Source organism: Sodalis sp. RH21, assembly GCF_047324175.1.
GTDB lineage: Bacteria > Pseudomonadota > Gammaproteobacteria > Enterobacterales > Enterobacteriaceae > Acerihabitans.
Map to the genome: position 1 here is coordinate 3,854,110 of NZ_CP178732.1, position 55,728 is coordinate 3,909,837.

The window sequence follows — 55,728 nt, forward strand, 5'->3', positions numbered from 1 at the left end:
CTTATAGGATGTTATGACGTCGGTACCGGAACCCATCAATTGGAAACGTAATCTTTATATCGCCTGGCTCGGCTGCTTTCTTACCGGCGCGGCGTTTAGCCTGATCATGCCGTTTCTGCCGCTGTACGTGGAGTTGCTCGGCGTCACGGATGCCAGGGAGCTGAATATTTGGTCCGGGGCGGTATTTAGCATTACCTTTCTGTTTTCGGCTATCGCCTCGCCGTTTTGGGGCGGGCTGGCCGATCGCCGCGGGCGTAAACTGATGCTGTTGCGATCGGCGCTGGGCATGTCCATCGTGATGGTATTAATGGGCATGGCGCAGAATATCTGGCAGTTCTTGGTACTGCGCGCCCTGTTGGGGCTATTGGGCGGGTTCGTGCCCAATGCCAACGCCTTGATTGCCACCCAGGTGCCGCGCAACAAAAGCGGCTGGGCGCTGGGCACCCTGTCCACCGGCGCGGTCAGCGGCGCGCTGATCGGCCCGCTGATTGGGGGGTTCCTGGCGGATCATTACGGGCTGCGCCTGGTATTTTATATCACCGCGCTGGTGCTGTTTATCTGCTTTATCACCACCCTGATTTACGTCGATGAACGATTTACCCCGGTATTGAAAAAAGACATGCTCTCCGGCCGGCAGGTTTTCGCTTCCCTGAAAAAGCCGCGCCTGGTGCTGAGCCTGTTTGTCACTACCATGATTATCCAGGTGGCCACCGGCTCCATCGCCCCGATTCTGACGCTGTATGTGCGCGAGCTGGCCGGTAATATTCAAAACCTGGCGTTTGTCAGCGGATTGATTGCCGCCGTGCCCGGGGTGGCGGCGCTGATCAGCGCACCGCGCCTGGGCCGCCTGGGCGATAAAATCGGCCCGGAACGGATTTTAATCGCCATGCTGGGGTTATCCATCCTGTTGCTGATCCCCATGTCGTTTGTCCAATCCCCCTGGCAGTTGGGCGTGCTGCGGTTCCTGCTGGGCGCCACCGACGGGGCGCTGCTGCCGGCGGTACAAACGTTGCTGATTTATAATTGCACCAATCAAGTGGCCGGCAGGATATTTAGCTATAACCAGTCGTTTCGCGACGTGGGCAATGTCAGCGGTCCGTTGATTGGCGCGGTGGTCTCCGCCAGCTATGGTTATCGCGCGGTATTTTGCATCACCGCGCTGGTGGTATTGTTTAACGTCATCTATTCCTGGTGGAGTTTGCAGCATGGCCCATCGAGGATTCGACTGCCCAACGAATAACCCGGCGCGCCATAAGCCGGACCTAGCGGGGCGGCAATGGCGCGGCAGCGTCCGGTTCCGGGTGATGGCCTTTATCGCCCTGATGGTCGGGTACCCGCTCCACCGATATGCGCACCTGATAATGGCCGCCGCTTGGCGCCGGGATAATACTGTTTAGCTTTTGAATAGTTTCCCCGGGGTTATCGGTAAGGGCCGACGCGCAAAACAGCTCGCCGCCGCGGCAAAAGCCCGGGCCGTGCGGCGGCATCATCATCGGCCTGCCGGGGGACTGGAAAAACGTCGGCGGCGCACTTTCCAGCGATGGCGCAGGTTGCGAGGCGGGCGTGGGCGCCGGGCTTGCGGTTGCCGGCGCAGCCAGGGCGGGCAGGCTTAATACGGCGGCGGTCGCAACGGACAATAACGCCAGTTTTTTGCTTACAGCGATCATCTTTTTACTCCAATTGTCAGTGCCAGACCTTACTGTAGCGCCTACCGGCCCGCCGTTAAGCCCTGGCGCCGTCCTTTTGCAAAAACTTTACCTATTGCGCGTATCCCCTTTGCAATGATTAACACTCCGTAACTTTCCTGCGCCATCGCGCTTTTCCCCCGGGGCGGCGGCCACTTTTTTTCACCCCGTTGACGCCGTGCACATAATCATTATCGCGGCGGACTTGAAAGTTTTCAGACTCCGACAACAATTACTGTTGGGCCCGAAACGGGCACGGCGAAAATCGTAGCCACTCACGATGACAGGAGAGCCACAATGAGCATGTACGCAACTCTGGAAGAAGCCATAGAAATCGCGCGAGAAGAGTATTTGGAAGCCTCGCGCGACAGCAGTAACGACGATGAAAGCCCGGCGGTGCATCAATTCAGTTTGCAGAAATATGTCATGCAAGATGGTGAAATCATGTGGGAAGCGGAATTTATGGCCGATGAAAACGACGCGGCCGACGCACTGCCTTTTCGCACGGGCGAAGCCGCCCAGGCCATCTTTGACGGCGACTATGACGAAACCGAACTGCGCGCGGAGTGGCTGGAGGAGAACACGCTGCATGAATGGGACGAAGGGGAATATCAGTATGAGCCGCCGCTGGACACCGAAGAGGGCCAAACCGCCGCTGACGAATGGGAAGAACGCTAACGCCAGTTACCGGTAGGGACCATGGCGCATATCAACCGGCAGCAGGATGGTATCGACCACCATCGACATGGGCAAATCGATGATGGTGATGTATTTCCAGGGGGAATCGCGCAAATCCCATTGCACCCCGGGATAATACTGATTGCCATGGCCCTGCCCCGGGAACGTGCGGCTGATAATGCTGCCGCATCCGGTCAGGGCTAAAATCGCAATCATCAGCAGACACATCCTGGGCATAAAGGGCACCGCTACCTCGGGTTACTCGGCGGCGCGACTCCCGGCATCGGCGGTCACCCTTGCCGCGCTGCGACGTTTATCAGCCACGTAGAGCACCGTGGCCAGCAGGCAAAGGCTGTAGCCGAACAGCTCGCTCCCTTCCTCTACGGCGCTTTTTACCGTCCGGATATAACCATCCTGCAACAGGGTGCTCCAAAGCCCGCCAATTCCCATCAGACGGGAAAATATCAGCACATTGAGCAGGCCGGCGCACAGCATGCCATAACTGGGATGTTTAAAAAAGCCCACCAAGCCTCGCAGCGCGCGCCTGGCGTCCGCGGCGGCAAATATCACGCAGCCCAGCGTAATCGCCATCGCCACCCAGAACCACGAACCATGGCGTATCTGGTCAAAGGCGAAATCCAGCTCGCGCACCAGCATACAGGCAAAAAAGCCCGCCACCAGCATGCTGCTGGCGCGTAGCGCCGGATAGCGCATCAGCCAGATATGCAGCGAGATAATGATCACCAGCACTGCTTCCTGCGCGATTTCCGTCAGCGAAGCCTCTCTGACGATATCATGGAAAAAATGGATATCGATAAATAAAAATGATGTGAAGGCCGAGACCACTGCTCCGAAGACGACAAAGGCACCTAATTTTTTAACAATAAACAGCAGATCGTTGTGCATCAGGCTACCCATTAAAACCATAAAGGCCAAAAGTCTAGCGGCCACCGCCCTGGAGGGAGTGGCAATAAATGCTAACGGCGACTTTTTCTTGTCATATTTGATCTCAGGTTATCACCGGAATGATTCATAAGTAAAATCGACGTAAAAAAAACCGCCCTCAAAAAGCGGCGGTTAATGGATTCACTGGCGGGACGCTATTTTCTATTCCAGGCCGGCCAGGTTAAAGGTTGCGACCACAAGCGTAAATGCAGGCGCGACAGGATAACCGGATCGCTAATAATAGCCAGGCGCTGAGGGCCATTCATCGCGGCCGGGCCGCTTTGCAGCGCCTGCTGGACAAGCTCGTCGCGCACTCGCTCTATGGCTTGGCTGACGCCGTGGCGGGCGGTGGCCATGCCTACCGCCAGCGCGTTGTACGCCGGGTCGATCGCGGCGTGGCGGAAACCGTCCGCCAGCGCCCGGGCCTGATTACGCCGCAGATATCGTTCAGTATCCACCAGTTCCTTGGGCGGCGAGTACTCTTCCGGGATCAGGAACAAGCTGACGCGCTGGCAGGCCAGGCCGAGATTGGCCCGGCTGGAATAGACCGATACGATGGGCGACAGGATCAGCGAAAATACGATAGGCGACAGCCACCATAAAAACCGCAAATCCAGCCAGGCCATGCCGCCGGCCCATACCAGCCCCAGCAGCATTTGCGGGCCATGGCGCACAAAAGATTCGCTCCAGGGCGTGGCGTCATCGTCGCGCTGCGGTGAATTCCATTGTACCGACCAGCCCAGAAACGCGCTGACCACGAATACCGTGTGGAACAGCATGCGCACCGGCGCCAGCAGCACCGAAAACAGCATTTCCAGCAGCATGGAGCAGAACAATATTATGGCCCCGCCGTACTCCTTCGCGCCCTTGGCGATAATCAAAATCACGCTGAGCAGCTTGGGCAGAAATAGCAAAACCATGGTGGTGGAGAACAACGCTATCGCCAGTTCCGGACGCCACTGCGGCCATACCGGAAACAGTTGCCGCGGCTGAAGGAAGTATTGCGGTTCCATTACGGTGTGCACCACCTGCAGGGCGGTGGACAGGGCCAAAAACATAAACCACAGCGGTGCGGACAAATAGGACATCACGCCGGTCAGGAATACCGCGCGATGGACCGGATGCATCCCCTTGACCAGAAACAGCCGGAAATTCATCAGGTTGCCCTGGCACCAGCGGCGATCGCGCTTTAACTCATCAAGCAGGTTGGGCGGCAATTCTTCATAACTGCCCGGTAAATCATAGGCAATCCAGACGCCCCAGCCCGCACGCCGCATCAGTGCGGCTTCCACGAAGTCATGGGACAGGATCGACCCGGCAAACGAGCCCTCCCCCGGCAGGGGCGCCAGCGCGCAATGCTTGATAAAGGGTTCAACGCGAATAATCGCATTATGCCCCCAATAATGGGATTCCCCCAGTTGCCAGTAGTGCAGCCCGGCGGTAAACAGCGGCCCGTAGACCCGGGTGGCAAACTGCTGGCAGCGCGCATATAGCGTATCCATCCCGGACGCTTTCGGCGCGCTTTGGATGATGCCGGCGTTGGGATTGGCTTCCATCAGCCGCACCAGATTGGTCAGGCAGTCGCCGCTCATCACGCTATCGGCATCCAGGATCACCATATAGCTGTATTGCTTGCCCCACCGGCGGCAAAAATCATCGATATTACCGCTTTTGCGTTTCACCCGGCGGCGGCGGCGGCGATAAAAGATCCGGCCAAAACCGCCGGTTTCCTGGCAGAGCTCCATCCAGGCTTTTTGTTCGGCGATGCAGATATCGGCGTTGTAGCTGTCGCTCAGGATATATACGTCGAAGTGTTCGATTTGACCGGTCGCTTCCACCGATTCATAGGTGGCGCGCAAGCCGGCGAATACCCGCTCCACATCCTCATTGCAGATGGGCATGATAAGCGCGGTGCGATGTTCGATATTGAGCGGCTCGTTGCCGGTGGTGCTGGCGGAAATGCTGTATTTGTCGTGGCCGATCAGCAACTGGAGAAACCCCATCAGGGCGGTCCAGAAACCGGCGGAAACCCAACAGAACAAAATGGCGAACAGGATCAAAATGCCGCTTTGCAAAATATAAGGCAATAACTGCAATAGGGATTGCGACCAGTTCTGATGCATCATGTCCATCGGGTCGATAAGCGCCCAGCCCTGATACGGCAGGATGGTTTTCATATACCAGGTGGCAATGGCGGTCTGGAATAACGTCAGCGCCAGCAGGATATAGCGGCGCATGGTGCCGACCCTGCGCCAGTTGCCCTCTTCCCGCGCCGCTTCCTGTTTATGCCGCGGCGCCCGGGTATGGCCGCGCATCGCATCCCAGTATCGTACTATCGGGTTGGTTAACCAGGGTTCGGGGAACATCGGGGTGCGGGTAATGGTGGGCATGGCCTTGATGGCGGTGCGGCCCTGGCTATCTTCCACCAGCACGTCTTTATGGGTGGCGGTTTCCGGCCAGGCCATGGTCAATCGGGATTTCACGGAATCCAGCGCGGCATCATCGGCGGGTTCATTTAGGGTAATATCGGGGGCCATGCCCCCGATATCGGCGTGCAGCGATGCGAGGGATTGACTGCCATCCGACGGCACCTTTGCGCGCAAAATGCCTTTTTGCTCGGCAGAAAGGGGCAAAGCCTCGATATAATCGAGGCTGGATTCAGTTGATTTATTCATTGGCAGGTAGCAAATAGCTCCAGGTTTCAGTCAATGTCTTATCGCCGTTTACCAATGCGGCGCGCATCTCGGTGGGTTGTTTTTCATCTTTCACGCGCAGACGCAGTGTCAGACGCCAGCCATGCGTCACTGAATTATAGCGGACATTGTTTTCGACCACCTCGGCATTATCGCCAACGCTTATCTGCGACATCACGGGAGTATTATCGGGGAGATCCTTTAATACCTGCCCGACGAAGTCCACCTGAAATGCGGTGGTGCCGTCCGGCTGACGAATCAAATTAGACTGTTTGACATCCCCTGCTGAACGTAGGGTTTGCTGAACATAGGCGAATTCCGGGGTATGAATTTTATCTTCATCGCGGGAAAAATGCATCCGGTAAGCGATATCAAACGGTTTACCCGCTTCAGGCTGCTTTTCCGGCGTCCAGAACGCCACGATATTATCGTTGGTTTCATCCGCAGTCGGGATTTCCACCAGTTCGACGTGTCCTTTGCCCCAATCGCCGTGCGGTTCTATCCATCCGCTCGGGCGCAGATCGTAACGATCGTCCAGATCTTCATATTGCGAGAAAGATCGGCCGCGCTGCAACAGGCCAAAACCACGCGGATTTTCCACCTGGAAGGTGCTGACGGATAAATGGCGCGGATTATTCAGCGGACGCCAAATCCATTCGCCATTACCGGCATGGATGGACAGGCCGTTGGAATCATGCAGCGCCGGACGGTAGTTCATCGTCGGGGAAGGCTGGTTCGGGCCAAATAAAAACATGCTGGTCAACGGCGCCAGTCCCAGTTTGCCCACTTTATCACGCAGGAATACCTTGGCCTGCACATCGACGCTGGTGTCGCGTCCCGGATAAATGACAAACCGATACGCGCCGGTGGCGCGCGGCGAATCGAGCAGCGCATAAAGCACCAGATGCTTATCATTGGCCTGCGGCCGTTCAATCCAGAATTCGCGAAAACGCGGGAATTCCTCGCCGGACGGCAACGCGGTATCAATAGCCAGCCCACGCGCGGAAAGGCCATAAACCTGCCCTTTGCCGATCACGCGAAAATAGCTGGCCCCCAGCATGCTGGTTATTTCATCGCTTTTATCCGCTTTATTGATGGGATAGAGGATTTTAAACCCGGCGAAACCCAGATTTTTAACCAGTTCGGGATCGTGATTCACCGAACCAAAGGTGAACAAATCCGAAGAATATTTAATCTCGGTAACGGCGTTCGACGTTACTTCGTTGATTTTAACCGGCGTGTCGAAATACATCCCCTGATGATAAAACTCCAGCTTGAAAGGGGTCGGCTGATCGTGCCAGTAGGACTTTTCATGATTGAACTGAATCTGCTGGTAATCAGCAAATTTCATTTCACGGAATTGCGAAGGCAAATTGCTTTTGGGTGCCTCATAACCTTTACCAGCCAGTTCCTGCGCTTGTTTAGCCACATCGTCTATAGAAAATGCCCATGAGGGCAAAGCGTATAACGACAACAACACCGTTGCTCCCAGCAAACGGAGACTCGCTTTAGGTAACCTGACGAAAAATTTATTATTTGGCACATCCCCCCCTCTGCGTGTGCTCTTAATCATTTAAAGCAATTTTAATTGATAAATCACTTCTCGGACAGCATGGTACAGCGATCGTTCCTCACCTTAACCTTACCGGCTCAGTGTTTAATCAATAGGCTAAAAAACAAGCTCATCTACCGGTAAAAGATAGTCTAAAACAGCAAATTCCAACAATCGGTACCGCCCGCTGATTTTACCTGAGCCGTCAGCGGGGGGTTAATCATTTTTAACGCTAAACCCGAAGTTATTAGAAATGAGGCGTTTTATGACCCCTGGATGACAGTAGCCGGAGGAAAATCGGCGTGCCGCCGTTACCGGCGCGTGACCGCCGGCGAACTATTATTTAAATTGGTTGATTTTATAGGAAAAATCTCATTTCAATACCGCGCCCCGGCGCAATGAAATCCGCCGCATTTTATAATAACCAATCAACGGGCAAATGATAAAGCGCACGGATAAACCAGCGCTCCAGAATATGGGTTTGCGGCTCTTGCCAATGAATCACCACCCGATCCCCGTCGTGTTCCCGCCAATACATTTTGCCGTGCTCATCGAGCCCCACTTCATAGGCATTTTGGTTCAAGGTGCCGATAAACAGCCCATGAATGGTTTCGGCCAACTCTTCGCTGCCTATGACAAAACCCATTTCAGTATTAAGCATCGCCGAGCGGGGGTCAAAATTAAACGAACCGACAAACACTTCACGGCTATCGACGCTGAAAGTCTTGGCATGGAGACTCGATCCGGATTTCCCCGTCAGGCCCCGATCCCGCGGCTGGCGGTCGGTGACGCTATCGCGCTTGAGTTCATACAGTTTAATGCCGTGTTGCAGCAGCGTGCGGCGCCATTTGGCATAACCAGCATGAACAATGGCGACATCATTGGCTTTCAGGGAGTTGGTCAGTACCGCGACGCGCACGCCTTTTTCAGCCAGCATGATCAGTTGTTCCACGCCCGCCCGGGTAGGAACAAAATAAGGCGAGATAATGTCCAGGCGCTGCTCGGGTTCATTGATGACGCTTTTCAGGCGGCTGGTCAGCAGGGCCTTGTCGGCGACCTGTCCCAGCGCCTTGGCCGGGTCGTCGCTGAGCAGCCGCGTCTTGGCCCAGATAAACGGCAGGTTGCCGTCCTGCAGCCGGACGAAGAAATCCGCCTGCTCCAGCCGTTTGACGTAGCGTTCGGCGTGGGGATCAACGCTGACCTGCCCCATCTTGCTGCTGATGGTGTTTTTGTTTTTCCGGCGCGGCGGCGGCACCACCTGCGCTAACAGGCTGACCGACGGGCAATCCCAATAACGCTGGAAATCGCGACCGACCTGTTCCACCACCGGACCAATGGCCAGGACGTCCAGATCCGAAAACAGCTGCTCGCCGCCGGCGCTGAAGTATTCATCGCCCACATTGCGCCCGCCGATAATGGTGGCCTGGTTATCAATGGTAAAACTTTTGTTATGCATGCGCCGATTGAGGCGCGCAAAATCCGTCAGATAAGAAAACGCCCTGACGGCGCGGGTCTGGAAGGCATTAAATAATCTGACCTCGATATTCGGATGCTGATCGAGGGCCAGCAGGATTTTATCCAGGCCGCGGGTGTTATTATCGTCAAGCAGCAGCCGCACCCGAACGCCGCGATCGGCCGCGCGCTGCACCACGCTGTACATCAGCATGCCGGACATGTCTTTGTTCCAGATATAATATTGCAAATCCAGCGTCTGCTCGGCCAAATCCGCCAGCTTCATGCGCGCGGCAAAAGCATCCAGCCCGTCGGATAAAGGATAGATGCCGGATTGATCGGGATGGATATGCGTGAGCCGGGAAATAGCGTGTCCGATACGCCCGTTAAGTCGTTGCATGAATGCTGCTCATAAGAAAAATTGGGGCCATGGTACTCCCGGAATTATAAAGGAAAACACTTCATCATAGCTGCGAGCGGTATAATTGTGCGTTTTCCCGATCAAAACACGCGAATATGACGTTTTCGGGCCAGGGATTATCTTTCAGGAAACCGCTAACCGCATCAATGGCAATCCGCGCCGCCTGCGCCTTGGGAAAACCATAGACGCCGGTACTGATGTTGGGAAACGCAATGGTTTTCATCCGCTCCTGCCGGGCAATGGCAAGGCAGCTCAAATAGGCCTGGCGCAGCAACGCCGGCTCATGCTGCCCGCCATCCCGCCATATCGGGCCAACGGTATGGATAACCGCGCGCGCCGGCAGGTTCCCCGCGGTGGTTTTGACCGCCTGGCCCACCGGGCATCCGCCCTGCCGCCGGCGAATGCTTGCGCAGGCCGAGGCAAGGGCGGGGCCCGCCGCGCGATGAATCGCCCCGTCGACGCCGCCACCCCCGGCCAGCGCGCTGTTGGCGGCATTCACGATGGCGTCGACTTTTAACGTGGTGATATCCCCGGCCACTACTGTGATTCGTTCAGACATGCCGCCCTCCGGCTGCGCCCGCGCCGGCGTTTTGCACAGCGCGCCGAAGCGGACAAAATTTGACTCGCATCGTTTTTTACGCTTCTCTGGTCTATTAAATTTGCAGCCTGGATCGCAAAGTCTGCGATCCGCAGTATCGATTGGCCGTTATCTGTTGTCTACGGTTAATAATAAGTCGTCCAGCCAGGACAGGCAAAGTCTGCCAGCCAAGGGGGAAGCCCGATGCAAGATCAAATCATCCATGGGATATCACCCATATACCGGCCGTCGCTGTTTCAAAGTTTTTTCCAGGGGGGCTTCGACTGTTCGACGGAGGTGCGGGGCGACGGCCGCCGTATTGACCTGATTAACGCCAGCGGGCATGAAATGCTGGCATCAAAGGATTATGCGCAACTGGCGGCGCAGAAATTGACCACCGCGCGCGACGGGCTGCGTTGGCATCTCATCGAATCCACGCCCGGCCAGTATGACTGGTCGAGTTTCTTGCCCATGCTGCATGCCGCGCAGGTCAATAATATCCAGGTCATTTGGGATCTGTGCCACTACGGCTGGCCGGATCATATCGATGTCTGGCAGCCGGAATTCGTGGCGCAGTTTGCCCGGTTCGCCGGCGCGGTCGCCGCCCGGGTGCGCGACGAAGGCATCGCCGCGCCGTATTATACCCCCGTCAACGCCATCTCTTTCCTGGCCTGGGCCGGAGGAGACATGGCCCATATCCAGCCGATGGCGTCCAAAAAAGGCAAGGCGCTCAAGCAACAAATGGTGCGCGCCACGCTGGCCGCTATCGACGCCATTCGCGCGGTGGATAGCTCCGCGCGTTTCCTGCAACCGGAACCCGTGGTGCATATCAATGCGCAGGAAGGCCTGCCGGAAATGGAATCCGCCGCCGAAGAACTGCGGCTGGCGCAATTTGAAGTCTGGGATATGCTCAGCGGCAAGCTCAACCCCGAGCTGGGGGGCGCCCCGGGATATCTTGATATCATCGGCGTCAATTACCGGCCCGGCAACCAATGGTTTCACCAGGGGGGGATTATTGCCTGCGACGATACGCACTATCGCCCCTTTGCTGCCATTCTCAAGGAAGTTTACCAGCGTTACCGGCGCCCGGTGCTGATTGCCGAAACCGGTGCGGAAAACGATCTGCGCGTGCCCTGGATGCGCTATATTTTCGAGCAAACCATCCAGGCCATGAAAGACGACGTCGCCGTAGAAGGTATTTGCCTCTATCCCGTAGCGGACTACCGCAGTTGGAGCGGTGAAAAGCACTTGCCGTTCGGCTTGTTGGGCATGCAGGATGTCAATGGCAATCGTTCGCTGTGTGAACCCCTGGCGCTGGAGATGCGCAGCCAGCAAATACGCCTGAAGGGATTACTGGAAGATATATTGCCCGACGAGAAAGCAATGCCCGCCTGAAGAAACGGGCTTACTCCGGCCCCGATCCCGGCGGCCGGAGTACTATGCCGTCGGCTTAAAGAGGCGGCTGCGCCGACCGGTTATAACAGGAACCGGTATCCACTTCGCCGTTATGTTTTACGTCATAAAAATAGGCCAGGCCAAACAGCACCGACACAGCGATCAAGACCGATACCAGCAAACCGATTATGGCGAGTAATTTCGTATCATCCAATCCGCTGTTTTCCATGTCTACTCCCTCCTTTCACCCATCCGCAATCAGATAATCCAGAGCGTCACTAAAATCATAAAGCTGATAAGCGTACCCGCGGCGACGGCTAATACCGCAATCGCGAATTGAGCATCGTTTAGCGTTTCCCGATAAATTCTTTCGCGATGGGCATGACGGCTTTTTTTCACAAAGATACTTTTTAACGGAGAATACATGAGACATTTTGCCGGGCCAGGCCAAAACCGATCCGCTTACAAAATATGCGAATCAAGGTGTTTTTGCAAGCGGTAGCAGCAAGATCAAGAGGGCTCATCCCTGAGGCCCGGGCTACGCGGTCAACATACCCCGAAATCGCCGTCTTCCTTATATAAGGAAAGCTCCTCCGGTTTAAACGGCTTCGCATTCTCGATGCCGGAATCCATCATGCCGCAATACACCAAGCCATCTTCAACTTTTACTACGCTCATCACCGGTCCGCCTTTGATGGGCTGAACGAGGTCGCCGGTTTCGAAAGCCATACAGATCTCCTTTGTCATTAGCGGCTATGCCGCCGGTGCATGTCACTACTATGTCATTAACCGGGTTAAGCCGCCAGCCCCTGCCGGGCTAAACACGGATGTCCGATCGGCCAGGCGATATGTCCAAGCATAAGCCGCACAGCGAATTGCAGCCCAAGTCATGCGGAGCCGCTCAATCCGCCGCGCCCATAAATGCCCGGCCCCGACATTGCGGCCCAGGCTAACTCTCTGGCCAGTCTGAGGAAGTTATACTCTTTTTATATAAGCGCGGTTTACCCGTGTTTTTTTAATGACAAGGATGTTAATTAGCCGGATACTTAACTCCTGTTCATGTTTATCCGGTGATGCGGCAGGCCAACAACCTTCGGCATAGTATGACGATGACATCAAAAAATGTCCGAAAAGCCAGCAAATACTCAACCCATTTCGCCAATGCGACCCTGGACGAGCACGGCGTGGCGGTGCATTCCGGCTGGCTGGTAGCCTACTGCACGCACCCTATTACCCGCGAATACCTCTGCGCCACCATGGAATTTCTGTGTATCGGCGCGCAGCTACCCGACTTTAGCTACCAGGATAAGCCGGTATTACCGGACGACGACATGGCGCTGATCCGGTCGCGCGATGGGAAACGCTGGGAAATCGTAGCCGATTTCCGCGGCCAGGTGGGTTATCGTATCAGCGACGGCAGCAAGATTTACATTGATTTCCTGGCGGAACTGCCCGCCTCGTTAACGCTGCGCGCACCGTTAAAATCCACTGACATTTGGAATGGCGAGCGGTGGATTGACAGCGTCCTACTGGTTCCGGTTGCCAGCCTCGCAAAATATAATTTGCCGATGTTGCTGTAGCAAATGCCCCCCGGGGCAGTTTCGGCATTGCCGCCTGCCCGGTTCGGCCCCTTCATTATATAGCCTGCGCATTACGCGGTTAAAAAACATCAATCACATCATCCCTCAAATTAAATATGAATAAACAGCGGCTTACTTAATAACCCTGATTTTCTCACGTGCTTCCTTTGCTTATTTACTTTAAGCCTACTAATCTTTTTATTAGTTTTACCGGTAATACGCTGCTGCTTTTCATTGAAGTTATATTGAGGAAAATCCATGTTTAAACATATAAAAAAATTACAATATACCGTGCGAGTGGCCGCGCCCAATCCTGGGTTGGCTAATCTTCTTTTGGAGCAATTCGGCGGCCCCCAGGGCGAACTTGCCGCGGCATGCCGTTATTTCACCCAGGGTATCGGCGAAGACGACCCGGGCCGTAAGGATCTGTTATTGGACATCGCCACCGAAGAACTCAGTCATTTAGAAATTATCGGCACTATTATTGCTTTATTGAATAAAGGTGCTAAAGGCGATTTGGCCGAAGGGATTGATAAAGAGGCCACGCTATACAGATCCCTGACCGGCGGCGGCAATGATAGCCACATCACTTCATTATTATACGGCGGTGGTCCGGCGCTGGTTAATTCAGCCGGCGCCCCGTGGACCGCAGCTTATATTGATACCATTGGCGAACCCACCGCTGATTTACGTTCCAATATCGCCGCCGAAGCGCGGGCGAAAATAATTTATGAACGCTTAATCAATATTACCGATGATCCAGGTATTAAAGATGCGCTTGGTTTTTTGATGACCAGGGAAGTATCGCACCAGCAGTCTTTTGAAAAGGCGCTATATGCCATCCACAACAATTTCCCGCCAGGAAAAAAGCCGCCGGTGCCAGAATTCGCCAATGTTTATTACAACACGTCCTCGGGCGGCGAAGTGCGCGGCCCCTGGAATTCTGATAAAAACTTCACCTATGTAGCCGATCCGCAGCCTGGCGTGGATGGCGGCGACGGCGGCGCCAGCGTCGCGCTGCCATCAAAGCAGCAGGCCACCGCCCAGGCCATGGCGGCCAGGACCCGATCCGATATTGGCACCGATCCGATAACCGGCGCGGAAGTCGGCGGCGCGAGGGCGATTATCGAAAAACAAACCCCGCCGGGCCAAGCCGCCGCCGCGCCCAAGAAAAAGGCCGCCATCGCGATCAAGGTCAAACCCGTGACCAAAGCCAAGGCTTCTGCTAAAGACAAAGCGGTGCCAAAGGGTAAAGCGGCGGCCAAGAAAAAATAACCGCCGGTAGTTTAATCAACGCCGTTTGGGGGATATAACCGCCCAGCGCCTTGCCGCGGTGAATCCGGTGATTCACCGCGGCCGGTCGAGTGGCTATTGATAGCCGAAGCCGCGGTTTTAACGGCTTGTCCGAAAACGTTCCAGCGTTTCGGTATCCAATTGGTAGTACTCCCCTTTCAGTTCGGCGCAGAGCTTGCTCATAAAGGTGACCAGGTAGTCAATATTATAGGCGGCCATCCGGCGTCCCATCTCCGTTTGCATGGTATCGGCCAGGGTCAATAATTTGGTCTGAAAATGATCGAACGTATAGTGGACATCATCCAGCGGCCGGTGCAGCGCCAGCGGGTCTTCCGCATGAAATAATCCGCGGCCCAGTTGGCCGGAAACATGGAATACTCTGGCCAGTCCGATGGCGCCCAGCGATTCCAGCCGGTCGGCATCCTGGACGATTTTCGCCTCAAGGGTTTCAGGCGTAATCCCGGCGCTAAAGCTATGGGCCGCAATAGCGTGGGCTACGGCGGGATAGGCGGCTACCGGGTATTCAGGAAACCGGGTGGCTAGAATTCTGAGCGTCTCTTTTGCCGCCAGGGTGGATGCGAGATGGCGTTCTGGATGGTTTTTGGGCAGGTTGACCACATCATGGAAATAACAGGCCGTCAGTACGGTTAATTCATTGGCCTGCGACAGTTGCATAATTTTTTGGGCGGTATTCCAGACGCGGCTAAAATGGGCGAGATCGTGCGCTTTATCATCTTGTGGAAAATGCTGCTCCAGGTACTCCATAAATCGGCGTTCCCATTGCTCTAATTCCATACGTCCTCCTGCCAGCCGTTAGGTTCTTATTTTATCCTGCGCCGTTGATGCGCGTTATCAGCCAACCCCAGCCAACCGCTGCAGTCGGCTGATAAGAGTAATAAGCCACATCCGGCGCCGCGCTTCAAGACAAATACAAAATTAGCGCTGGATCACGGTAACGGATATCCGCTCATGCTAAGAGCCGGCCGCCAGCACCGCGGCGATAAATCGCTCCGCCCGCGCCGCGCCGTCACTGGAAAGCGTATGCCCAAGTCCGGGCAGAATAAAAGCGTTCGCCTCCATGCCCAGCGCTTTGAGCGCGGTCTCGGCCCGCTCCGTTTCCCGCGGGTCGATAACCGGATCTTCCGCTCCGTGGATCAGTAGCACCGGCACATGGACGCAGGGCGTGAGCGGCATGGGCGAAGACAAGCGGCCCGAAAACGCCACCACCCCCGCCACCGGCCAGCGCCCCGACGCCACGGCATCCAGCGCCATGATCGAACCTTGGGAAAATCCCACCAGCACCACCCGATCCGGACGATCGGCCAGCTGGTGGTCAGCCATCAGGCGGGAGAGCGTCGCATCAAAGGCGGCCCGGGCCAGGCGCACCCTTTCCGGCCGGTTGCTTTCCGTCACGCCGGAAATACTGAACCACTGACGCCCGTCCCCATGCTCAAAGGGAAATGGCGCATCCGGCGCGGCAAACCGCGTATCGGGCAGGACGGGCCGCAAAACCCCGCCCAGCGGCGCCAAATCATTACCGTTACTGCCTACGCCGTGCAGCATAATCACCAGACCATTACTCATTTGTTGATGCTCCTTATGCAGGGCCAACCGGCCATTACGCCAGCGCAGATGCGCATCAGCCACCAAAATAACTCGCGCACCAGTCTTAGGGATATCTTTGTACGCAAGGTTACACATATAATTTCCCTCAGGGGGCGTTGTGCACATATAATGCCCATCCGGTCATTATCGAACCGGAATAAACTATCCAATTACTGCCTGTGTGGCGATTACATCTGACATAACTATGAAAATGAATATGCGCGCAATCTATACGGTAATTCTGGCAATGGCGGCGTTCAGCCACTCAGCCTTGGCCGTGGTATACCCCCTTCCGGCCGGCAACAGCCGCCTGGTTGGGCAAAATCTGGAAATCGACATTCCCCAGGATAGCAAGTTACCGCTGGAGCATTTTGCCGCACAGTTCCAAATGGGCCTGAGCAATATGATTGAGGCCAACCCCGGCGTTGACCCGTTCCTGCCGACTCCGGGCAGTAAACTGGTTATTCCCCATCAATTAATTCTGCCAGACACCCCCCATGAAGGTATCGTGGTGAACAGCGCCGAAATGCGCCTTTACTACTATCCGAAAGGCAGTAAAACCGTCGTCGTATTGCCGATCGGCATCGGTGAACTGGGCAAGGATACCCCGGTGAACTGGCTGACCACAGTGCAACGCAAGAAAAACGGTCCGACCTGGACGCCGACCAAGGCGATGCATGCCGAATATGCGGCGCGCGGCGAAACATTGCCGGAGGTTTTCCCGGCGGGTCCCGATAATCCGATGGGCCTGTATGCGCTATACGTCGGCCGTCTTTACGCCATCCACGGCACCAACGCCAATTTCGGTATCGGTTTGCGCGTGAGCCACGGCTGCGTGCGTTTGCGTGCCGATGATATCAAATATTTATTCGATCATGTGCCGGTGGGTACGCGCGTACAGTTCATCGACGAACCGGTAAAAGCCAGCATCGAGCCGGATGGCACCCGCTATCTGGAAGTGCACAATCCCCTGTCCTCTACCGAGGAACAATTTAAATCCACCGAGCCGGTGCCTATCGTTTTGCCGGCCAGCGTCAGTAAAGTGATGGTAGACCCCATTGTTAATCAGGACGCGGTTAATGTCGCCCTGCAAAATCGCTCGGGTATACCGGTGAACATCTCCGCGCCGGCAACCGTCGCGCCAGTGGTTACCCCGGTTTCCGCGCCGGCGGATGCCCCTGCGGCAGCGCCTGATTCGGATCAAGGCGCTGCCGCCCCCGCGGCGCCGGCTGAAGCGGCGGCTCCGGCCGAAGCCCCGGCGCCTGACGCGGCTAATAGCCAGGATAACCAGCCGGTCGCGCCTGACTCTGCGTCAATGGCGGCTCCGGCGGCTACCCAGGCCCAGTAATCGCCGCCAAGGGGAAACGCGGCAAGGATGCCCGTTTCCTTTCCTTCGCGACGCGCGTTTAATTCATCCCTTATCGCCGATTTCCCCGGTTTACCCTTGTCAGACCCGCTGTGGCATCACCCCTTTATGGCCTTAATGCCTCCAGCAAGGCCTGATTAAATTGCGTCGGCTGCTCCATCTGCGGCGCATGTCCCAACCCCTTGAATTCAATTAGCCTGGCACCCGGAATGCGCCCGGCGATCTGTTTGCCGAGCCGGTCATAATGGCCGAGCGTCGCCTTGACCGCCGGCGAAGCGATATCGCTGCCGATGGCCGTCGTATCCGAGGTGCCAATCATCAGCGTGGTCGGCACCTGCAAATTGCCGAATTCATAAAATACCGGCTGGGTAAAAATCATGTCGTAGATCAACGCCGAATTCCAGGCGACCAGTTTATGCCCCGGCCCCTGGTTCAAGCCGGCCAACATATCCACCCAGCGATCGTATTGCGGTTTCCAGCGCCCCACGTAATAGGTGGTCAATTCGTATTGATGAATGCTTTGCGCCGTCGTATTTAACTCGCGCTGGTACCACTGGTCGACGGTACGATAAGGCACTCCCATTGCCTGCCAGTCCTCAAGACCTATGGGATTGACCAATACCAATTTACCCACCCGGGCAGGAAACATCAGCGCATAGCGAGTCGCCAGCATCCCGCCGGTGGAATGCCCCACCACCATAACCTTATCGATACCGAGGCCGGCCAACAAATCGCGGGTATTGGTGGCCAATTGCTGGAAGCTGTATTGGTAATGCGCAGGTTTGCTGGAGCTGCAAAAGCCAATCTGATCGGGCGCCACCACGCGGTACCCCTGGCGACTCAGCGCATTAATCTGATCTTCCCAGGTCGCCGCACAAAAATTTTTCCCGTGCAGCAATACCACCACCTGGCCATTGGCGCGCCCCTGCGCCGCAACATCCATATAGCCCATTTGCAAAGCCTCGCCCTGTGAGCTAAAGGAGTAATAATGGAGCGGATAGGGATAGGCGAATCCCTGGAGCTGCTGTCCATATTCCGCAGGCGCAGCGGATGCCCCGCCGGCGATTGGCAAAGACAATACCGCGGCGCAAAGGGCGTTTCTGACCAAACATAGCATGGCGATCCTGACCTTATCGTTAAAGTGGCTGTGACGGGCTTACCGCCCTACCCTGTCACTTAAGGATAAACCTCGCGGTTGGCGAATGCGATTCCCATTCGGCGGATCGTTGAACGATACTGCCGCGCCGACCGTATGTCGTTGCCCTGAGAAAACATGCCGTTTATTCATGAAACAGCGGCAGGTTAAATCTTCAAACATATTCATATTATTTTAAATTAACTTACGTACCCTAAGCTGATTAAAACTGATAAAGCAAACGGTTTTATACTAAACGTTGTTTCCTCCTGACAATAATAACCGCTGCTGCCGACTTGCTGCGAAATGCGGTATTTATGACGCTCATGGTATAACAAGACTCATTAAAAAACATAAGCGCCCATGGATAATCGCAGCTGCATATAATTAAAAAATCACATCAAAGCTTGTTAGCATTATTGAATACGCACATAGCTTTTGCTACGTATCTTTTTAAAGTGCCATTATCGATAAGTGATACTGGGGATTAAAACAACCGATGATTCGGTTGCCGATATAAAAAAGGACATAAAAATAAAATAAAAATATACATGCTAAAGTAAATTTATATATTACAGAAATGATCAGCAACATAATCAATGGTAAATTAAATCCGGACCAGCTTGCTTGTAGTTATTTACTGGCAAAATAACAATCTTTATCACGTTATTGTCACATCCCATGGGCTATTATTTATCGGCGTCGATATAAAAACGCACCCGGCCATATACTTTTTAAAATGCCACTCACAACGGTGAATCGTTGGGATTATCTATGTTCTAGGAGTTAATGATGCAAAAAACTATGCTGAAATCACCTGAACCAGCACGACGCACATTATTGAAACGCGCTGCCGGACTTTCCGTATTGGGCATTGCCGGCGTTATCGGCGCGAGCACTCCCGCCCTCACTTATGCCGCTGCGCTCAGCAGGGAAGAACGGGATAAGATGACCCCGGATCAGATTATTGAAGATTTAAAACAAGGAAATCTCCGCTTTCGCACGGGTAAAAGCCATCAACATGATTATCTGGCGCAAAAACGTTCCAGTCAGGCCGGCCAATTTCCGTCGGCGGTGATACTGAGTTGCATTGATTCCCGCGCCCCGGCGGAAATATTGCTCGACACCGGGATCGGCGAAGCGTTTAACAGCAGGATTGCCGGCAATATCGCCAATGATGATATTATTGGCAGCCTTGAATTCGCCTGCGCCGCAGCCGGGGCGAAGGTGATATTGGTGATGGGCCACACCGCATGCGGTGCGGTTAAAGGCGCTATTGATAATGTCGAACTAGGTCATTTAACAGGGTTATTAAGCAAAATCAGACCCGCCATTGATAAAACCGAGTACGCCGGGGAAAGAGTCGGCAGCAACGGTGACTTTGTCGATGCGGTCGCAAAAACCAACGTAAATCTGACGATTGAGGAATTACGCAAAAGCGATATCCTTCATAAACTTGAATCCGATGGCAAAATAAAAATCATTGGTTCGCTGTATCACCTCGCTGGCGGCAAGGTAGATTTTTTCTAATGAGCCGCAACATTAACAGCCCGCCAGGGCTGTTAATTCCCCCAACGACAGAACACCCGTTACCCCGCTGCGCCTTTCATCGGGTTAACCTGGAAATAGGGATATATCACAATAGCAGGCAATAGTCCGGCCCTTGTAATGGCATTTTCTACGCTTTTGGCAAAACAGGGGTGATGACTACCCATTCAGTTCATTGAATCTCGGTTTATCCCTTCTATGTAATGATCGCATTGCATTCCTTTGTATTGCTTTCGTTCCAAAACTCCTCTTTTGGCGTACGGGCTGTCGAGCCCGTTTTTTTACATCCAGGCTAATCGGCATAGGGTAAACTGCTATTGTATGATGAAATATTTAAATGTGACATGCATCACCATTTACTCCTGCAGTTGCTCATAAAATAGTGACAGATATCACGTTTATATAGAGGAGCAGATAATGGATACAGTACAAAGAACCGACCAGATATTGCTGAGAGTTTGTTGGTTGTTGGTATTAGGCGGTGTAATTTTTGGCGGCGTATTGTTTAAAATGTATTGGTAATTTGTTAATTAATTACCTGCTATTTTCCAATGGGACTTCTTTTACCTCTGATGTTTTTTATCAACGTCCTGATAACGGCTTAAGTCCACTGATGACCGGTCAGTATTGCTGGCTTACTATAATACGGCATTAGCGGACAACAACATGGCATGACGGCGTTACGCGCACACCCTCAGCGCACCAGTATCCCTTTCGCTTATCATGCCCCGCATTCAGGTGTTTTGCCCGCCACTGGTGTTTTGCCCGCAAATAGTCGCTTAGCCGATAAGGAGTGTCCTGAAGAGTGCTATGATTTGATCATGAGTCGCCGTATCGGAGTATCGATGAAATTGATTATCCTTTCCCTGTCATTAAGCCTGCTGTTGATTACGGGCTGTAGCGGGGTCGCTGGTTCGTTATTTAAAATCATTCCTGCCAACACCGACGTTTGCCCCCATGGGCATAATGTTTTTACCAATCAATGCAATCCATGATGCACCCCGTGTAAAATGCCGGTGATGAGACCATCCCCCTCCTAGCCTGGCCCTATGGTAAAATTAAACGCAAAATAGCCGTTCCGTTATTGCCGTTTAAGGCTAATAGTTGAAGGTAAAAGGTAAAAAATTACCAATAAAAACATCGATATACTTACCCATCGAATAACCCGAGGAGATATTATGCGCAGCAAGACATTGACGCTTAGCCTGGTTACGGCCCTTGCCCTGACGGCGTGCAGCGGTCGCAACGCCGACCGCCCCAGGCAACCATCCGCCATACAACCCCATCCCGCAAAGGATACCTGCCAGGCAGCGAGTTATAACCCTATGATAGGCAAACCCGGCAGCATACTTGATAGCATGCGTTTTTCCGTGCCCATCCGCTTAATCAAGCCCGGCCAGGCGGTAACGATGGATTTTAACCCCCAAAGAGTGAATTTTTTTACCAATGAACAAGGGATCATTACCAGCATCCGTTGCGCATGACCATATCATCCACGAGATGTTCTGTATTGGGGCATACTCCCTCCGTTGACGATTTTTCGGTTACCCCGCGAAGAAAGGTTGCATTTAAACCGGGAAAGGCTGTATAAAACGACAGTGTCAGCGATAAGCCAGAAACATGGCCAAATCGCCAACGCTTGATTGCGGCGATGCGATAATTGCCATAAATTTTGCAACCGGCGCCGCCGAAGAATTTGCTTGCGTAAAGGAAAACTATGCGTGTTGAACTCATTTATGATAAACGGAACGTGGCGGGGCTAGAGAACGCGGGACATATCATCGAAGCCGAACTGACCAAGCGGGTGCATCGGGTTTTTCCAGCGGCCGAGGTCAAGGTTAAAGCCATGCAAGCCAACGGTATTAATACCGATGCCAATAAACAGGAAAAGGCGATACTCAATCGCCTGCTGGAAGAAATGTTCGAGGAGGCCGACGAATGGCTGGTAGCTGATTAAGTTCGGCAGCGGTCAATATTAGCCCTGACGTCAGCCAGGGCATGCTGTTCGTTTACCTGCCCTCATCCCGTCCTTCCTAATTCTAAAGCCCTTGTTCCACATATCACCGCGCCCCCGGGATGCCATCAACCCCGGTCCTGCTCCGGCTATGTAATCAACAGGCTGCAAGCCGCGCTTACGACCGTGTTTCCATTAAATACACATTATTTTCCCCAATACTCCGTCATTCGACCCATACAGATTGCCGGATACCTCCACCGTCGTGACTAAAAGATCTACCAGTTAAGATACAGTTAAGTAACGCTGTGCGATGATAATCATGTTTCCATTTAGTTCCATTCATTTCTTTTGCTGTGAACCATCTTTAGGGGCTTCTCTGGCCCCATTTTTTTTGGCGCTACTCGCTCCCCTTATCCTTTAGTAAGCGTCCGGGCGTCTCGCCTTGCTCACGAAATACCATTCCAGCACTCTGATCTCACTCCATAAAATCGGTGTGAGATGAATCATGATGAAACGTTATTCCCTTAGCGAAAAACAGCAACACATTGATGCTTGGCAACACAGTGGATTTACCAAACATTTGTTTTTTTTTGCGCAATCTAACTTAAAAAATGAAATTGTTGATTAAGTATTTATTTTCGCAGGACTATGCTATCACTCTTTTTAAAAACAACATGAGTATATAAAATGCTCGGAATTTTGCGATTTTTTTTGGCGAGTTGCGTTATTTCATTTCATTTATCTGCTAAGATACCCAATATAGGCCAGTTATCTGTTAATTTTTTCTATGTAATAAGTGGCTACTTAATAACTCTTATTTTGAATGATATCTATAAATTCAGGTTAAAGAAATTTTCTTTAAATAGATTTTTAAGATTATATCCGGCATATTACTCTTTCACTTTTCTTTCTTTAGTGCTTGCCATAATACCAATATCAGGAGTGACATCATCAGTTTTCCATTCATCATGGAGCGGTAGCCAGCAACCTTTCGACATATTAGGTAATATATTTATCTTCCCATGGGCTTTTCTTAGCGATCAATCCGTCCTCGCGATTCCAAATTTATTATATTCTGAAGAGCCTCGGCTAAGGCTCATCCCATCAACTTGGTCAATAGCAGTTGAAATAGTTTGTTATTTTATTTTGTTTATATTTACCGGAAGAAACATCTATACCGCGATAATAAGCTTTTTCCTTGCAGCACTATTTCATATTTATCTGAATAGTAGTGCATTAAACGCTGGGTATATTTATTACCCTTTTATGTCAGCCATGTTGCCGTTTAGTGTTGGTGCCATTGGATGCTTCTTATCAAAAAGAATAGAAAAAAAATATTCACTATCATTTTCAATGAACAAACAATTTTTATCATTAGCAGCAATTATTTTCTTGTTTCTTTTTAACTGGTGGCTATCCCTAGGCTCTGCTGATTTTTATAGATCACTTTATTTTTACACAAACAACGTCATTGCATTATTTTCAATCATGATTCTGCATAATTCCAAACCATCCGATTATTTTAAAAAGGTATGCAAAATTCTTGGGGATCTTTCGTACCCTATGTTTTTAATACACTATATTGCTGGCTATATCGGGTGGCATATAATCGGAATGCCTAATTACCTTAGAGGATGGGATATTTTCATCATGGGATACATTATTTCCGTCCTTATCAGCATAGCATGCTTGATTTTCATAGATCAACCCATACAAAAAATAAGGAATAAAATAAGACATCAGGAATAATAATTCCGCAATCTCTAAGGGTTGGGGCAGATTATGACATTATCCCTACATTATTACGGCTGGGAAGATATTCCTTACCACTCCGATAGACACGACGATGAAACCGTTCCTGGTGAAGTAGTGGCCATCATGGTCGATCAAAACGTCAGCCTGCCGGCCGCGTGGCGTATCCATTCAGGATTGTCACAATACGATGTTGCCGAAAAACTCGGCGCCGCCCAGTCCGCCGTGTCGCAGTGGGAATCCGTGGACTCAAAGCCACAGAAAAAAAACCGTGAAAAGATGGCGGCGCTGTATGGTTGCAGACCGGAACAGCTAATGCTTTAAAACGTAGCCCTGGTAGAAGCTATTGCCCGGCCTCTTAGCATGGATGCTTGCCGGGTATGAATGAACGGGCGGGAATGTCCAAACGTTGGTATAAGGCACATTATTGGCGACGACGAACGGCCGGCGCATCTGCTGATACTCTCGGCGTAACGATGCCTATTCTATGGCAAGGCCGGCGTAGTTTTGTTGCAACGTCTGCTATTGCGCCTGTTTTTCGAGAAGGGGTCGACCGCAGGTATCGACGCGAAGCAGTCCGGTAAACTCCGCCTACGTCTGGCGGTTATCGATGCGGCGGAAGACATCAAGGATATTGACCGGCCGGGATATTGCCTTCACACGCTTACCGGGGACAGGTGAGGCCAATGGGCAATAACCGTAACGGGCAATTGGCGCATCACGTTTGAATTTATGGATGGCAACGCCTGTATCGTTAACTATGAGGATTATCACTGATGACTATGTTTAATCCACCGCCTCCAGGTGAAATCATTGCAGAAACCCTGGACGATCTCAATATCGGCATTCGAAAGTTCTCACGCGCATTGCATGTGGCCCCCTCCACCGCACAACGGCTGGTCAGCGGTCATTCTGCGGTTTCTCCAGAAATGGCCCTGAAACTTTCGGCGGCGCTTGGTAGTTCGGCGAAATTCTGGCTCAATCTTCAAGACAATTACAGCCTTTGGGTGGCACAGAAAAAAGTTGATATCTCACAGCTGCGCCGGCTGGTTGCAACTGCCTGACGACAGCTACTCAACCACAGCCTGCCCACGCTTATGGCCACACAGGTAATGATGCACAGATGCAGTCCTGCTGTATCGCGCTTATTGATAAACTCGATAGGGACTGTTTTTGGGTGCAGGCCATTGCCCCAGAGATAGGATTTTAGCGGGTACAGTAACGGGAAAATAGGCATAACCAACCATCTCACGACTGCATCAGCTTGCTCATACTACTCTGTTTTTATTACGAATTCTTGGTTTGCACAGGGATGTTACTTGAATCCGTACAGCCATAAAGCCGAGGGATTTTAAAAATCCTCAGCATAATTTTGAAATCAACGAGTTACGTAAAATCAGCCGGTTACAAATCATGATGGCGGATGATTATTTACACAATGGATCATTTACCACCGCATGTTCATGTTATAGGAACCAACGGCCAGGTAGTTTTGTTTGCTGCAAGATAGCGTTGAGCGGGAAGAAATGATTGGCGTAAAACCTAAGGAACTCGCGGAGATCGAAAAGGCGCGTCTCAAACAACTTCCATAACTACAGGCAGCATGGGGGCAAATCCATGGCAACTAAAACACAGATCGATGCGGCCGTACAGCGCGGCCAGGAAACAATAAATAGCCCGTTGCGGGCTATTGCGGCCCGCTACGATACAAAATCGCAACGTGTCATCGTGTCATCGTGTCATCGTGTCATCGTGTCATCGTGTCATTAGCATCCGGCATCGAGCTGGCAATACCGCCGGCCATCGTGCCGGGATTAGGCACTGCTAGCGCAGCTGAGCTAGAAGAAATAGAAATTACTCCATTGGGCAACGGACTCTATTTCCCCGCCATCGACGGCGATGTGTATATCCCTGCGATAATGGATGGCTATACCGGAACCAGCAAATGGCTGGCGCGCGAGCTTGGCCGCAAAGGCGGTTCAGCAACCTCCGAGAAAAAAAGCGCCGCTTCAAAGGCGAATGGTAAATTGGGCGGCAGGCCTAGAAAAGTAAAAGTGGTTTGAATATCACTAAATACGGTCCTCCCCGCATCGCATGCGGACGTGCCATTAAAGCAAAATCAGTGTATGTAGCTAATATTCTTAGTAAAATAATCACCTGGATGAATAACGTAGTCAGGATATAAAAATTTTCTGGTCTCGGCAGCAAATTCCAGGCATAAAAAAACCGCCTATCGGCGGTATCAACTTGCTCATACTACTTTGTTTTTATTACGAATTCTGGTGTGGTACCCGGGACGGGACTTGAACCCGTACAGCCATAAAGCCGAGGGATTTTAAATCGTGCTTGGTAACTTTATCTATCAATAACTTAATCACATTATTCATAATAACAATCAAAATATAATCATCAAAGAAACAGTGACTTACAGCCATTAATTGTTTGATATTACGAATTTCTTAACCATCACATCACCGGATTGTCATCCCACTCCCCAGCCCTCATATCGTTCACGCAATACATCACCACGCCAAAAATATTCACACCTGGTTCATCCATGCCGGCGATATCAATCAACTGAATGTAGCCCGTATCGAGTCTCTCTTGGCAAATTACAGTGAATAATGGAATTTTTTTCGCTTCGTAAAATTTTGCTAGAAATTCGATAGTATTCGTGTAACATGTGAGACTCTTGAAGAAGATATTTTGTGGTGTCTTTTATGCTAAAGAACATATCTGGCAATTTTTTTAAAGTAAAAATGTTTACTTTTTTTAAGGAACATGCGCCAAAGTCATTTCCTTATGACTTGGCACTGCTTGTTATATTTGGTTGTGTGGCTGTCTACATCCTTTCATTATCTATTAATTACGGCCGTATTTTTTAATCAAAAAACTTGCCACTCTCCATCAACTAGGGTGGCTGTCATTTTTCTTCCTATTCCATTTGCCACATTTATTTTGGCATCACCAGAAAATGCAATTTTATTTCCTGTGAAGTTATCAACCTCTAATGTATAGCCATCATTTAGTTTTTTCTGGCTTGGTAACTTGAGGTCCACATCAGAACTAGCCTTTATGATATATCTTGCATACATATCACTGAGTTGGCCAGACTCTTTTATTATTTTCGTCTTATAAGAAATCCGTTCTACTTGACCATCTGGCGAGATCTTGGTAACCAGTCTGCCTGATGAGTAAAATTCTACAGAGCTATTTTTATTCTTCCCAGAAAAAACCATCCCCACTTTTGCAGCCGAATTATCCATAAAACCAGCTTCTGTTTCATTAGTTTTTGAGCCATTATAGCTATAAAAATTTGCTTCTTTGGCTCCCTGCGAGGCAAAGCCTAAGCTCCACTGTTGCTTGTAACCTGACGTAGCCGACCGAGCCAAAAAGGCCGCAGTTCCACCATGCTTTGAGGCGGGAAGTATTGTTGTATCAATACCGTTTATCTCATTTGGATTTTCAACGGCATTATTTATTATTCCATTTTCTTGAATAACACCTGATTTTGCTCGACCATTTTCCGCGTAGAAATTATTAAAATTTGCAGCCCATATCTTTGAAGTCGGATTTATTTTCAGCCCTACCCCATTTGAGGGGGTACCCATTTTTCTTGTTTTATTGTTTACCCATCCATCAGTGATAACCTTTCCTGCCCTTACTGCAACAACAAACGCAGACCATTTTGGTTCGTGATCAGTATCAATCAGCATTCCTGGCCGAATTTTTGAAGTGTCTATCTGAGGTGAAGAGAAAGATGTGGGCGTGTAATTCGCCTTGTTTATTATCTCCCAACTCCTAAACGGACTAGAGGTATTGTCTGCATAAAGCCCAACCGAGTCCCTGTTGCTATATCCGGATAACGATTTAGTCCACGCAAAACCATTCACAGGATAATCAAATGGCTTATCAGGGTTAGCCCTAACTGCTAGGGCTATTGCGCTAGCCCTCATACCGTATGTGTCCTTTGATGCATATAGGCCTGATGTAAATGTATCTTCAGGGGCATGATTAGAAATACGCCCCATTGTCCCTATAGGTGCCTCTTGGGCATAAGCGTTTGCTCCAATAGCACAAAGAGAGATTACTATCAACTTTTTTACTGTTTTCATCAAGTCCGCCGTCTGTTAGGTAGATTAGTTCATATGAGTAACAGATTTGCTCTGGTATAGCAAAGCGGTTCAATGTATGCTCTTGTAAGGTTTCCTATATTTTTATAACTGTAATTATTGAAGATGTTTGATTTTGTGGATATAGAGGATCATGCCTTTTGCCGAGAAAACCCACCATTACCTTGAACGGCCTACTCTCGAATTGCTGGGTCAAAACGCCTATGGCTGTTACATTTGTCTCCAAGCCAGTGGAATATGCTGGGTTATGGCGATTTGGCAGAGAAAATGGCTACTACGTCACAACCTAACCAAGAAGATATGGGCCTCCACCATATTGACAAGTTAATCGAGTATATATAAAGATGAATTTTAAACGGATAAATCTCAATTCAATAACTAAACTTTCTATAAAAATATTTATATTCCTTATTGTATTTTTACCATCCGGAACCATTGGAGGGTTAAACATCAAAATATTATCAATGGCTATGCTTATAGCATGTATGCTCATAAGCATATTGTCCATTGGGCGATTGAATAAAAAAAGTTTGCTCCTTATTGCAACTTTCGCAATAAGCTTAATTTTTGTAATAATAAATTACATAACTGCAACAAATTCTTCTATCTCAAAAGGATACGCAACTGCTGAGGGCATGTTGTTTATCACTTATTTTTTGTCTGCCGCAATATTGCTTATAGCAATAACAGAAAATATTATACCAAAGAATTCTGTAATAAAGACTATAGTCTACTCATGCGTTTTTTACTCTACTATAAAAATAATAATTACGGCAATGTCTGTAGTCGGTTTATTATCCATATATGTTGTTTCTGATTTTATTTATCAAAGCTACGGTATAAAACCAATGCTTTTCCCTATCACAGATACATTTAGTAGATTCCAGCTAGCAAATGACTATATAGTGTGTTTTGCTTTATTTTTCATGATATGCAAATATGATAGTTTTGATTTTATTGGGAATAAATTAAAATTAATTCTCACCTATATATTGATAATAAGCGTATTAATATCTTTTTCTAGGTACATGATACTTTTACTTTTTATAGGGTTGGCTATCAGAGTTTATAGCATTAGGAAAGTTTCACTTAATGGTATATTAAGTGTTTTGGTCATTTTGTCCATTGTTATATTTGGTTACCTGTCAAATATGGAAAGCATTAATGAAGCTATATCTTTGCGCTTCTCTTCTGATGCAAACGATGTTTCCGATCAAACTAGGTCAATTCAAATAGATTGTCTTTATAAGGCATTTGAGAATAGACCATTACTCGGATATGGAGGGCTGGGTGATTATTCTCGTCAATGCCCTGGGCCACGTGATGCCGAATTTTCTTACGAGGTCCAATACCTTGGTTTCCTCTTCCGTTTTGGTTTTTTGCAAACTATTTTTATCGCATTGCTTTATTTTTCTCAGTTCTCTATTGCCAAATCTGGCACGTTTGTAAAAAAAGGAAACATACCATCATTAATAGCTTTCCTATGCTGGATGATGATTGGTTTTTTCAATCCTTATCTCGTTAGTGGTTATGCGTCCGTAATTATGGTTCTATGTGTATGTTTAACTGGGAAAAAAGAAACGGAGAGTGATATTGCGTGATATCTACAATGTGGTTGTAAAATTTAATTTTCTTTATCTCTAGAGGATATGAGGACTATACAACCATAAATCATGCATTATCACCAGGCACTCCCATTATATAGACCTGTTTATTCTGGATTAAGTGCCTGATTTAAATGCTGCATCACAAAATTTTGGCGTGAAATATAAAGGAGTTATCTCACCCACCAAAATAAATTATTGATAAATGTGATTTTTATCTTTCTAATGGAATTAGCAACAACTTTACTTCATTTATTGTTTTTTGTCGTTTCCCTTGACTCGTTGCAAGAAGTAATTTTTTCTATTTTTCTTTGTAACTTCTCTGCCCTAAAACATGCCTCTTTGTAGTCTCTTTCAAGATGGGAACATTGTAAATTAATTACTGTGATTTGTGTTTTTACTAACTCCAGCTCTAACTCAAGTTCTCGTTTAAAAGTCATTATATGCGGCCCCATCTTCATTTTTTGCTAATTTTCTAGCTTCGATTATTGAATCTGCTAGCAATGTAACTATTTCAGATCGCCCCTCATGAAAGAGTCCATCATCACCCGTTATTGTTAAATAAACAATGCCATCATCTTGAAAGGCTTTTTCGCCTTCAAGCAAACCTTCTGTAATGTCTTTTATCATGCAACCACCCATAAATTTAAAGAGGATACCCATGTAATTACATACGTCCCAACGTTTTGTAAAACGACTGAAGCAGACGGGGTAACAGATTGATAGATTAAATAATCTCCATCGACACTATTAAGAGTAACGGCCCCACCAGTATAAGGTTTTTTAATGCGGTATGTCTGGCCGTCAACTTTATCGATTTGAGCTGGAACAGACACCGTTATGTTATTTACAGTTGCGATGATGAACAAATAAAATCCATTATTCATAGTCGCATTTGCGCCGATTACGGTTGTTAATTCTGGCTGTAAACCTACCCTTCCAATACCATCAATAAAACGCCTTAGTCCTCCGGTTATACTGCCATTTCTTACAACGCTGTGATAAGCAACTGTGCCACCATAAGAAACAAAACCCTGCTCACAACCAGAGTTAACGTAACCTCTTGGTGTATTGACACCATTATCCCCGGCGGCAAAAAAACTTGCCACTTCTGCACCAGTAGATCTAAATCCATTTTGCCATTTATTACCAATTTTTGAATTTCTTGCTAAAAAAGCCACTGTGCCCCTATTATTTCCCAATGATACGCTGTCAAATCCATTAAAATCTGTGGGGCTAGTGAGTTTATTATTAACCATGCCTAATTCAAAACCAGAAGCATGATTAGCTTTAGAATTGAGATCAATCACAACATTACCATTAAGAGCGAAAGTCTTTGATTTAAAATTTATATACATACCTGTCGTCCCGACAGGTACTCCAGCCGTACTACCATCAGAGGACCACTTATCGACACTTATCGTTTTTGTTGATGCATTCCAGCCTGTCACCATTCCCCAAAATGATGAAGAATGCATGGTCGCCAGAATCATGCCAACTTTAAGCAAAGAAAAATCAATATCAGCTACGACACTGTTAGCGGAATAAGATGTTACCGAGTTTACTATTTCACCCACTGCATATGCTTCGGTATATCCCTCAAAAAAAGCGGCCACATCATCTACTGAACCATATGCTCGTAATCCTATTGAATCCGATACCCCTGCAACCTGTGTATTATAGCCGTTTGCACCTTGGTTAATACGAACCGAAAAGCCTGTAGCATTACGACGTATTCCATGTGTACTACGTGCAATAGCTAACCCACCAGGCAATAAAACATCATTGTCAGATAATCGATTGTTCCATATTGTAGCATCTGCCACCGGATTGTAGCCCAGGTACCCAATAGTTGTTCCGGTATCAAGTAAACTTCTAAGGCGATAGATAGCGTCAAATACACTCAAACTCCCATAGCCAACCAATTTAGCACCTTCGCTTGAACCGAGGTTTTGGCGAAGTGTATCGCCATCCATCAGCACAAAGTGCGTGACATCGCTCGCCCAGGTTCCCGCAGTAGTCCCAGTGGTGGTAAACCCGACATTGGTGCTGGCGTTCAGGCGGTAATACTGGTTGTCGTAACGGATGTACTGGTTACGTGCGCTGAACTGGAACGGCCCTTCTTCATAATCGCCAAGGAAAACATAACCGGAGCTGTTCAGAAAAGACTGGAAGCGGGTTTCCTGGCCAGACATCTGTTCGTCATGTTCTTTCTCCATGCCGTGATAGGTTTTGCGTGGTACACCAAAACGGTCAGGAAAATTTCTCACCTGGCGATTATTGCTAAAGTGATCCGTATTTTCCGCATTGTCGAATAGATCTTTGACAGCCGAAGAACCCAGTGGGTTTTTGGTGTTATAGGTCGTCATGCTGGCCTCATAAATAAGAAAACCCGCCGAAGCGGGTTATTTTGTTGTGTATGGCTTAACTCACATCGCCGGGATAAAGGGCGTCGTCATAGTCGTAGAAGGCCGAACTGTATTCACCGGCTTTCACCTGACAGGTACCATCAGAACTGGGCGCTATCTCAGAAATAATGGCGTCATAACCCACTCGGCTAGATGAACAGAAAATTAAGCGGGGCGGCTCAATATAGGGGTCGTCTAAGATGATGCTGTCGAAATCAGCAGCATGTGGCACACGTAGCTGATATTCGCCGAATTGGGTCGCTACCAGTAGAGGTGACGCAGAACCATCCTGATATCTTATAAGCACCCGGGGATTACTGAACGTCCAATCAAGTGGCTCCGATACCGTAAATGTGGTCACTCCGCCTGAAGTGGAAATGCCGGTAATGAGACTGGAAATTGTCATATTACCGGGTATGTCGTCAGTCAGCACCAACCGGTCCCCATACTGATAACACAACGCATCTAACTCGGTAGTAGTAGTGTGGGTCAAGCGCTGTCGCTGATACTTCAATAGCCGACGCATACCGATGCGATAAGCACGATCCGGATCGAGAACACCGTCCAATGTGTAGTCCTCAATTTTCGAAGGCGTCGGATTATCCGGCATTCGGCATTGAACCGTTTCTTCTGCCCAGGTGGTGCCATTAATATAAGTGACGTTCACACCATCATAGTCATCTTGAGACGGGGCGCTGAAAGCCGTCTGCAAAGCTTCCGTAGTTTCTTGCGGGCTGATAATCCCAGTCCAATTTTTCACCCCTTCTCTGCCGGCGGACGCCAGGCCATCACTTAACAGAAAATATCCCATGCCGGCATTAGTAATTTTTTGAAGGATATCGAGCGCTGACGTGCTGTCACCGTCTGCTGAAAAATCGAAATACTCTTCTCTCGGTGTCCAATAATTCGTTTCCAACGAATCGATGCTGGCAATATCAATCTGCGCTGGAGTAAATCCCAAAGATAGGAGGACGTGGTATAACGCCCCACTGATGGTTCTCGCGGTGCCGGTGTCATAATCACGAGTGGCCACCACATTGATACGCCTGTCGGATTGTGCTGCCAGTTTCCCCCCTGTCACGACGCTCACCGCCATTGTCGTGATATCGGTATAAGACGCCGGCCGGGAGGACAGCCTTGATCTCAACGCCTGCCAATAGGCATTATCGCGGCTGTTGTCTTCCCCTTGTTCATTGGTGCGTCGTACCCGGACCTCTGCGAGTGCCGGCTCAGTCAGAGTAATTCGTTCGGTGTAACCTAACCCATTAATGGATTTATTTTCGTAACTAATCGATTTTGATGTCCACCCTGCGCCGGAACCATACACCCGAAATTGCAGCTCAATCTTCACAGTACGGGATTTTTTACTGCCTTTACTGTTGAAGCCACAAATTCCCGAAGGAAACGAAAAATTCAATTCAAAGCAATCAGTAGTCTCGTTCTCTGGACAGACAAGGAATGGACCTAACCAGGTATCGCTGTCGTTGATCCCCGTAGCGGTAAAATCAAGCACGGAACGGTTGGCAAATCCGGGCCAGGTATTCTCCTCTTCACCGCTGAGGAGCCGTACCACAGTGATAGTAGTGCCATCAATGGTGAGGATTTTATACTCGCTGCCAACATGACTGATAGCGAGACGCTGGATTCCATCAGGGATGCCAGAGAACGCTGCGCCGGCGGCATTGTTATAGGCAAGGGTGATGCTTGCCGTGACTATAGTGGTTTCGCCAGTGACTTCGTCAGTAGTTTCGCTGTGCGGGGTGTAGCTTGCGATAAACAAGTTGTAGTTAATGCTGTTGTAGGTCAGCGTGATCGGCATTCCGACATATGGCACGATCTCCGCCAGATTGTTGCCGGTGATGATGCTATATAACCCCCCCGTGGTAACAGCGTATGAATCAGGAATAATCAGTACGAGGGTCGAACCAACCACCCAACTTTCGGGCAGGGCATTATCATCATTATCACTGGAATCGTCGTCATCAGCCGTCACGCCCACAAACGACACGGACGATCCATTTACATTCACCCCATCGGCCAGGATATCGTCTGTTTCCGGAGCCGTTGTCCCCATATCCAACCCAATGCCACTGGTGGTGCCGCCCACTTCGGTTGAGAGATACCAATTTTCCGTTCTTTCATCGCCAGCTACATTTGCGCCTGGCGTATAAGTGACATAGTTGAAATCAGCATCCAAAGAGCCGATAGGAGTATCCCCTACGCGAACATCACCGTTCGAAAACGAAAATCGCCCCACTCCCAGGGAAACAAACAGGTGCATGGTAAATTTTTCCGGGTCGTTGGGATCGAAACGACCCACCGGTGAAACCAGATAATCTGGCCAGATACGCCGCTTCCCGAACACTTCACGAATCGGGTCGCCAAGTTTCGCCTGGTTAGCTTTAGCAGGATTTAGCTCCAGCGATGAGCCCGATCCAGGAGATGAATACCCACCAGCCCCGAGGTTGGACATCATAAAAAGCGAGTATGCGACAGATACCGCGGCTACCGCCACGGCAATCCAGCCCGCGATCCCCAATTCAATGCCATATGGAACCGGATAAATGCGAATATCATCACCAGGTGATATCTGGCGCAACGGCCAATCATTGGCCGGTACACTGCGACCATTTACTTCAACGGCAATCGGATGGCGCATATCATTTTTATAATCAGTGACATTTTTCATGAACCATTGATGCAAGGTCATGCATCCATGTTCGTGTGTTTCCAGCGGTTCGCCTGGTAATCGTGAGGGGTAGATCCTGATAGTCATTGCCAGAACTCCACTCGGGGAAAATGACGCATAAACCGCGCCAGAGGCAGGAACGTTACATTGGTTTTCGGGTTGCACTCCGCTGCACAAAATTCCCCTTGGATGGAAACAATAATGGCCACATGCGTGACCATGCTCCCGGAATAGCACGCCACGCCCGCGCCTTGACAGGGCTCACAGCGCTGCAGGGTCTTCATGAGCCGACGGGCTTCCCGGTCGAGTCCACCATCATCTTTTGTGACCCCAGCAAATTCAGGCCACACCGGTAACCCGAGGTCACGGCGAATTTCATTTATGATGCCAAAACAGTCGAATTTGGGAAAAACGCGTCCACCTTTTTGCCAGATGACAGAACGGTACTTATCGATGTCATGCATTTTTATCTCGATATAATAAAAGTCCATATAACCGGATTGTATTGTGCTAAATAAACTTTCAATTATTAAAATTGTGATGAGATTTCCCAAAGCCTAATTTTGCATACTGGCTAATCATCAGGATTCTTGTCACTATTGCAACGGTGTATCTTCAGCTAACCTTCAGGCATAACCTAAAACGGTGTAAATAATGTCAATAAGCTCAAATCGTTCAACGATCGTCCGCATCCAAAAAGAGATAGCAGACCTTCAGAAGAAGGCGGCGGATGAAAGTAAAAAAGAAGCCCAACTTCTCTCTAAGATCAACCAGTTGCAGAGGAGCATCACGAAATCAACCTCTGCTAGTGCACTCAGTGCAAAACTTTCTGAGATTGCTCGACATAATGGCGACATTGCGAAATGCAATACAAAAAAAGCTGATATTTCTCAGAAAATGGCCTCAAAAACATCTGATCTCCATAGATACGAATCTCAATTAGCACGAGATGAAGAAACTGAACGCAAAAAACAGGAAATTGCGCAAAAAAAGCGCGAAAAAGAACAAACTGCATTTCAGCTAAAACTTACTCGCGATTTGGCATCACAGACACGTGCTTTGCAACAACAGATCGCACTAACCAAATCTAATAACGTTGATACATTCGCTGATGATGGCATCCCTCTTCAGTACGATGTTTTTATTTCACATGCCAGTGAGGACAAGGATTCTTTTGTTAGGCCATTCGCAGAGCAACTTATTGCGATTGGCATCAAAGTTTGGTACGACGAGTTCTCACTTAAATGGGGTGACAGCCTAAGAAAATCAATCGATAAGGGTCTCGCCAATTCCCGTTTCGGTATCGTGGTTCTCTCTAAATCTTTTGTGCAAAAACCATGGACTGAATATGAGCTAAACGGACTTGTTGCCGGTGAAATAGAAGGTACAAAGAGAATCCTCCCAATATGGCATGAAATATCGAAGTCTGAGGTAATGAAATTTAGTCCAACTTTAGCAGATAAATTAGCAATGAATACATTAACAAATACCATCGAAGAAATCGCTGAACAGTTACTTCCTCTTATCCGATAAAATATTAAGCTGATCAAGCAAGTCCAGCATTCTACACAGATCATAACCTTCTCCATAAGGAGAAGGTTTCAAACCTGCTTCATCCGCGAGATGCTTCGCATGTTTTGCCCAGTCAGGCAAATTGGGAACTATAATTTTTTTAATCACTCCTATTTCATATCGTAGAGATGTAATTTCATATTCAAGGTTAGCAATTTTATCATCACGGCTCATATAACTCCCTTCGATTATTATTTATTAAATTATTTATAAAAATAAAATTGCGCGATTATGATATATACCTCAGCCCCGGGAATGCGGGAAGTGTATAGCGATAACGTGGCCATGCCGTATCAAGAACATTCATGTAACCGGCGGTGATCTGAACTTCCGTAGCAGTCCAGTAGCCAGACTTGATATCTAAGGTGAAAGGCCTGGCCGCAGGAGCCAACAGGTCGGTGGAGATGTAGCGGCGATAAGTCAGCGTGGCACCTTTAAGGTTATCCAAAGCATTACGAATTGCCGTTGAAACTTTCCCGTCCACATTGCTGATTGCAAATTTAAGATCCTGCGTACCATCGGCGTTACGCGCCGGTAACGCAACATCAATCGCACAGCCTTCAAACGTTGCCGCCTGACCGTCCTCAAGAATAACCGAGATGTTATCCCAACCACGGGTCAGCCAGTAAGCGTTTCCCCCCACAGTTATCTGGATGGTCTCGATCAATATCTCGCTGCCGCTACTGGCATAAAGTCGGTTAAGTGCCGTCACGATTTCGGCCACTCCCTGTTGATGGATAAATCCAAAATATCCTGGTTCACCACAATGTCAGGGAAATCCAACAATTCCTCATCAATGACAGGCCTCTGCCACAGTTCAAGCGTTGCCGTGCATTGCCACCGCCGAGGAAGTAGCAAAGTTGGCCCTTGATACATCCCCGTAAACCGGCATTGATAAGAATCAACGCCAAGTGGTGTTAGCAAGCGCATTTGGAACCATGCGGCCCCCTTAACGCGAAACTTGTACCAGGCTTCAAATAACTGAGCTTGGCCCGGTTTTTTAAACATCCATTTAACCTGGACCTGGCTGGGTACCGAGATATAAATTTGCCGTTGCCTTGCTCTGCCGGATGATAATTGGGAGCGTAGAACTTGTTCAGCTACGGGTTCAAAACCATAACCATCCGTAACAGGTAAGGGGAGATAATCATGGGGATAGTTTATATCGTCCATTATGTTATTCTCCTGCGGGGATAAACAGTTCTCATTGCTTTTCCATAATCATCGGTAGGATTAATAACCTGTGATGCCATGTATTTCTTAATGCGCTTTTCTGAAGCTCGTTGGCTTTGCTCAATAGCCGCGAGTGTGGTGTCATCCGGTTTGCCGGTAAAAGAATTTTGAAATACTACATGGGCGGAAGAGGAATTCGCCGCCCGCTGCTTACTTACTGCGTCCAAGGTAGCGTCCAGTTTTGCTGAAGTATTGGCGGTCGTTACTCTTTCCCCTTTCTGCAAAAGCCATGTACCGGACTCCGGCACAGAATCAATACCATCATGGGCCATGCCTGCGAGTGCCGACGCAGATATCGCGGCGACCAGCGGTTCCGTTATTGCCGCAGCGGAGGCCATTGCGCCAGGTGCTAAGGCTGGCCCAACAATCGGTATAGCAGCAGTCGAAGCAAATGCCGCCAGTTGAGCCTGTAGAGCTGTAGCTTGGGCATTCGATGTCAACGGGCCAACAGTTGCTGCCTGCCCGGTTCTTCCTACGAGGAGCTGAATGGCCTGATACACAAGCCACTGAGCGCCCATCTGGGTCAAGGTCTGAATGACTGTTTGACCAAATCCCATCACCATATTGTTCAGTGCATCGCCAACACCTTCAGATGACGTCGCAAGCCCATACAGGGCAGATGAAAGAGAGCTTGTCGATTCCTGAATAATTGACGAAGTTGAATTCGCTGCAATCTGGTTATAATCGGTCGCCATATCGGCATAATTTTGCCATGACGTTTTCACTCCAGAAAGCCAGTTATTTCGCAACTGATCCTGAGCGGAGTAATACCCTTCCAATGCTTTTAGTTCATCTTGAAAGCCTTTATCGGAAAGGTTGCCACCTTGATTTTGCCATCCTTGACGTAACTGGGCCCGTTCATTCATGCGCTGGGCTTCACGATTACTTAAACCAGCGCCATCCACCAGCGAGCCCGTTTTTTCGCGCAATTGAGTGACATATTTTTGAGACGTGTCCTGCAGCTTATTCAGGCGCTCCTGAGCCGCGATCTGATCCCCCAGTTTCGCGTTTATCTCTGCCTGAGCCAGTACCTTTTCCTTGTTGGCAAGTAGAGACTGTTCCTCTTTGCTCAGGGCACGCGTCTGGGCCGCTTCTTCAATGACAGTATACTTAGACTGAAGTGCCCAAAGATCCTTTCGCTTTTGACTGATGGTATCATTCAGGCCTTTATGCTCCTGGAGGACTTTCAACTGCGCCATCAGCGAAAGAGTTTCTGCGCTGGTCTGGTCAGAATAGCGATCCCCGACTGAGACGGTAATACCCTTCGTTTTTTTTTCTTTTGGGTCCTTATACCGTTCTTCTATTCCTTTTTTTATCTGAGCAATTTCTTCATTGCTCAATGCTTGGTTGAGTCGTTTTCTCTCCTCGATGTACTGATTCAGCCGCTGGTATTCCTGGGTGCGCTGCTGATCTTTTGTTAATCCAGCATCCGCCAATCCTTGGAAGTGTTGCTGATTTAACAGCGAACTTTGTTCAAGAGTCGCTTGGCGCTGTTTTTCCTCGGTCTTACGCTGTTCGGTATGCAGTTGGTCCGTTAACGTGCTGACCATCTGGCGAGCTTGATCACGCGCCATTTCCATACCAAGACGCTGCTGTCCCTGGGCATTACCACGCAGCGCCGTGTCAAGTTCATAAAGCCGGCCGGTTGCATCGGCAAGTTGCTGCTGTAGCGATTCCTGGCGCCCTATATCCAGCAACTTGTTCCACATCCAGGTAAAGGCATTGCCCACGGAATTGGCTGCTCGCGCCAGTGTTCCCATGTTCTGTTGGATACTATCAGCCATCTCCCGGAAACCACTGGCGGCCACACCATTGGCATAATTCAAAGCGTCTGTATATTTCCCGGCTTCCTGAAGCGAACGAACATAATCCAGTTGAGCGGAAGAGACATGTCCATACTGATTGGCCATGGCCTTGAGTCCCGATTCGGGGTCAGACGTGATTTTACCGAAAATGTCTGCGAGCTTATCAACCTTCACACCGGTGGTATCGGAAAGGCTGGCAATGGAAACAGCGACCGCCTGATAATTTTTACCAAGATCCGCGCCGGCACTGGCTAAAGCGTTAACCGCGGAACGCGTAGAGGTGAATGATGCTCCGGACTGCTCGACCGTTTCAGTGATGAACAACAGATTGTTTGCGGTCTGTCCGGCTTTGTTGCCGGTTAGCTCCAACGCCTTGGTATAATCAGCAAGAGTCGATTGCCCAGTGTAGAAGGCATAACCAAGCGCACCAGCAGCAGCGGCTAGGGCGACAACGCCTGCCGTAACCGGATTTATGGCACCTAACAGGCTGGCGAAAGTGGGACGCAAGCCACCAAAAGAGTCTTTAATCTGCCCACCTTGCTGGAGCAGTATAAGCCACGGACTCTGGCCGCCGGCAAGTTGTGTGGCAATATCCGTAAACTGCGCGGGCAGCATACGCATGGCGGCACGATATTGCCCAATGGAAATGCCTGCGCGCTTAGCGGCTAATTCTTGTCGGGCAAAAGCCCGTGAAACCTGATCACCGCTGTCATTCGCTGCTTTTCCCAGCCCAGAGAGCTGGGTCTTGAGTCTGGCGACTTCTTCATTGAATTTGGCACTATTACCATCAATATTGACAACCAGATCACCCACTTGCTGGGACATAGCGGACTCCTCCGGGTATGCTTTCAACTATCGCCATCATTTGATCATCGGAAATTTCCTCATTTTCCCGTGCTGCGCCCAACAGGCTGAAATCTGCCGGCGAAATGCCATGATCTTTGGGGTCAACGAACAAGGAAACGGCCAAGTAGCTTAGGTGGGCAAAATGCGAGTCGATCAGATCATCCATAAAATAGTTTTCCTGATAAAATTCGCCCCACTCCCGCCATTCTCGCGACGACATTTCAGAGAGCATCAAGCGCCAATCAGGGCGCCCAAACTCCCTCGCCAACCGCATCGCGAAGCGGCGGGAACTGTTTAAGACTTTTCCAAAGAGGGGGGTTCCACCTCCTGAGGCGCTTCTTCCGCAGCGGACTCTTTTAACGCATCAACGGCCGGTATCATGTCGGAGAGTTCGCGCACTTTCCCGGCAGCCGCACTGAGAATCGGCACGGGATGATTGCGGAGAAGATCATGGGAGATGTCCTTGACGCTACGAGATTCGCCTTCCGCTTGGCTCAGGGAAAGAGCGACTATCCAGGCGCAGTCACGGATATTGAGTCCCACAAATGCCTTAAATTTCTCATTTTCCTTCGCATCGTCCGGAGGCAACTGACTTTGCTCTTGAAAAACATATTCCAAGTATTCAAGACGATTTAGGGCAGATAGTTCATAAAGGGTGAAGGAGGTCGCACCCAATGTCAGAGTGTCGCTTTTACAAGAATTCATTAATGGACTCCGATATGGCGGGAAGATCCGTCATTGAAAAACATTACGGTACGGCGGAAGGAGGATCACTGCCAAATGTTCAGGTGGTTGACTCGTTGGTCTCAGCCAGAGAAGGCTTGCCTTTATTGGTAATTTTCACGCTACGGGTAATAACATCGTTACGCGCAATAGTTTTGCCAAGGCTGCTTATCCAGCCGGTAAAGACATCAACAGTTCCGTTGGGATATTTAATTTTATAGGTTTTTTCCGCACCATCCATGAACCAGCCAAGCAGGTCTTTCTGGCCTTCCTCACCTGGTTTCCAAGCCAAAGTAGCGCTAGCTTCACCTGCTGATTTTACGCCCTGTGCAGAGGAGTCCCAATCAGCGTCGTCGTCATCTATATACGAATCATCATAGGAATCCGCCGTCAATTCGCCAGGGGTTAAATCCTTTATTTTCGCCAGGCGGGTCCAGTCAATATCGATGAGTGGGTCAGCATAAGGATCGCCGCTACCACCGTAAATCCACAGAGTGGTACCAGCACCCTTAACCGGGGTAAGAGGGGTTGGAGTCGCCATAATGTCCTCACATAATATAGTTCAGGGAATATTGGAGATCGGCAGATCCCCATGTTGTTGATTCGTCGTCGCGCTGATAGTCATAGCCCTCAACGCTTATGGTTTCGAGCAATTCAGCTAGCACCGGCACATCTTCCATCGCTGGGTAAATCCGCTGCTCCATCCATTTATCCAGCTCGCTATCGGTGGCCGTAGCCTTAAGAAAGACTTCGATATGGAGTACAGCGCGCCACTCCTCTTCATCAATAGATTCACCGGTTGCCTTTGCGTCAGTAAGATACACAGCCACTGCGGGCAGATCTTCGGGTGAAATAAATCCGGGGCGCCCGTCATACCAAGTCACTTTTGGCAGGGTTACAGACTGCCTGAGCTTGCCCAGTACCGCGGCACGTATAAGCGGATGCTTCATTTTATTAACAGCCTTATCTGGTTTTTCAGAGAGGCAATCATTTCCTTCGGCATGTCCGACTCCATCAATTTTGGCAATTCTTCCTTGAATGCCAGCGTCAGCGGAATGGCTAAAGGGATTTTTACCACCTCGATCGGATAACGGGCTTTCGCCGTACGACGCAGAACATGCCAGCGCCCATTGTTCAATTGCTGCACGAACGCTCCGGGAAATGAGAAATTACCCACTCGAAGAACGCTTCCTGTTCCGCTCTGGTCACGCTTACGCCGTGATAATTGCATACGTACCGGACCCAGCTTGATAGCCGGCAGGTCGCCACGATTTACCCTGATTGTCGCCAGAGTACGGCGGGGGCTCGCACGTTTGAGACGCGCCCGCTGGTTAACGAGTTTACGTTTTACCCGGGTTTCCTTTGATACGCGGGACGCGCTGCGACTAATGGCGCGGCCTGCGATACGGTTGATGGATTGTGCGGTCGCCCGCGGCACCGCTGTTTTGCTAATGTTGTTCAGGCTATTAATTACCTGATCAAGACCTTTAATTGTCAACGTCAGCCCCCTCAATCCAGATTTGTGGTTTTCCGTTGAAGGGCTGATGGCGGGTAACGATATAACTGCCCCCATTAAAAACTACGGTGTCGTTTCGATGGGGCTGATAATCTGCATCAAACACCACCAACGATATACCATCCCCTGCCAACGGACCGAGTTCAGTAATAAAATGGCTTTCAACAGCGATATAATCCTCGTTGTTTATCACCACCAATTTACCGAAACGCTCCCGGGTAATGGCATCCATCCTGGCCGCCATCAACTCAAAGGCATTAGCCATTAATTTTTACGGCGATCGACGTTACGCCCGCGCCGGCCGTCTCCCAAGCGACACCGGCAGCGATAGCGTCAGTCGCATCCAGCTGGAGCACGTCATCCTTAAAATGCACTCGCGAACCGGTGGCTATAACGTCGGCAGTCAATTTAGGTAGCTTGAAAACGCCTTCGGCAAAACCGTCTCCAGTCTCACCCTCGGCAATATCAGTAATGGCCACCGCCACAATACCGCCAACCACGACCACATCACCGCTGGCGATATCCGATAGAGCGGTTATGGTTATAGTCTTGCCATCCTGAACGTAATTTTTTGCCATGATGTTCTCCACAGGCCTCCCAAGAAGCCTGGTTTTTGATATAAAAAAAACCCTTACGGGCCACGAAGTTTTAGATGAGGGGTTACGCTCCGGTCGATTTGACCAAACCGCGGTAATCTAGGGGGGCAACTCCGGCATCTATGCGCACCTTTGTGGCAATACCATCGGTAGTGAAACCTTCCTGCTGATCAATGTAGGGCTCATCGACGCCGTTTAGATAGGCAACTTCTATGGTGTCAGACCCTGCTGCTGCAGCCAGATACCATGCGGTAGCGCTTTGGTCATCCAAACGAGCTTCCGCAACCACCTGGGCAAAGTTTTGGATGGGGTTTACGATCCCGGCATTTACATCAGCCCCTTTCACGCTGGCCGACTTAATTGTCTGGTTGGCCTGGGTTTCCAGTGCGACGGGAACCAGCATAAATGCTGGTCGAATATTCAGCGCGCGATTCGTACCTGGCGCTTTTTGTTTGCGCATCAGCAACCGAGCATTATCCAAGCTGTTTACACTAATGGCGCCGGTTGACGTATTTTTATGATCGGCGCTGAAAAGATTTTTCCCATCGGACAATTGGGGGTTATCAGTTAGCACCGCATAAACTAAATCACCGATAGTCGCTTTTGCCGCCCGCCCCATTTTCATGGGCACATCCGTTAGCAGATTAAGATCATCGTTGATAATAGCCTGGCGGGTAATAGAGAAAATCTCCCCGTAAGTGGCCAGTGCGATCGGTTCGCCATGGTCGGAAGTGGTGACATATTTGTACTCCGCGCCTTCTCGTACCTTACGCAGAGATGGGAAACCACCGAGACCGACGCGATGGGCGGTTTTAAAGTCAGAAAGCTGGCCTTTTTTGGTCCAAATTGAGAAGGTCTCTTCGGCTTCTTCCCACCCCTGCAAAATGGCTTTATGAGCAACATCCAACAAAATATTGCCGAAATCAGATGTGCTGTGAGAGAAAGCCAGCCCGACCATTTGAACTACGTTGTAGTCGGCCACGCTGATGCCTCGTTCGGTCAGTGACATCCGGGCATATTCGCGCAGAGTCATGCCGTTGAAGACATTTTCTTTCTGACGTTCTTCAAAGCCAGCTCGTGCCATCAATGCCTGGCGAATACCGTCACCTACAAAATTACCATTGCCGGCATTGATATGCAGATTTTGGTTATTCTTGTTGGTTGGCGTGGATTCCTTACCGAGAAGATCGAGTAATTGGTCTTTGGCCATATCAACCGAGCATTCTACGTCTGCAATGCATTCGGCTTGCAGGCCAGTATGCTTGCCGCCGAACATGGCAAACAAATTTTTAATCCCATCCACGCGAGCCTTTTGCTCGGCGACTACCTGAGCACGGATGGTTGTTTCGTCAAGTGTATTTTCCGGGGTCGTGGGGGACCGTCCTGCTGGCTTATCGGTCGCTTTTGGCGGCTTAATCAGGTTGCGCATGCTTTGCGGCATTTTTTCAAACTCCTCAATACGTTTCGAATGAATACAGGCCATAGCCTGCATGGACGGTGCGACTTGATCGGCAAAACCCAGTTCCACACATTCCGCGCCAGACATCCAGGTTTCATCGGACAACATGGTGGCGATTTCTTCGGGTGATTTACCGGTTTTATGCGCATACGCAGGGATCAAGTTGTTCTCTACCTTGTCCAGTAAATCGGCGTAATCCCGCATATCGTTTGCATCCCCGCCCGCTACCCCCCAGGGTTTATGGATCATCATCATGGTGTTTTCGGGCATGATCACAGGGTCACCAACCATAGCGATATACGAAGCCATGGATGCTGCAATCCCCTCGATATGAACCATGATTGCGGCACCATGATGCTTAAGGGCATTAAAAATGGCGATCCCTTCAAAGACATCGCCACCAGGTGAATTGATATGTAAATGAATTTGGGATACCGGCCCCAACGCTTCAAGATCACTGATAAACTGACGAGCACCTATTCCCCAATATCCTATTTCGTCGTAAATAAAAATATGTGCGGACTGGTCATCAGTGGCTTGAATCCGGAACCATGAGCCGGTGGGATTAACCGGGGCCCGCTGCGCGCTGTTGCGCACCTGCGGCTTTTGCTGTGGCATTGCTGCCTCCTTTGTCATTGGCTGGATCGGTGTCAAACACAAGCCCCAGCTTACGGTTTTGTTCAATTTCCGCGGCGCGGCGCCGTTTCACGTCATCCGGATTAGCTCCCCGGGCCCTAACCCAATCGCTCTCGGTAGCTGCGCCACCTCGGAGCAAAATTTTCCACGAAGTCGCCTCTTTGACAGGGTCGATCCATGGCATCACAGGCCCGGAATAAACCGCATTAAAGAGACTGTCCATATCAATGCCTTGTGGCAGTTTGATCTTGCCTGCCGTGATTGCCATTTGCAGCCAGGTCCGGTAAACCGGGCGACTTACCGCGGCTATAAAAGCATCCTGAAGGATTAGGTATCCTTCATTGGCTTCAACTAACTCCTGACGCTGAGCACTGTAGGTACCGTCATAATATCTGGCAATGCTGGAGAAACTTCCTCGGGTACCGGCAGCTACAGCGCGTAATTGACCGTTACGGAAATTTTCAAGATTAGGATTGGGTCGGTCTGACTTGATCATCCCGATGTCTTCACCCGGCTGAAGGTCATCCATTATTATCCCGGGCTGGATATTGAGCTCGCGGTCAGCTGGTGATTGATCGTCTGGGTAGGACTGCCCATCGCCTTTTTTGATGTACATCCCAAGAGCGGCAGCAATGCGTGCCGCCGTTAATTCCGAATCTTCATAATCTTTCAGCGCACTTAGTCGCATCAATACGCCGGCAAATAACGAATTGCCTCTGACCTGGTGCAGACGCCGGGTCAGTTTAAGGTGCAGCATATTTTCTGCCGAGATATCCTTGGTATCCCCCATAAGCATGCCTATTACCGGTAATTGCTTATAGACCAGATATTTAGTAGGCCGGCCCCATGTATTTAGATACACGCCCTGGAGGAGATTTTGTGACTGATCGGTTTTTTCAATCGGGACAAAATCGGGTTCAAGCGCTTCGAGCCAGAATGGGACGCCGGCGACCGGCTCTAAACCCGTGGCGCTTCCTTTTACTAATTGTGCGAACACTTCTCCATCCCGTATCCACGTCCTGGCCATTAATCTTTCCAGAACAGGCCGGGTAAACTGGCCGGTGACGTCCGGATTTACAGACCACTCTCCCCACAACGTACGGATCTGTGCAGCCAATTTTTCAGCTATCTTCCCGTTTTTTAACAGTGGTTGCGGCTCTACGATAATCCCTTTTGCCCCCACGACACGTTCTTCCAGTTTGTCGAGAATCCCGATCACAATGTCATGATTAGCATCAAGCCAGCGAGCCTGCTCACGCAATGAGCGACCACCAAACTGACTCAGTTGGTTTGCATTCCTGTTCTCGCGCTTTGCTTTATGCGTCCGCGTGGGTATTACCGCCTCATAGGCATGGATCATAAGCCGAGAACGCATTCTTGCGGCCTGCCAACCGGGCGAAAAAAAACCAATAACGTTATCAGTCAGGCTCATCAGGGAAACCTCGCCAATTTCCATGGTGAGCGCATGGCCTGGACATTTTTCAAAATCCCCAGACGGCGTTCCCACTCTTTACGACCCGTAATGATCGCGCTTAGATTTTCCATGGTCATCTGCTGCCCGTTAAAAACGATGGATTTACCCAGCAAGACAGCCTGCTCCGCCTCCAGATAACGCTGGATCATCGCCTCAATATCGCCTTGATTCATACCCAGCCTCCTGATGAGTTAACCGGTGCCCACGGCGAATCAACGGGGTTTTCCGGTTCGGATTTCTGTTTAACTATTTTTTTACGGGGCTGGGACGCTTTTACGCGAGCCACAACCAGGGGAGAGAATTCAGTATCAGTTATATGGGTTTCACGACATGCCCATTCGGGGCAGTCCGGCCATCGGATTTTGTCGTAACCTAATAAAATCACCAACGCATGTGCATACACCATCAGGTCAAAGGCTTCGTTTGCACCTTTCCCTGGTTTTTTCCACTTCCCGTCCGGTCCCCTTTCCTCATATGTGAGTTCGTCATAAAACCAGCTACCCAGCCATTCGGGAAAATGGACATAGTTAGGTCCGGGTGTTTCACGCCAGATGGCGTTGTCCACCATGTCTTTTAATTGGTCTGTTTGAAGTTGATACAGCGGGACATCACCGGCAGCTTTCGCGCGGCGGTTTGAGCGGCCGGTATTATCCGGCCAGGTCTGGGTTATCAGTTTGTTTGAGTTCTGACTGGCGCCTTTAAACAAGAATACTTTACGTTTCAGTCCATCGCGCCGGCAGCGGCGCCAAAATTTATACGCATTATCTGTCACGCCATCTTCACCACCGGAATCCACTGCCATCGCGTGTAATCCCATTCGATGAATGGTGTCACCATCTAATGCCCAAGTTTTTTCCAGTACATCAGTGCGAAGTAAGTCCCAGTCTTCGGGGTAACTGGCAGGATCAATAGGTAATGCCTCATCGTCTGGGCCCGGGCGCGCCGAATACCGAATGTTGTAACGGTCAACGACCCAGCGCTCTCCCTGGGCACCATAACCGACAATTTGAACCACAAATCGACGATTGCGCCCACCTTGCACATCCACAGTCGCCACCAGGAACTGGACATTTTCTGGTACCGCTCGTTTTTGCACGCGATCTGACCGTTCCTGGAGAATTTCACCGTGCCGCTGCACCAAGCTTGCTCTTGAAAGGTAAGGCCGCCCCCAGTCTGTATTGATGACAGCTTTAAGTGTTTCCTCGCTTCCAGTTGCCTCGTAGTCCTGTTCAGCGGCCAGCAGTTTATAAATCAGCTGTGTCCAAGTCTGGTAAGCAGCTGCGGGTCCTTCCATCCAAAAAGAGGCAATACGCGATCTCCGGCCTTCACCAATGATATTACCATCCTGGTTACTGCGCTGATCCTCGCGCAGCCAGACACCTTTTATATTTAGCTCCCGCTTCATCTCGGCAGTTATTTTGCCGGCGCAGGATGGGCATGAAATATGTGCGGCCTCACTAGATTTCACCAGATCAGGAAAATCCCGGTAACCGGTCATGGCATCCATTTCTGGCTGAAACCATTCCCCGCAATGCGGGCAAGGCCAATACCAGCGCCTGCGGTCACCGCGGTTGTAAAGCGACAAAATGCCAGTAGTCGGCGGAGCTTCATGTGGGGAACGACGCCGCCATTTAGTGTCGCGAATATCCCGTCCTGGAGAGCTCTCCACCAGCGTCATGCCGGATGACATAAACGTGGTGGTCCTCTTCGAAGCAAGGGAAAAGCCATCACCCTCCCCGTCAATGTCTTCGGGAAAACGGTCATAATCGGTGAGCGCGACACACTTATAGTCGGATGACGACATGATATTGATCGATGGCCAGCCAATCTTTAGATAATTTCCGGCACGAAATGTCTTGTCATGGACGTTATTGTCATTACGACGCGGGCTCAGCCTTTGTGCGACTTCCGGGCTACAACGGAATGTTCGGTCGAGACGCTTTTTAGAATGCTCGCGTGCCTTCTCTTCAGTCATCTGAACGATCAGCATGTCGGAAGGATCACAAACAACGTTGTAAACCACCCATCCATCGATCAAACCAATCGTTTTACCCGTTCGTGAAGGGCCGACAAAAACAACAGCATCATATTCACGTGATGCCAGGCAGTTCATCGGCTCCACGATATAAGGTGTCAGTGATGGGTCCCAAGGAACTGAGTTACCAGCCCCTACCGGTACGCGCATATATTGATTGACCGCATCGGCTACCAGCATCCTTTTTGGGGCGCGATAAATGCCGGCCACATCGCCACGAATGCCCCGTGCTGATGCCCGTTTTGCCATCAATCCTCCTCAGGCACAGACCTACCCTCCTCTGCGTTGGTTTCTATAACCCGCAATGCTATTTGATCGCGCAGGTCGTCTATGATCGTTTGGACCCTGACGACTGCCGCCGCTGTTAATGCGTAATCACGCTCTAGCACATCAGGTAGCGTCTCAAGGACCTGAACAACCGCTTTTGCCATCAAAGAGAATTCCCGCGCGACATCCGCCGCTGGGATCAGTTGCCCGGTATCCTGTTCAAATTTGATCCGCTCATTTTCAGCTTTCCAATGCGCGAGGCGGTTCGGAGGGTCCATTTCGCTAAGGTCGGCTGAAATCGTAGGTATCATCAATTCAGCAAGAATATCGGTAACCGCATACAGCTTGAGTTTGGTATTACTGCCAACCGCTGGAGCGACATTTTTTAAGCGCGTGGCGACCGTTTGACGATGCACCCCAGTGATGCCAGCCAGTTGGTTAATGTTAAGTTTGAATGACGCGAGTTCTTGGTCCATAGCTGGCCCATGATGATGAACAGAATTTGTACAATTCGACATCTTTATAAAACAGGTTACTAAAAATCAATAACCTACACAGATGATGATGATGACCCTAGATCATGAAAACTAGCCGTTTTCCGCGAGTCCGACGCCCCGTGGCAGGTTCCCCCCTCGGGAGGACCCACCAAAATGATAATGATTATCATTTGTATGCATATACCCTTCATTTTGCACATGATTCTTATTATCGTTTGATATTTATGGAAATAATGGCTTACAATCTGGCATATGAATATACAAAATTAACTATTGATACATCTTCACTGGCTGCGGGTTTGGCAGAGCTGACGAATAACTTTCGACAACGCCATCATGATTTAATTTAACCGAAAGCGACTTACCAACGGCCGGGCCAAAAGCTACAGCGTGGCCATAGCTCCATAGGAGAATCTTGTTCCCTTCCGAGTCTATTGTAGTAGCGGAGGGCTGGCCAAACATACTGATAAGTGATTGCTCTGTAGTCACACCTTTCTGAATCTTTTGCACTTCGGTTGAAGAAATATCGTTACCTACAGTTGCACATCCAGATACAGCGAGAAAAATCAAAGGGATAATCATTTTCTTCATGCTCATCGTTTCCTTTTAATTTGTATGACGATGAAACAATATCATTAAAAGACAGGGGATACCCATACTCTTATATCGTAATGGATGTGTTTTTATTAGATCAATATATGCCTTCAGTTTTTCATGCTGCCGTTGAGGCAAGCCGTTTTCAATTGGACCTTGAAATATAAAAAGCCACCAGCAGCCATGCCCAGGGCGGGCTGAAAGGAGTTGAAGATGGCTTTGCTTGCGCATTATCGAGCGTCCACGTATAGGCGCTCTGTAATGTATTTTTTGTGATGTAAATCAATATTTTCCCAGTTCCACTTATGTTACGTTTAAATCGATGAGATGTTACATTTATCAAGACTCTTCAAACTCTAATCACGAAAAGAGTACGATCTTATAAAAAAGGTAAGAAAATGACATTAATAATTGATAATAACAACGCTTCAAATAATGGTGTAGATGGCATCCATATTGGTTCACAAAAAAGAGACATCACCATCACAAATAATACAACTAATAATAACGGTCGTTACGGAATATTTATTCAAGGAGAGAGGGATGCTTTGATCGCCGCAGGATTAAAACCTGAAACTCCTGATTGTGAATTACAAAGAGCTTTCCAAGAGTTAGCACCAATACTTAAATCTCCAATGGAAAAGAAGGAACGGGCGCTAAAGAGAATTGGTTTTACTCAGTGGTTAACGAGGACGGCCGAAATCTCCACTATTATTAGCCTCATTTGCCAAATTTTTCAGAAATAAAAACCAAGATACATCATTTGTAATTAATGATTGCCAAAATTTAAGTCTAGCGTCGCTACCAAGTAATATATTTTTCCATTGTCATTACAGTGCGTCCACGTGTAGGAGCTCTGTAATGGCTTTTGTGATGGCAATAAAAAACCGCCCGTAAGCGGTCATCTTTTGAGACTTAAGGACTTAAATTTTTTCAGTCACGTGAAACTTAAATCTTTTTTTCAGGTTGTGATAAGGTTTGCCCGTCTCAAAACGCCACTTGGATACTGCAATTACCACAGTATCATCAAATAAATACTGTGGTTTTGAGTCAATCAACCTCAATTCACTTACTTTTCCGTCAGGTCCAATATCATACTCGATGTCAACATACCCATCGATTCGATTAGCAGCTGCGTAAGCTGGGTAAGCAGGGGCAGACTTTACCAATTGCTTCGGTGCTATTGGATTACTATTTGGCGTCGAACAAGCAGTAACAAGTAGAATGGCTATGATAAATAATGGTTTAATCATGATCACATCCCGTTAATGAGAATCATTATCATGATAATACATCCATTCTACTTTTTCGATATTTCACTGCACAAATGATTGCAACCACCGTCAGAGCATCTTTGAAAGGTAGGAGCTCTTGCGGTGACTATTTTTGCCGTTCCTGCTCAATCTTGCGAATAGCCGCCTTGTCCTTGTTGCAGTTCTCCACAACGGTATAAAGCTGCTCATTCAGCACAAGGCTGTCACCATATGTCATAGGATCAGGCACTGCCGGCGCCGGGCAATCCTCAGTGAGTTCAGCCGGTATTGGTGCTGGTTTAGCCGGCACGTACTTTATTTGCGTGGTCACGCAACTGCTTAATAGCAGCATCAGGGACAGGCTGAGCGGCGCAGGCATCACCCTTGAGCGCCTCGCGGATGTACACAATCCGGGTCTCGCTATCACGTTTGGCTTGCTCTTTTTCATCTTGGGTTGCCTTGGCAATATCGTTGAACAGCAGAATGGCGGCTTGATAGTTCTTGAAGATAGATTGCGCTTGGTCTCGCTCGCTTATCAGCGTGGCATTGTCTTTTTCCAGCAGAGCCTTGGCTGACGCTTGAATCTTTATAGCCGCGGCTAGCGCGGCAATAATCAGCACCAGGGTAACGACGGAGATCAGCTTCCATTTAGCTTTGAACCAGCTCATACGCCACCCCAGGTACAGACCTCGGTTTCAACCTCGCGCCTGTTCATCAGCCCGCGCCAGGCTTTTCCGCCGGCATATATCCACTTACGTAAATCTGCACAGGCGCCAGCACGGTCACCGGCATTCAGTTTGCGCAATAACGAAGAGTTGCGGAACGCCGTAGCTCCGCAGTTGTAAACGAATGAGTACAGGGCAGCACGGGTAGTTTCTTTGATCGGCACCTTCACAGCTGAATCCACAGTTTTTTTTGCTGGGGCTAAATCCTTCTCCAGCAGCGTATCGCACTCTTTGTCCGTGTACCGCTTGCCCTTGATGATGTCGGGGCCGGTGTGACCATCACAGACAGTCCAGACACCAACGACATCCTGATAAGGGGTATAAACTCGCCCCTCCAGGCTATCACCGCCACCGCCCAGCATCGCCATCGCAATAGCCAGGGCGCCGGCTGGTATGGCCGTGATGATTTTCTTTTTCAGTCCAGACGACATCGCCATTATTCAAGCTCCGTGTCTTTCAAAACTTCATTGACCTTCTGGACCACTTCCCGCGCCTGGCGGACATCGTGATCGGGAGAGTCTTTCAGGAATGTGATGATGGCCTTTGTTCTCTCGCGATCGAATGCCAGTCTGTCCTGGGCAATTTTCCTATTGGCCATATCGCTCTCTTCAGCCAGCTTTCTGCCCAAGGCCAAATTCTTTCGTTTGTCGAGGTATCCAAGCAGCGAAATCACAGCACCGATAATGGCGATGACAAGGTAAAAAAGCTCAAGTGTTGTCATGCCTAATGCACTGGATAGAATTGCAAGCAGCGCCCCGCCGTGGGTCGCTATATCTGAACGTTGATCCATGCGATACATTTCCCACCTCCCGGTATTGGCGGTTGGCGCTTTGAGTTAATAGGGGTTCGTCTCCGCTGCCGTAGGCGCGCGGATGAGGGTTTGTACGTCAAATTTAGCAGGGAGACGAAAGTGGTCAGTCCGGCAGGATTCGAACCTGCGACCCGAAGCATCCAAGGCTCCTACGCTACCAACTGCGCTACGGACTGAAATAAAAAAAGGCCGCCGATTTGGCAGCCTTGCAAAAATAATAGTTATTTTAGTCCAAGCGAGGATCTATGAAGCTACTCATGATGAGTAGTTTAATTACATTATTTACTTCTAAAAAACTGTCTTCTTTTTCGGGATTGGTAACCGCAATATCGCTTTCACCCTCATTTAGAACTACCCGCAATATTCCTTCCTCATACCACATCGCCACAGTAACGAGATAATAATCGCCTCGGTTAGGACCTGGGTGTACAACGGTGCTAATGCAGAAAGTTATGCGATTATTTTCATCTAGCCTTAGCGCTGCAAATGACTGTTGTTCAAATAAATTTTTTTCATTCAAATATACAGTTGACACTATAGGTCGCTCTTGCCCCCTAGAGTCAACCCAAAAAGGTTTTTCTAGGCTGAGGGAATTTTGATAAGAAGCCAGCAAAACACCAGCATCTCTTTGCAGTTTAGCCTTTCTTTCTTGGCGCTTCTCATCAAGATTTTGTCGCTGTTTGCAAATATCTTCATAGGTAATATTCATACTGCTTTCCCAATTTGCATCATTTCGGATCAGCAAAATTATCACCTATTGAGAAATATTTCCGTGATGTAAGACAAAAGAGCCCCGCCGAAGCGAAGTCTTGAGATTGTATAAGCTACGTGACTGAGTAACCACTCTTAGCATGATAATAGCTAAAATTCGTAACGAATACTCTTTTAAGCAACTTTCGCACTTTTTATTTTCCCGTCCATTCATCCATCTCCAGGTGGGCACCAGTCATGATAATGCAGGCATCAATGAATGTTTCGGCAATCATGATTTCCTGCCGGATTTTACCCTCTGAGCACTTACGCCAGCGGGCAATGCAAGACTTTGAGGCGTTGTACATGTAATGGAGTCCGATTAACTCCATTTCATCCACCCGGTTAACCTTACCAAGCATGCCCACCGCCGTGTCAATAATCATGCCGTCATTATCACAGCACGATAGCCTGGATTTACCCTCAGAAGGGAATAATCCCTTAAAGCCACCAGCTATGGGCGACCAGTCAACCTCGCTGTTCTCGCCACTGGCCGCCCAGACGCCCCACCGCTCTAACACCAGTTGAATATCACGCATTGTTTTCTCCACAGTCTTATTTTCTGCCGGTGGCAATGATGCCTATAGCCAGAGCTTTATCCAAAACACGCAGCAGCATTGCCGGTTGGCTATCGTGCCCATGTTCAAATGTCCGCATATCCCTATGTAGCTCGTCGTGGCAGCGCCTGCACAGCGGTATCACGAAGAGGTCATGCGCTTTCGTTCCCATCCCACCCTGTCCATAGCCGATGATGTGGTGCGGATCGTCCGACGGGTTTCCGCATCCCTCGCACGGCTGGGATTTTACCCAGCGAGTGTATTGTTCATTCACCCAACGCCGGCGTTTTGGCCGCAACATCAGCGACTCAGGCGATTCCGGATCTATCTTTAAGGCCAACACCTGTTTTGCTTTTTCCTCCAGCACGCTAGTGGCCGGTACTGACGGCTGGATATCGGCCTCCTTCATCACTGGCATTATGGCTTCTGGGGCCGGCCATTTGAGTACACGACGCGCTGGCCCTTCAGGCATAGCCTGAATGACCTCATTCAATACAGCCCACCAGCACAGTTCAGGCATGGTTATCTGGTGATGTTCAGGAAACATAAACGCGATCCGGGCCTTATCCAGTATCCACTCCGCTAGGTTGCGGTTGGCAATTTCCTCCAGTCGCGGCGATGTCATTTGCCGTAAAATCCCGTCGTGGTGCCAGCACAGCCGCACCGATCCAACACCGTACCGCTGCAATGTCATGTTGGGGTTGTGATAATCGGCCGTGGGCCACTGGCAGGTATCCGCTCGCACCATGAGCCATGATTCAAGAGAACCCACCCCGCCCGCCGCGGCAATTACCCGGGCGTCAGTGAAAAACTCTAAGAGCGCTGGATCATCTGCTAGCGCCTGGCTGGTGTCGGCCATCCCACCAGCAGGCAAACCTTTCATAAAATCCGGCTCATTGCTGATCAGTACCCGGCCGGCAGTGAACATCGGTAACAACTCTCGCCCGGGGCGGAACATTACCAGGCCCAGCTCGCGCTGCAGGCAGGGAGTTAACAATGCCCTCATGCTGTCATCTCCCTGATCGTTATCTCGGCTTTGCCACCAATGGTGACTTCTCCCCAGCGCGCCGAAAGCTGCTTAACCTGGCTATCGTCCTGCCAGATGCCGGCATGCGTCAGCGCGTCGAATAGCGCTTTGAAACAATTATCCAGATCCCGGCGCGCGCGGTTCGGCGGGTATAGCACCAGTTCGATAGACAGATCATGGCACAATGCTACGGGCATCCGTCGCAGTTGTTCTAGCACCGACGCCAGAACATCTGTTCGGTACCGGCGTCCGTTCACGCTGATTAGATGCCGGCCAGCTAGCGCCCCCTGATTCGGAGCGCGCCAGTAGCTGTTTACGCTGGGTGGGAATGGCAAAGTTAAAATCATGCAGCCACCCCGCTTATGCGTGCCACTTCACGCCGAATCTGAGCCAAGAACGCTTCACCATGCGACTCTAATTGATCACGGCTGACGTACCCCATCGCCGGGCCACTCCACGATTTATCAAACACAGCGACCGCGCCAGCAAAAAAGGCGCTCGATGGCTCTTGGCTTTTGTCGGCTGGCCTGTACCAGGCAGGGACATCGAAACCAACACGACCACGGATAAACGAAATGTGATCGGCCCGTTCTGGCCACCAGACCTCAGACGTTGCCGCCTTTATGAGAAAAACATATCGGCCGCCCCTTTCCCGCATTTCCGCTGCGTAGGCCATGATGTGGCGCATACCAGTGATATATTGCCCTTCGTGCTGGCTGGCACGGGAGTATGGCGGGTTAGCAAACGCGGCCCCATTGAGTTCCACCAGGCGGGATGACCAATCCTGCGTTAGAGCGTTATCCTCGGCGGAGTAAAACGCCTCGCATTTTGCATTGCTCTTATCGGCAAACAGATCCAGCACTAGCGGCCCAAACATGGCGTTA

Annotated in this window: 60 protein-coding genes, 1 tRNA gene and 3 pseudogenes (1 of these 64 only partly in view); 19 read left to right on the forward strand and 45 right to left on the reverse strand. The window is 49.7% G+C overall.

The window, feature by feature from the left end; translation table 11 throughout:
• The first annotated feature begins 13 nt into the window (after nt 1-13).
• Nucleotides 14-1,240 (forward strand): multidrug efflux MFS transporter MdtG, encoded by a 1,227-nt coding sequence (gene mdtG, locus ACL2XP_RS17690; RefSeq protein WP_413734260.1) that lies wholly within the window; start codon nt 14-16, stop codon nt 1,238-1,240.
• Nucleotides 1,241-1,262: 22 nt separating this feature from the next.
• On the opposite strand, the gene ACL2XP_RS17695 is transcribed toward mdtG, so the two are convergent.
• Nucleotides 1,263-1,667 (reverse strand): hypothetical protein, encoded by a 405-nt coding sequence (locus ACL2XP_RS17695; protein ID WP_413734262.1) that lies wholly within the window; start codon nt 1,665-1,667, stop codon nt 1,263-1,265.
• Between the two features lie 315 nt (nt 1,668-1,982).
• On the opposite strand from ACL2XP_RS17695, the gene ACL2XP_RS17700 reads away from it, so the two are divergent.
• Nucleotides 1,983-2,363, forward strand: a complete 381-nt coding sequence (locus ACL2XP_RS17700) for a MysB family protein (RefSeq protein WP_413734264.1) — start codon at nt 1,983-1,985, stop codon at nt 2,361-2,363.
• Nucleotides 2,364-2,369: 6 nt separating this feature from the next.
• Here the strand turns inward: ACL2XP_RS17700 and ACL2XP_RS17705 are convergent, their stop codons facing one another.
• The 6 genes from ACL2XP_RS17705 to ACL2XP_RS17730 form a co-directional block, all read right to left on the reverse strand.
• Complete coding sequence (locus tag ACL2XP_RS17705; RefSeq protein ID WP_413734266.1) at nt 2,370-2,600, reverse strand: YceK/YidQ family lipoprotein; 231 nt, start codon at nt 2,598-2,600, stop codon at nt 2,370-2,372.
• Between the two features lie 21 nt (nt 2,601-2,621).
• Nucleotides 2,622-3,269: a hypothetical protein gene (locus ACL2XP_RS17710; RefSeq protein WP_413734268.1), complete on the reverse strand. Its 648-nt coding sequence runs from the start codon at nt 3,267-3,269 to the stop codon at nt 2,622-2,624.
• 194 nt (nt 3,270-3,463) lie between these two features.
• Entirely contained in the window at nt 3,464-5,983 is a 2,520-nt protein-coding gene (mdoH, locus tag ACL2XP_RS17715) for a glucans biosynthesis glucosyltransferase MdoH (protein WP_413734270.1), read from the reverse strand.
• The gene (locus tag ACL2XP_RS17720) at nt 5,976-7,544 is read right to left on the reverse strand and encodes a glucan biosynthesis protein G (protein ID WP_413734272.1); all 1,569 of its coding nucleotides are present in this window, start codon (nt 7,542-7,544) and stop codon (nt 5,976-5,978) included. Before ACL2XP_RS17720 ends, mdoH begins: the two co-directional genes overlap by 8 nt.
• A 424-nt stretch (nt 7,545-7,968) precedes the next feature.
• The gene (locus ACL2XP_RS17725) at nt 7,969-9,405 is read right to left on the reverse strand and encodes a phospholipase D family protein (RefSeq protein WP_413734274.1); all 1,437 of its coding nucleotides are present in this window, start codon (nt 9,403-9,405) and stop codon (nt 7,969-7,971) included.
• Nucleotides 9,406-9,469: 64 nt separating this feature from the next.
• Nucleotides 9,470-9,985 carry an O-acetyl-ADP-ribose deacetylase gene (locus ACL2XP_RS17730; RefSeq protein ID WP_413734275.1) on the reverse strand — a complete coding sequence of 172 codons (516 nt, stop codon included), beginning with the start codon at nt 9,983-9,985 and terminating at the stop codon, nt 9,470-9,472.
• Between the two features lie 222 nt (nt 9,986-10,207).
• Between ACL2XP_RS17730 and ACL2XP_RS17735 the strand changes: the two genes are divergently transcribed.
• Complete coding sequence (locus ACL2XP_RS17735; protein ID WP_413734277.1) at nt 10,208-11,398, forward strand: beta-glucosidase; 1,191 nt, start codon at nt 10,208-10,210, stop codon at nt 11,396-11,398.
• 55 nt (nt 11,399-11,453) lie between these two features.
• Here ACL2XP_RS17735 and ACL2XP_RS17740 read toward each other — a convergent pair whose 3' ends face one another.
• From ACL2XP_RS17740 to ACL2XP_RS17750, 3 genes are all read right to left on the reverse strand, one after another.
• Entirely contained in the window at nt 11,454-11,627 is a 174-nt protein-coding gene (locus tag ACL2XP_RS17740) for a hypothetical protein (RefSeq protein WP_413734279.1), read from the reverse strand.
• A gap of 29 nt (nt 11,628-11,656) precedes the next feature.
• Nucleotides 11,657-11,797 carry a hypothetical protein gene (locus tag ACL2XP_RS17745; RefSeq protein ID WP_413734281.1) on the reverse strand — a complete coding sequence of 47 codons (141 nt, stop codon included), beginning with the start codon at nt 11,795-11,797 and terminating at the stop codon, nt 11,657-11,659.
• A 147-nt stretch (nt 11,798-11,944) separates the two neighbouring features.
• Nucleotides 11,945-12,127, reverse strand: coding sequence for a DUF2158 domain-containing protein (locus tag ACL2XP_RS17750; RefSeq protein ID WP_413734282.1), 183 nt, complete (start codon nt 12,125-12,127; stop codon nt 11,945-11,947).
• A gap of 380 nt (nt 12,128-12,507) precedes the next feature.
• Between ACL2XP_RS17750 and ACL2XP_RS17755 the strand changes: the two genes are divergently transcribed.
• Nucleotides 12,508-12,978 (forward strand): hypothetical protein, encoded by a 471-nt coding sequence (locus ACL2XP_RS17755; RefSeq protein ID WP_413734284.1) that lies wholly within the window; start codon nt 12,508-12,510, stop codon nt 12,976-12,978.
• Between the two features lie 258 nt (nt 12,979-13,236).
• Nucleotides 13,237-14,097, forward strand: a pseudogene (locus ACL2XP_RS17760) (manganese catalase family protein); the annotation flags it as partial.
• Nucleotides 14,098-14,370: 273 nt separating this feature from the next.
• Here ACL2XP_RS17760 and ACL2XP_RS17765 read toward each other — a convergent pair.
• Together ACL2XP_RS17765 and ACL2XP_RS17770 are read right to left on the reverse strand one after the other, a co-directional pair.
• Complete coding sequence (locus ACL2XP_RS17765) at nt 14,371-15,066, reverse strand: phosphohydrolase (protein ID WP_413734286.1); 696 nt, start codon at nt 15,064-15,066, stop codon at nt 14,371-14,373.
• Between the two features lie 177 nt (nt 15,067-15,243).
• A complete protein-coding gene (locus ACL2XP_RS17770) occupies nt 15,244-15,855 on the reverse strand; it encodes an alpha/beta hydrolase (RefSeq protein WP_413734288.1) in 612 nt (203 codons plus the stop codon).
• Nucleotides 15,856-16,081: 226 nt separating this feature from the next.
• Here ACL2XP_RS17770 and ACL2XP_RS17775 point away from each other — a divergent pair, with 226 nt between their 5' ends.
• Nucleotides 16,082-17,224 carry a L,D-transpeptidase family protein gene (locus ACL2XP_RS17775; RefSeq protein ID WP_413734290.1) on the forward strand — a complete coding sequence of 381 codons (1,143 nt, stop codon included), beginning with the start codon at nt 16,082-16,084 and terminating at the stop codon, nt 17,222-17,224.
• A gap of 124 nt (nt 17,225-17,348) precedes the next feature.
• Here ACL2XP_RS17775 and ACL2XP_RS17780 read toward each other — a convergent pair whose 3' ends face one another.
• Nucleotides 17,349-18,359 (reverse strand): alpha/beta fold hydrolase, encoded by a 1,011-nt coding sequence (locus tag ACL2XP_RS17780; RefSeq protein ID WP_413734292.1) that lies wholly within the window; start codon nt 18,357-18,359, stop codon nt 17,349-17,351.
• Between the two features lie 807 nt (nt 18,360-19,166).
• Between ACL2XP_RS17780 and ACL2XP_RS17785 the strand changes: the two genes are divergently transcribed.
• The 10 genes and pseudogenes from ACL2XP_RS17785 (at nt 19,167) to ACL2XP_RS17830 (ending at nt 25,697) form a co-directional block, all read left to right on the forward strand.
• Entirely contained in the window at nt 19,167-19,907 is a 741-nt protein-coding gene (locus ACL2XP_RS17785) for a carbonic anhydrase (RefSeq protein ID WP_413734294.1), read from the forward strand.
• 689 nt (nt 19,908-20,596) lie between these two features.
• Nucleotides 20,597-20,920, forward strand: a complete 324-nt coding sequence (locus ACL2XP_RS17790) for a hypothetical protein (RefSeq protein ID WP_413734296.1) — start codon at nt 20,597-20,599, stop codon at nt 20,918-20,920.
• Nucleotides 20,921-21,103: 183 nt separating this feature from the next.
• On the forward strand, nt 21,104-21,409 hold the full coding sequence (locus tag ACL2XP_RS17795; RefSeq protein WP_413734298.1) for an I78 family peptidase inhibitor: 306 nt from the start codon (nt 21,104-21,106) through the stop codon (nt 21,407-21,409).
• 233 nt (nt 21,410-21,642) lie between these two features.
• Complete coding sequence (locus ACL2XP_RS17800) at nt 21,643-21,882, forward strand: DinI-like family protein (protein WP_413734300.1); 240 nt, start codon at nt 21,643-21,645, stop codon at nt 21,880-21,882.
• 505 nt (nt 21,883-22,387) lie between these two features.
• Nucleotides 22,388-22,510, forward strand: coding sequence for a hypothetical protein (locus ACL2XP_RS17805; protein WP_413734301.1), 123 nt, complete (start codon nt 22,388-22,390; stop codon nt 22,508-22,510).
• 59 nt (nt 22,511-22,569) lie between these two features.
• On the forward strand, nt 22,570-23,631 hold the full coding sequence (locus ACL2XP_RS17810; RefSeq protein WP_413734303.1) for an acyltransferase family protein: 1,062 nt from the start codon (nt 22,570-22,572) through the stop codon (nt 23,629-23,631).
• A 33-nt stretch (nt 23,632-23,664) separates the two neighbouring features.
• On the forward strand, nt 23,665-23,958 hold the full coding sequence (locus ACL2XP_RS17815; protein ID WP_413734305.1) for a helix-turn-helix domain-containing protein: 294 nt from the start codon (nt 23,665-23,667) through the stop codon (nt 23,956-23,958).
• 183 nt (nt 23,959-24,141) lie between these two features.
• Nucleotides 24,142-24,411, forward strand: a pseudogene (locus tag ACL2XP_RS17820) (type II toxin-antitoxin system RelE/ParE family toxin).
• Complete coding sequence (locus tag ACL2XP_RS17825) at nt 24,411-24,698, forward strand: HigA family addiction module antitoxin (RefSeq protein WP_413734307.1); 288 nt, start codon at nt 24,411-24,413, stop codon at nt 24,696-24,698. Before ACL2XP_RS17820 ends, ACL2XP_RS17825 begins: the two are co-directional and overlap by 1 nt.
• Before the next feature lie 672 nt (nt 24,699-25,370).
• Nucleotides 25,371-25,697, forward strand: a complete 327-nt coding sequence (locus tag ACL2XP_RS17830; protein WP_413734309.1) for a DUF2442 domain-containing protein — start codon at nt 25,371-25,373, stop codon at nt 25,695-25,697.
• Between the two features lie 822 nt (nt 25,698-26,519).
• Here ACL2XP_RS17830 and ACL2XP_RS17835 read toward each other — a convergent pair.
• Nucleotides 26,520-27,749, reverse strand: coding sequence for a hypothetical protein (locus tag ACL2XP_RS17835; RefSeq protein WP_413734310.1), 1,230 nt, complete (start codon nt 27,747-27,749; stop codon nt 26,520-26,522).
• 362 nt (nt 27,750-28,111) lie between these two features.
• On the opposite strand from ACL2XP_RS17835, the gene ACL2XP_RS17840 reads away from it, so the two are divergent.
• The gene (locus ACL2XP_RS17840) at nt 28,112-29,368 is read left to right on the forward strand and encodes an O-antigen ligase family protein (RefSeq protein ID WP_413734312.1); all 1,257 of its coding nucleotides are present in this window, start codon (nt 28,112-28,114) and stop codon (nt 29,366-29,368) included.
• A 432-nt stretch (nt 29,369-29,800) separates the two neighbouring features.
• On the opposite strand, the gene ACL2XP_RS17845 is transcribed toward ACL2XP_RS17840, so the two are convergent.
• From ACL2XP_RS17845 to ACL2XP_RS17860, 4 genes are read right to left on the reverse strand one after another with little or no spacing between them, the layout of a single operon-like run.
• The gene (locus ACL2XP_RS17845; RefSeq protein ID WP_413734314.1) at nt 29,801-30,001 is read right to left on the reverse strand and encodes a hypothetical protein; all 201 of its coding nucleotides are present in this window, start codon (nt 29,999-30,001) and stop codon (nt 29,801-29,803) included.
• On the reverse strand, nt 29,998-31,740 hold the full coding sequence (locus ACL2XP_RS17850; RefSeq protein WP_413734316.1) for a hypothetical protein: 1,743 nt from the start codon (nt 31,738-31,740) through the stop codon (nt 29,998-30,000). Before ACL2XP_RS17850 ends, ACL2XP_RS17845 begins: the two co-directional genes overlap by 4 nt.
• A 55-nt stretch (nt 31,741-31,795) precedes the next feature.
• Nucleotides 31,796-34,555 (reverse strand): host specificity factor TipJ family phage tail protein, encoded by a 2,760-nt coding sequence (locus ACL2XP_RS17855; RefSeq protein WP_413734318.1) that lies wholly within the window; start codon nt 34,553-34,555, stop codon nt 31,796-31,798.
• The gene (locus tag ACL2XP_RS17860) at nt 34,552-34,932 is read right to left on the reverse strand and encodes a nitrite transporter (protein WP_413734320.1); all 381 of its coding nucleotides are present in this window, start codon (nt 34,930-34,932) and stop codon (nt 34,552-34,554) included. The genes ACL2XP_RS17855 and ACL2XP_RS17860 overlap by 4 nt, the downstream gene beginning before the upstream one ends.
• Nucleotides 34,933-35,122: 190 nt before the next feature.
• Here ACL2XP_RS17860 and ACL2XP_RS17865 point away from each other — a divergent pair, with 190 nt between their 5' ends.
• Complete coding sequence (locus tag ACL2XP_RS17865) at nt 35,123-36,001, forward strand: TIR domain-containing protein (RefSeq protein ID WP_413734321.1); 879 nt, start codon at nt 35,123-35,125, stop codon at nt 35,999-36,001.
• On the opposite strand, the gene ACL2XP_RS17870 is transcribed toward ACL2XP_RS17865, so the two are convergent.
• From ACL2XP_RS17870 to ACL2XP_RS17950, 17 genes and pseudogenes are all read right to left on the reverse strand, one after another.
• The gene (locus ACL2XP_RS17870; protein WP_413734323.1) at nt 35,981-36,214 is read right to left on the reverse strand and encodes a hypothetical protein; all 234 of its coding nucleotides are present in this window, start codon (nt 36,212-36,214) and stop codon (nt 35,981-35,983) included. The genes ACL2XP_RS17865 and ACL2XP_RS17870 overlap by 21 nt on opposite strands.
• A 55-nt stretch (nt 36,215-36,269) precedes the next feature.
• Nucleotides 36,270-36,752 (reverse strand): DUF1833 family protein, encoded by a 483-nt coding sequence (locus ACL2XP_RS17875; protein WP_413734325.1) that lies wholly within the window; start codon nt 36,750-36,752, stop codon nt 36,270-36,272.
• Nucleotides 36,749-37,213, reverse strand: coding sequence for a hypothetical protein (locus ACL2XP_RS17880; RefSeq protein WP_413734327.1), 465 nt, complete (start codon nt 37,211-37,213; stop codon nt 36,749-36,751). The genes ACL2XP_RS17875 and ACL2XP_RS17880 overlap by 4 nt, the downstream gene beginning before the upstream one ends.
• Nucleotides 37,213-39,903 carry a phage tail length tape measure family protein gene (locus ACL2XP_RS17885; protein WP_413734329.1) on the reverse strand — a complete coding sequence of 897 codons (2,691 nt, stop codon included), beginning with the start codon at nt 39,901-39,903 and terminating at the stop codon, nt 37,213-37,215. Before ACL2XP_RS17885 ends, ACL2XP_RS17880 begins: the two co-directional genes overlap by 1 nt.
• A complete protein-coding gene (locus ACL2XP_RS17890) occupies nt 39,884-40,198 on the reverse strand; it encodes a phage tail assembly protein T (protein WP_413734330.1) in 315 nt (104 codons plus the stop codon). Before ACL2XP_RS17890 ends, ACL2XP_RS17885 begins: the two co-directional genes overlap by 20 nt.
• 20 nt (nt 40,199-40,218) lie before the next feature.
• The gene (locus tag ACL2XP_RS17895; protein ID WP_413734332.1) at nt 40,219-40,629 is read right to left on the reverse strand and encodes a phage minor tail protein domain-containing protein; all 411 of its coding nucleotides are present in this window, start codon (nt 40,627-40,629) and stop codon (nt 40,219-40,221) included.
• A gap of 100 nt (nt 40,630-40,729) precedes the next feature.
• Nucleotides 40,730-41,188: pseudogene (locus ACL2XP_RS17900) on the reverse strand (phage tail tube protein); the annotation flags it as partial.
• Nucleotides 41,189-41,195: 7 nt separating this feature from the next.
• Nucleotides 41,196-41,597: a phage tail terminator protein gene (gpU, locus tag ACL2XP_RS17905; protein ID WP_413734334.1), complete on the reverse strand. Its 402-nt coding sequence runs from the start codon at nt 41,595-41,597 to the stop codon at nt 41,196-41,198.
• On the reverse strand, nt 41,594-42,145 hold the full coding sequence (locus ACL2XP_RS17910; protein ID WP_413734336.1) for a phage tail protein: 552 nt from the start codon (nt 42,143-42,145) through the stop codon (nt 41,594-41,596). The genes gpU and ACL2XP_RS17910 overlap by 4 nt, the downstream gene beginning before the upstream one ends.
• Entirely contained in the window at nt 42,135-42,428 is a 294-nt protein-coding gene (locus tag ACL2XP_RS17915) for a DNA breaking-rejoining protein (RefSeq protein ID WP_413734337.1), read from the reverse strand. The genes ACL2XP_RS17910 and ACL2XP_RS17915 overlap by 11 nt, the downstream gene beginning before the upstream one ends.
• A complete protein-coding gene (locus tag ACL2XP_RS17920) occupies nt 42,421-42,741 on the reverse strand; it encodes a DUF2190 family protein (protein WP_413734339.1) in 321 nt (106 codons plus the stop codon). The genes ACL2XP_RS17915 and ACL2XP_RS17920 overlap by 8 nt, the downstream gene beginning before the upstream one ends.
• An 82-nt stretch (nt 42,742-42,823) precedes the next feature.
• A complete protein-coding gene (locus tag ACL2XP_RS17925) occupies nt 42,824-44,836 on the reverse strand; it encodes a ClpP-like prohead protease/major capsid protein fusion protein (protein ID WP_413734341.1) in 2,013 nt (670 codons plus the stop codon).
• Complete coding sequence (locus ACL2XP_RS17930) at nt 44,784-46,286, reverse strand: phage portal protein (RefSeq protein WP_413734342.1); 1,503 nt, start codon at nt 46,284-46,286, stop codon at nt 44,784-44,786. The genes ACL2XP_RS17925 and ACL2XP_RS17930 overlap by 53 nt, the downstream gene beginning before the upstream one ends.
• Nucleotides 46,286-46,501, reverse strand: a complete 216-nt coding sequence (locus tag ACL2XP_RS17935; RefSeq protein ID WP_413734344.1) for a hypothetical protein — start codon at nt 46,499-46,501, stop codon at nt 46,286-46,288. Before ACL2XP_RS17935 ends, ACL2XP_RS17930 begins: the two co-directional genes overlap by 1 nt.
• Nucleotides 46,498-48,612: a phage terminase large subunit family protein gene (locus ACL2XP_RS17940; protein WP_413734346.1), complete on the reverse strand. Its 2,115-nt coding sequence runs from the start codon at nt 48,610-48,612 to the stop codon at nt 46,498-46,500. Before ACL2XP_RS17940 ends, ACL2XP_RS17935 begins: the two co-directional genes overlap by 4 nt.
• On the reverse strand, nt 48,612-49,106 hold the full coding sequence (locus ACL2XP_RS17945; protein ID WP_413734347.1) for a DUF1441 family protein: 495 nt from the start codon (nt 49,104-49,106) through the stop codon (nt 48,612-48,614). The genes ACL2XP_RS17940 and ACL2XP_RS17945 overlap by 1 nt, the downstream gene beginning before the upstream one ends.
• A gap of 291 nt (nt 49,107-49,397) precedes the next feature.
• A complete protein-coding gene (locus tag ACL2XP_RS17950; RefSeq protein ID WP_413734349.1) occupies nt 49,398-49,718 on the reverse strand; it encodes a hypothetical protein in 321 nt (106 codons plus the stop codon).
• Between the two features lie 401 nt (nt 49,719-50,119).
• Here ACL2XP_RS17950 and ACL2XP_RS17955 point away from each other — a divergent pair, with 401 nt between their 5' ends.
• Nucleotides 50,120-50,467, forward strand: a complete 348-nt coding sequence (locus ACL2XP_RS17955) for a right-handed parallel beta-helix repeat-containing protein (RefSeq protein ID WP_413734351.1) — start codon at nt 50,120-50,122, stop codon at nt 50,465-50,467.
• A gap of 177 nt (nt 50,468-50,644) precedes the next feature.
• On the opposite strand, the gene ACL2XP_RS17960 is transcribed toward ACL2XP_RS17955, so the two are convergent.
• The 10 genes from ACL2XP_RS17960 to ACL2XP_RS18005 form a co-directional block, all read right to left on the reverse strand.
• The gene (locus ACL2XP_RS17960) at nt 50,645-50,974 is read right to left on the reverse strand and encodes a TonB family protein (protein WP_413734352.1); all 330 of its coding nucleotides are present in this window, start codon (nt 50,972-50,974) and stop codon (nt 50,645-50,647) included.
• Nucleotides 50,975-51,273: 299 nt separating this feature from the next.
• On the reverse strand, nt 51,274-51,642 hold the full coding sequence (locus ACL2XP_RS17965) for a hypothetical protein (RefSeq protein WP_413734354.1): 369 nt from the start codon (nt 51,640-51,642) through the stop codon (nt 51,274-51,276).
• Entirely contained in the window at nt 51,639-52,136 is a 498-nt protein-coding gene (locus ACL2XP_RS17970) for a lysozyme (protein WP_413734356.1), read from the reverse strand. Before ACL2XP_RS17970 ends, ACL2XP_RS17965 begins: the two co-directional genes overlap by 4 nt.
• On the reverse strand, nt 52,136-52,489 hold the full coding sequence (locus tag ACL2XP_RS17975; RefSeq protein WP_413734357.1) for a hypothetical protein: 354 nt from the start codon (nt 52,487-52,489) through the stop codon (nt 52,136-52,138). The genes ACL2XP_RS17970 and ACL2XP_RS17975 overlap by 1 nt, the downstream gene beginning before the upstream one ends.
• Nucleotides 52,490-52,610: 121 nt before the next feature.
• Nucleotides 52,611-52,686, reverse strand: a tRNA-Pro gene (locus tag ACL2XP_RS17980).
• A gap of 50 nt (nt 52,687-52,736) precedes the next feature.
• Nucleotides 52,737-53,219 (reverse strand): hypothetical protein, encoded by a 483-nt coding sequence (locus ACL2XP_RS17985; protein ID WP_413734359.1) that lies wholly within the window; start codon nt 53,217-53,219, stop codon nt 52,737-52,739.
• Nucleotides 53,220-53,415: 196 nt separating this feature from the next.
• Nucleotides 53,416-53,799, reverse strand: a complete 384-nt coding sequence (locus ACL2XP_RS17990; protein ID WP_413734360.1) for an antiterminator Q family protein — start codon at nt 53,797-53,799, stop codon at nt 53,416-53,418.
• 16 nt (nt 53,800-53,815) lie between these two features.
• A complete protein-coding gene (locus ACL2XP_RS17995; RefSeq protein WP_413734362.1) occupies nt 53,816-54,823 on the reverse strand; it encodes a DUF968 domain-containing protein in 1,008 nt (335 codons plus the stop codon).
• A complete protein-coding gene (locus tag ACL2XP_RS18000) occupies nt 54,820-55,191 on the reverse strand; it encodes a RusA family crossover junction endodeoxyribonuclease (RefSeq protein WP_413734363.1) in 372 nt (123 codons plus the stop codon). The genes ACL2XP_RS17995 and ACL2XP_RS18000 overlap by 4 nt, the downstream gene beginning before the upstream one ends.
• On the reverse strand, nt 55,188-55,728 hold the final stretch of the coding sequence (locus ACL2XP_RS18005) for a phage N-6-adenine-methyltransferase (RefSeq protein ID WP_413734364.1). 2,555 nt of this gene lie beyond the right edge of the window; the window shows 541 of its 3,096 coding nt (coding positions 2,556-3,096); the start codon falls outside the window, past its right edge — the gene reads right to left on this strand; the stop codon is at nt 55,188-55,190. Before ACL2XP_RS18005 ends, ACL2XP_RS18000 begins: the two co-directional genes overlap by 4 nt.

What these genes read in the sequence shown, in the direction of transcription:
- ACL2XP_RS17815 (WP_413734305.1), top strand. Translation starts at nt 23,665, where the DNA reads ATGACATTATCCCTACATTATTACGGCTGGGAAGATATTCCTTACCAC.
- ACL2XP_RS17740 (WP_413734279.1), bottom strand. Translation starts at nt 11,627, where the DNA reads ATGGAAAACAGCGGATTGGATGATACGAAATTACTCGCCATAATCGGT.
- ACL2XP_RS17920 (WP_413734339.1), bottom strand. Translation starts at nt 42,741, where the DNA reads ATGGCAAAAAATTACGTTCAGGATGGCAAGACTATAACCATAACCGCT.
- ACL2XP_RS17880 (WP_413734327.1), bottom strand. Translation starts at nt 37,213, where the DNA reads ATGGACGATATAAACTATCCCCATGATTATCTCCCCTTACCTGTTACG.
- ACL2XP_RS17800 (WP_413734300.1), top strand. Translation starts at nt 21,643, where the DNA reads ATGCGTGTTGAACTCATTTATGATAAACGGAACGTGGCGGGGCTAGAG.
- ACL2XP_RS17930 (WP_413734342.1), bottom strand. Translation starts at nt 46,286, where the DNA reads ATGAGCCTGACTGATAACGTTATTGGTTTTTTTTCGCCCGGTTGGCAG.
- mdoH (WP_413734270.1), bottom strand. Translation starts at nt 5,983, where the DNA reads ATGAATAAATCAACTGAATCCAGCCTCGATTATATCGAGGCTTTGCCC.
- ACL2XP_RS17790 (WP_413734296.1), top strand. Translation starts at nt 20,597, where the DNA reads ATGACGGCGTTACGCGCACACCCTCAGCGCACCAGTATCCCTTTCGCT.
- ACL2XP_RS17955 (WP_413734351.1), top strand. Translation starts at nt 50,120, where the DNA reads ATGACATTAATAATTGATAATAACAACGCTTCAAATAATGGTGTAGAT.
- ACL2XP_RS17785 (WP_413734294.1), top strand. Translation starts at nt 19,167, where the DNA reads ATGATGCAAAAAACTATGCTGAAATCACCTGAACCAGCACGACGCACA.
- ACL2XP_RS17990 (WP_413734360.1), bottom strand. Translation starts at nt 53,799, where the DNA reads ATGCGTGATATTCAACTGGTGTTAGAGCGGTGGGGCGTCTGGGCGGCC.
- mdtG (WP_413734260.1), top strand. Translation starts at nt 14, where the DNA reads ATGACGTCGGTACCGGAACCCATCAATTGGAAACGTAATCTTTATATC.
- ACL2XP_RS17810 (WP_413734303.1), top strand. Translation starts at nt 22,570, where the DNA reads ATGCTCGGAATTTTGCGATTTTTTTTGGCGAGTTGCGTTATTTCATTT.
- ACL2XP_RS17695 (WP_413734262.1), bottom strand. Translation starts at nt 1,667, where the DNA reads ATGATCGCTGTAAGCAAAAAACTGGCGTTATTGTCCGTTGCGACCGCC.
- ACL2XP_RS17950 (WP_413734349.1), bottom strand. Translation starts at nt 49,718, where the DNA reads ATGAAGAAAATGATTATCCCTTTGATTTTTCTCGCTGTATCTGGATGT.
- ACL2XP_RS17735 (WP_413734277.1), top strand. Translation starts at nt 10,208, where the DNA reads ATGCAAGATCAAATCATCCATGGGATATCACCCATATACCGGCCGTCG.
- ACL2XP_RS17975 (WP_413734357.1), bottom strand. Translation starts at nt 52,489, where the DNA reads ATGGATCAACGTTCAGATATAGCGACCCACGGCGGGGCGCTGCTTGCA.
- ACL2XP_RS17700 (WP_413734264.1), top strand. Translation starts at nt 1,983, where the DNA reads ATGAGCATGTACGCAACTCTGGAAGAAGCCATAGAAATCGCGCGAGAA.
- ACL2XP_RS17885 (WP_413734329.1), bottom strand. Translation starts at nt 39,903, where the DNA reads ATGTCCCAGCAAGTGGGTGATCTGGTTGTCAATATTGATGGTAATAGT.
- ACL2XP_RS17835 (WP_413734310.1), bottom strand. Translation starts at nt 27,749, where the DNA reads ATGAAAACAGTAAAAAAGTTGATAGTAATCTCTCTTTGTGCTATTGGA.
- ACL2XP_RS17855 (WP_413734318.1), bottom strand. Translation starts at nt 34,555, where the DNA reads ATGACTATCAGGATCTACCCCTCACGATTACCAGGCGAACCGCTGGAA.
- ACL2XP_RS17925 (WP_413734341.1), bottom strand. Translation starts at nt 44,836, where the DNA reads ATGCCACAGCAAAAGCCGCAGGTGCGCAACAGCGCGCAGCGGGCCCCG.
- ACL2XP_RS17860 (WP_413734320.1), bottom strand. Translation starts at nt 34,932, where the DNA reads ATGCATGACATCGATAAGTACCGTTCTGTCATCTGGCAAAAAGGTGGA.
- ACL2XP_RS17915 (WP_413734337.1), bottom strand. Translation starts at nt 42,428, where the DNA reads ATGGCTAATGCCTTTGAGTTGATGGCGGCCAGGATGGATGCCATTACC.
- ACL2XP_RS17805 (WP_413734301.1), top strand. Translation starts at nt 22,388, where the DNA reads ATGATGAAACGTTATTCCCTTAGCGAAAAACAGCAACACATTGATGCT.
- ACL2XP_RS17730 (WP_413734275.1), bottom strand. Translation starts at nt 9,985, where the DNA reads ATGTCTGAACGAATCACAGTAGTGGCCGGGGATATCACCACGTTAAAA.
- ACL2XP_RS17935 (WP_413734344.1), bottom strand. Translation starts at nt 46,501, where the DNA reads ATGAATCAAGGCGATATTGAGGCGATGATCCAGCGTTATCTGGAGGCG.
- ACL2XP_RS17895 (WP_413734332.1), bottom strand. Translation starts at nt 40,629, where the DNA reads ATGAATTCTTGTAAAAGCGACACTCTGACATTGGGTGCGACCTCCTTC.
- ACL2XP_RS17755 (WP_413734284.1), top strand. Translation starts at nt 12,508, where the DNA reads ATGACATCAAAAAATGTCCGAAAAGCCAGCAAATACTCAACCCATTTC.
- ACL2XP_RS17710 (WP_413734268.1), bottom strand. Translation starts at nt 3,269, where the DNA reads ATGCACAACGATCTGCTGTTTATTGTTAAAAAATTAGGTGCCTTTGTC.
- ACL2XP_RS17960 (WP_413734352.1), bottom strand. Translation starts at nt 50,974, where the DNA reads ATGATTAAACCATTATTTATCATAGCCATTCTACTTGTTACTGCTTGT.
- ACL2XP_RS17865 (WP_413734321.1), top strand. Translation starts at nt 35,123, where the DNA reads ATGTCAATAAGCTCAAATCGTTCAACGATCGTCCGCATCCAAAAAGAG.
- ACL2XP_RS17850 (WP_413734316.1), bottom strand. Translation starts at nt 31,740, where the DNA reads ATGACGACCTATAACACCAAAAACCCACTGGGTTCTTCGGCTGTCAAA.
- ACL2XP_RS17795 (WP_413734298.1), top strand. Translation starts at nt 21,104, where the DNA reads ATGCGCAGCAAGACATTGACGCTTAGCCTGGTTACGGCCCTTGCCCTG.
- gpU (WP_413734334.1), bottom strand. Translation starts at nt 41,597, where the DNA reads ATGAAGCATCCGCTTATACGTGCCGCGGTACTGGGCAAGCTCAGGCAG.
- ACL2XP_RS17840 (WP_413734312.1), top strand. Translation starts at nt 28,112, where the DNA reads ATGAATTTTAAACGGATAAATCTCAATTCAATAACTAAACTTTCTATA.
- ACL2XP_RS17750 (WP_413734282.1), bottom strand. Translation starts at nt 12,127, where the DNA reads ATGGCTTTCGAAACCGGCGACCTCGTTCAGCCCATCAAAGGCGGACCG.
- ACL2XP_RS17845 (WP_413734314.1), bottom strand. Translation starts at nt 30,001, where the DNA reads ATGATAAAAGACATTACAGAAGGTTTGCTTGAAGGCGAAAAAGCCTTT.
- ACL2XP_RS17775 (WP_413734290.1), top strand. Translation starts at nt 16,082, where the DNA reads ATGAAAATGAATATGCGCGCAATCTATACGGTAATTCTGGCAATGGCG.
- ACL2XP_RS17765 (WP_413734286.1), bottom strand. Translation starts at nt 15,066, where the DNA reads ATGGAATTAGAGCAATGGGAACGCCGATTTATGGAGTACCTGGAGCAG.
- ACL2XP_RS18000 (WP_413734363.1), bottom strand. Translation starts at nt 55,191, where the DNA reads ATGATTTTAACTTTGCCATTCCCACCCAGCGTAAACAGCTACTGGCGC.
- ACL2XP_RS17825 (WP_413734307.1), top strand. Translation starts at nt 24,411, where the DNA reads ATGACTATGTTTAATCCACCGCCTCCAGGTGAAATCATTGCAGAAACC.
- ACL2XP_RS17890 (WP_413734330.1), bottom strand. Translation starts at nt 40,198, where the DNA reads ATGCGGTTGGCGAGGGAGTTTGGGCGCCCTGATTGGCGCTTGATGCTC.
- ACL2XP_RS17725 (WP_413734274.1), bottom strand. Translation starts at nt 9,405, where the DNA reads ATGCAACGACTTAACGGGCGTATCGGACACGCTATTTCCCGGCTCACG.
- ACL2XP_RS17995 (WP_413734362.1), bottom strand. Translation starts at nt 54,823, where the DNA reads ATGAGGGCATTGTTAACTCCCTGCCTGCAGCGCGAGCTGGGCCTGGTA.
- ACL2XP_RS17705 (WP_413734266.1), bottom strand. Translation starts at nt 2,600, where the DNA reads ATGCCCAGGATGTGTCTGCTGATGATTGCGATTTTAGCCCTGACCGGA.
- ACL2XP_RS17870 (WP_413734323.1), bottom strand. Translation starts at nt 36,214, where the DNA reads ATGAGCCGTGATGATAAAATTGCTAACCTTGAATATGAAATTACATCT.
- ACL2XP_RS17945 (WP_413734347.1), bottom strand. Translation starts at nt 49,106, where the DNA reads ATGGACCAAGAACTCGCGTCATTCAAACTTAACATTAACCAACTGGCT.
- ACL2XP_RS17965 (WP_413734354.1), bottom strand. Translation starts at nt 51,642, where the DNA reads ATGAGCTGGTTCAAAGCTAAATGGAAGCTGATCTCCGTCGTTACCCTG.
- ACL2XP_RS17770 (WP_413734288.1), bottom strand. Translation starts at nt 15,855, where the DNA reads ATGAGTAATGGTCTGGTGATTATGCTGCACGGCGTAGGCAGTAACGGT.
- ACL2XP_RS17985 (WP_413734359.1), bottom strand. Translation starts at nt 53,219, where the DNA reads ATGAATATTACCTATGAAGATATTTGCAAACAGCGACAAAATCTTGAT.
- ACL2XP_RS17780 (WP_413734292.1), bottom strand. Translation starts at nt 18,359, where the DNA reads ATGCTATGTTTGGTCAGAAACGCCCTTTGCGCCGCGGTATTGTCTTTG.
- ACL2XP_RS17940 (WP_413734346.1), bottom strand. Translation starts at nt 48,612, where the DNA reads ATGGCAAAACGGGCATCAGCACGGGGCATTCGTGGCGATGTGGCCGGC.
- ACL2XP_RS17970 (WP_413734356.1), bottom strand. Translation starts at nt 52,136, where the DNA reads ATGGCGATGTCGTCTGGACTGAAAAAGAAAATCATCACGGCCATACCA.